Origin of the sequence: Aureimonas sp. Leaf324 (assembly GCF_001423245.1) — a bacterium.
In the GTDB taxonomy this organism is placed as follows: Bacteria; Pseudomonadota; Alphaproteobacteria; order Rhizobiales; family Rhizobiaceae; genus Aureimonas.
In genome coordinates, this window is the sequence record NZ_LMOH01000001.1 from 1 (window position 1) to 53,239 (window position 53,239).

Genomic DNA, 53,239 nt, shown 5'->3' on the forward strand with positions numbered 1-53,239 from the left:
CCTTGCGCCCCGTCGCGCGGTCCGCCACCACCTGCTCGCGAAACGCCGTCCGCGGCGAGGAATAGTGGATCTTGGCAACCTCGCCACACGGCCACGTCGATCTCCGGGCCACCGTCCTTGATCAACAACTAGAACCTCCGGATCGGCCTAGAGTAAAGACGTCGTGAGCAGCTGAACGACATGATCCGCGCGCTTGGTATTACCGGACAGGACGGGTTCGTCGAGGCGGCGATCCCTTCGCAGAGCGGAGCCAATGTCGACTTCTGGGGCGACGGCTTCTCGACCGGCGGCCTGCATCCGATCCAGGCGGGCGGCGCTGCGATCGTTGCCGGACTGGTCGCACCGTTCTGATGCGATCGATGGTGAGACTTTCAAAAAGTCTCACCGTCGCACCTGTTCACGACGCGTTCTTTCGGTCGTTTCGTAAGTCACTGTATTCTATGGGAAAAATGGTGCCGCTTAGGTGATTCGAACACCTGACCCCATCATTACGAATGATGTGCTAAGTCGACGAATCCGAAACGAGGAGACCCGTCGGCGTTAACCTAAGACCCTCAACACCCTGTGGAAAAGCCTTCTTTGGCCGTGATGTGCTAAATTCGGTCCCGTGGGCGTGTGTTGATGCGATTACCCCAGATTTCCCCGCAAAGGAGAACGGAGATCGCATGACCGACAAGAAACGCACCGTCACCACGTTGACCCAGACCCGCGTCGACAGCCTGGTCAGACAGCCCGGCACTGCCGAGCACTCCGATCCACAGACGCCTGGGCTCTACCTCCGTCAGTCCGCAAAGGGTGCCACCCGGCGGATCTCAGTCATGCACCAGAAGCGTCGCCATCAGTTCAAGTTCGGTAGCCCTCCGACGATCAACCTGGCCGTTGCCCGCAAGATCGCGAACGCCGGGATCAGTCGCATCCACATGGGATACGAGTTGAACGCCCGGTGGCTGGACGAGCAGCTCGTCGCCAACGGCATCCAGGCGGCGCCGGCCGCCGTGGCCTCGGTGCCCCGCGTTCGGGCGAAAACCTGGCTCTACGAGGAGGGTGTCGAGGCGTACCTGAAGTCGCTGGGGGGCGGTGTGCGCCGGGAGGCGACCATCAGATCGTATGGCCATACCTTGAGGAACCCGGCGCTTCACAAGGCACTGAAGGGTAAGTCGATCGTGGATATCGATCGCCGGACTGTCGCATCGGTACTCGCCGACATGGGGAAGGCGGGGAAGTACGCGATGGCGGAAGCCGTGTGCCGCATCGTCAAGGGCCTGTGGGGGTTCATGGCGTCCGACTACGCGTCGAAGGAATCCGGTATCACCGAGAACGTGATGTTGGCCCTGAAGCCGCCCAGACGCCCGGAGAGCGCCCCGAGAGGCCACACCGTCGTCGTTCCCGAGATCGCCCAGGTCGGAGATGCGGTGGCCGCATGCCGTTCCGGCGTCCTCCATCCGACCGTGTCCGCCGCCCTGGAGTTTCTGATCCTGACCCTTCAGCGTCGTGAGACGATCGCTGGAGCCAAGATCGACGAGATGAGGCTGGACGGTCCGACGCCCTATTGGGACATCGGGGGTGACCGCATGAAAGGAAGGCAGGGTCACGCTATCCCGCTACACGGACGTGCATTGGAGATTGTCCAGAACGCCGTGGAGGCGGCGCGGCAGAGTGGATCGATCTACGTGTTCCCCGAGGCGCGACCGGCCCGAACCCACATCGACCACGTGCCGGGTCACATCGGCGTCTCGGTGCTGACGCACGATCTCAAGGACATTTCCGGTATCACGCCCCACCGTCTGCGCCACGCGTTCACGTCGGTTCTTCTGGATATGGAGGAGGAGGACGAGGACGACGATGGCGTCAGCCTGGCTTTGGGGCGCGCCTCACTGATCCTGGATCATCGGGAGGGCCGCAAGTCGGTCACCGCCAAGTTCTACGACTTCGCGCATCGGCTCCGTAAGAAGTCGAGGATCCTGGCGATCTGGACCGATCTGTTGGCGAAGCCGATCCAGGAAGCAGTCGACAGGTTCGACCCCGTCTCGGCCAAAGCCCAGATCCAGGCTGCCCGTCGCGCTCGTCAGAAGACGAAGAAGAAGAGCGAAAGTCTGAAAAACCGGGAATCTTTGGCAAAGTACAGGGAGGAACGGCGGGAGGAGGAGGTCGCCCATCGGGTCGATGTGGCTTTGATCAACCAGGTCCTCGAGGAACATCGGACCGGTCATATCAGCGACGAGGCAGCCCTGACTTCTCTCCGTCTCATGGACATCGTGACGCTGGTGGCGCACCGCATCGTTCTCGGGCACGATCTGGCAGAACGGCCCGACCTCGCGACCGCCGTAGAGGCTGCATACCGCCGGTACCCGAGCCTGCGTGAGGACGCCGCCGAGGTGAAGAGGGTAAGGGAAGCGGCCTGACGGATCCTCTGAAAGCGATCAGCCGATACTGGGAATCCAATATCGGCTGATTCTCGGGGTCTCGACGCCTCAAAGGGTCTGCTTCGACCCTCGGACGAACCCGAACGAAGTGTCCTCGTTCGCGATCGTCGTCGCGACACGGAGCCGAAGCACCTCCCGGTCGAGTTCGCCGACAAGCCTGAGGAGGTCGGCGATGCAGGCTCGGGCGTCGCCGTCGAACTGCGCAAGGGCGTCGTCGACAGGGTTGAAGGAGACGTTGGCGGGGTGAAGGATCTTGCTCATGACCGTCAGTGAGCCATCAGCGGCAGACGGGCTTGGCGGTCCACCTGTCCGAGGAGGTCGAGGGGCCGTCCAAGAAGGCCGGCGATCTCATGAATGCCTTTCGGTGTCGCGTAGGTCTGGATCCGCTCAACCCCGTCGATCGGCCTGGTGATCACACGAAACCATCCTCGCCTGCGGTACACGTCCATCGGGCGCAGGGGCGAGCCACGTCAAGCACGGAACAGCACTCTCTGGGTGAGCAGGAAATCGGTCAGCCGGCGTGCACCGACGTCGAGGATCCTGCCGACGTCGGACAGGGCGATCAGCCCGTCCGCATCAGCGTAGGCATCCCAGGACGCGGCCTCCGGGGCCGCGATCGCGAGTTGGCCTCTCGTCTCGGTCACCTCGTTGAGCAGGCGCTGCTTGTCTTGGACGAGGGTGAGGAGCGCCACCTGGACGGATGCCAAGTCGTTCAGGTCGACAAGGTCCCTCGGCCGTCTCGCTGTCTCCTGCAGTTCGGCCCGCATCCGATTGAACTCGGCCGTGTAGCGCATCTGGAGGAGCCGAGCCGTCGGAGTCGTGAGAGCCATCCCGATGAGCGTCACACCCGTCTCGGTCATCTCGTAGCCAGGGTCGAAGGTCGTTCCGCCGTTCGGCATCTGGCGGGGAAACGACGTCTTGCGGTAGAGCGCAAGACATGCGGGAAGCATGCCATCGTCGCATTGCTCGTCGGCCGCCTTAGCATCTTCGATGCGGCGTTCGATGGCCTCCATCACGGTGCGATGCGAGACTTTGAAGTATCGTGCCACCTTCAGGGGCGACGCGAAAAGATCGCCGTCTCTGGTGTAAATTGGAGGTCTCTCCGGTATCCTCTGTAGAGCCGCGGTCATGGTCGCTTCCATGGTTGGGGTCAGGCCCGAGATGCCGGTGTTCCTACCACCGCCTCGGGCCGCACTGCTTTCTGCAGGCCCTTCATTAGATGCCAGGAAGCTCTGACGACGCAAGAGCTGTCTTCCGAATTCATGTGCGATTACAGTACCTTGAGAGGTGTCCGGAAAAAGGTGTCTCATCTTCCACGATATCGCCGTATCGTGGAAATGGACGCATCCGAACTCCTCTCGGGTCGGCCTGAAATCGAGGCCGCGGGACGGCTTCGACGGCACGCGTGGTATCGAACGCCGGTGTCTGCGATGGCTCTAGACCTGCCGTAGCAACTCGACCCACTCTGCCGGGAACCGTTCCAGGAACATCGTCAGATCCGGCTCCTCAGCCGCCATGCGTCTCAGCATCTGGATCGTCGCGGTGACATCGTCGGGCGACCGGGCTCGGCTCAAAGCGAACTTCTCGTAGCCGATGTTGCCTTCGATGAAGATCACGTCCAGGAACTCGTCGGTTTCCCAGTCCCTGTGTGAATAGCCGAGCGCCAGCCAGGAGAGACGGTCGGCCAGATGTTCAAGCTCTTCGCGTCCGACGGTACGTCCACACCCGGCGCCCGCGATCTGCCACAGCGCGGCGTAGTAGGGGATGTTGGACTGCATGGCATGGTCCACGATCGCATCCTCCGTGGCCCGCCCGATGCTCCTGGTCGGCTTGTTGCAGATCCGACGGAACGCCTGATCGTCCTTCGTGTCCTGTGCGAGCCGAAGGTACGCGCAGATGTCCTAGACCAAGCCAGGGCAGGCGAACTCCTCCTTGGCGATCGGGCGCGCATCGTAGGCTATGGGGGCGCGACGTCGTCTTGTCGTCAGACCAAATCTTCCGCTCACTTGTCATCCTCCTCAGCCCTGATCACCTCGACCCACTCGTCCGGTACGACGCCGCCCTTGGCGGCTTCCTCACGTGCATGATCGAGGTCGTGCTCGCGGAACTCCGTGAAGGTCTTGGGTGGGATGCCCAGCTTCCTCTCGCGGCGCCGGAGTTCGGTGAGGGCCGCGTTCCGGATGGCTTCGGCACGATCCTCGGTCGGTTTGAGGACCGCCGCGAACCGTTCGAAGGTGCCCTCTTCGAAACGCACAACCATCGCCTCCGTGAACTTCTTCTTCTTCGCCATCAGCAGGATCCAACCTCTTTGAGATGATCCTCTCTACGCGTAGGGAAAGCGAGCGGTCAAGCGATAAGAGATCCTCGCATCGTATCTCTGAACGTATCTTGACGACGGTTCGGGCGCGCACCATTCTTGCGTCCATGATCGAGTCTCCGACCGCTTTCACCGCACGTATCATCGGCCTCAGAGCGCCGACCGAGCCGACTTCCGAGCCGTCCTGCTGGCTGTGCGCCGGCGATCTCGACGGGCAGGGCGTTCCCCTCGCCGACGTCATCGGCGCCGCGTTCACGGATCATCCGAGGCGGCACCAGTCGACGCATGTGTGCCTCGGGTGCGCGGCCACCGTGAAGGTAGCGGAGTTCCAGCGCGTCGTGAGTGAGCGGGGGATGGGGCTGAAAATCTGGGCGCAGGCCGGCTTCAACAGCTACTCGCACTTCGTCGCCGAGCCCGACGTCTACGAGTGCCCGAAGCCGGCCCGCATCCGCGAGATCCTGCTCGACCCTCCGATGGTCCCGTGGCTCCTCGCGATTAACGAAACCGGCCAGAAGCCCACGCTTGCGAAGGCACAGGTCAACGGTGGCGGTGCCGACTACGCGGTCGTGATGGCCGACGACCTGCTCTGGACATCGAAAACCGAGTTCGCCGCCTGTCTCGCCGACTTCGAGCGCATGTCGGAACTCGGCTTCGCCAAGGACGACACCATCACCGGACGCCTCCACCCCGAGAGTCTCCGCAAGGCCGGCATCGCCGGTATCGAAGCCGACCGGGCGATGCGGAGGTGGCGGTCGTCCGCACCGCACCTCCTGGCTCTAGTCGCGTTCGCCGCCCGTTCGCGGGTCTTCTTCATCGATCAAAAAAGGGGGAGGCCGCGTGATCCACGGCTTCGATACCACCGACGAGCACGCCGCCACGGCCGCGCTGCTCGTCTACGCCACGTACCGCTCCCGCAACCCGACCCGCTTCAAGGCGTCGGTGGACATGTGGGCTAGGATCGAGCGCTTCGTGAAGGACTCGGCCAAGCGGTCGAAGACACTCCCGGCCTTCATCGAGGCCCTGAAGCCGCGCCTGGCCTGCGAGACGATCTCGCCCCGTTGGATGCGGATCGGCTCGAACGGGGAGGTGCCGCTCCTCGCCGTCCACGACGCGGAGACCGGTGCACTGCGCGAGTACGTGCAGATCGACGACCCGGACCGCCGCGAGTTCCCGACGAAGCTCGTCGAGAGGTCGGATGCCCGTCAGACCATCCAGCGCCTGTTCTCCGAGACGGCCTGGGTCGTGATGCTCGTCCGTGACCGGATCGAGCGCGAGAAGCCCGCCGAGAAGCGCCTGACCGCCGCGGTCGACGCCGAGATCGAAGGAGAAGCCGCATGACCGTCCGCACCGTCCGCCTCGACGGCTTCGTCCGTCTGAAGTCGCCGCTCTCGCATATCGGCGAGACCATCTCGAACACCAGCTACCTCGTCGAGGACAGCGTCCTGCAGCAGGACGGGAACCTCGAGAAGGTGTTCTGCTACTCCGGGAACGCCTGGCGTGGTCAGATCCGCGACCTGATGTCGTCGTACATGCTGGACGCGCTCGGCCGGCCGCGCCTGTCGCTCGACGCCTTCCATCTCCTCTACTCGGGTGGTCGCATGGGCGGCTCGCAGGTGACGGATCTCGCCGCCGCCAGGGCGATCAAGGCGACGATCCCGATCGTGTCGCTCCTCGGGGGCGGCGTCGGGAACCAGATCCTCGAGGGCAAGGCGCGCTTCGGCTCGGCGTACCCGCTGTGCCGCCAGGCCATGCCGGTCCTACCGTCGCACACCCACGCCATCGCCGAGGGGATCGACTACGCCGACCTCACGATGATGAAGGAGTACAGCAGGCGCGACGACGCGAAGATCTCCTCGATCGCCGCCTACCTGCCGCAGGACGAGGGGGCGGACGAGGGGGCTAAGAAGCGCCGCGCCGATCCCGACGGCGTCGCCGACCAGATGCGCATCAGGGCCGAGTTCGTCTCGCCGGGCACCACGCTGCACTCCTGGATCGTGCTGCAGGACGTCTCGGACGTCGAGATCGGGTGCCTCGTCTCCGGTCTGCACTGCTTCTCCCGCTCGCCTCACATCGGCGGTAAGGCGGCGTCGGGCCACGGGCTCGTCGATCTGTCCTACACGATGAAGGATCTCGACACCGGAGAGGTGGTCGACTTCCTGTCGGTGCGTGACGGCGAGACCGCTCTGATGCCACCGGCGCGTGAGGCGAAGGCCGCCTACGACCAGCACCTGCGCACGATCTACGACAACATGCTGGCCGACAGCTCGTCGAAGATCGTGCAGCTCCTGGGGGCGGCATGACCTACGCGCCCATTCTCGTCACGGCCGTTCTACGGAACGGCTTCGTCACCCGAGCGCCGCTGTCCCCGGCGCTCGACGGGATCCTCGCCTACCGCCACCTCTACGAGAAGCTCGGCCCCGAAATCTTCGCGGAGAACAAGGCGGCCGGCGTGGCGACCGGTGCCGACGATCTCCCCGTCGAGATCGTCAGGGACGGCGATCACCGGTGGTACTCGGTCTCGGCGCCGATCTTCCACGCGGCTGGCGAGCAGGTCACGTTCTACCACCGCAGGTTCGACGACCACATCGGTCAGGACCGCGTCGTCGAGAAGCAGAAGCGCGTCCTGACGACGGGCGGGCCGTACAAGGCCGCCAGGAAGATGGACAGGAAAAAAATCACGAACGCGATCTCGTGGCACGTGATCGGCGACCGTCCGGAGATCGAGCGGCTCCTCTCCCACATCACGCAGGTGGGTAGTGCGCGTGGCCGCGGCTATGGCGAGGTCGTCGAGTGGCGGTACGGGGAAGGCGACGAGGTCTCGGCTCGTCTCAACCGCGCACTGCCAATCGACTATGCCCGTCGGCACGGCCTGCCCGGCAGGACGATTGAGGCCGCGCTCCATCCGCCGGCCTGGCTGCCGGAGAGCCGGACGATGTGCATTGTTCCGGACGTCCAGGCCGTCGAGCAGGCGGCCTGACATGAGGCTCGCCGACGCCGAGGTCGCCCGGCTTCACTCCCGATCCGACCGCTACCGGCGCAAGCTGGAGGTGGCCCTGGAGATCGCACGTACCGGCGTCGAAAAGGCTGGTGGAACGGCCTTCGTCGCTTTCTCGTGCGGGAAGGACTCTGCTGCGACCCTGTCGATCGCGCAGGAAGTGCTGTCGGGCGTTGAGGGTCGGATGATCCGTTGGCCCGAATCCAGGTGGATCGACGACTTCGATCGCGTCCTGTCGGACTACGAGGGGCGGGGTGTCACCATCCGCGTGCTCGACCTCTGCCGGGACAGCCTCGACGATCGTGTGCCGGAACGGTGGCGGCTGATGCGCGAGATGGAGCCTGCCGGCGGGCAGTTCGTCGGGCTCCGGGCCGACGAATGCAAGGCACGCCGGCGGACCCTGGCCATGCACGGACCCGTCTACCGTACGCAGGCGGAGGGCTACGTCCGCATCTGCCCGATCGCGTGGTGGACCGTGCTCGACGTCTCGGCCCGCATCTGGACCCACGACCTGCCGATCCTCTCGACCTACGAGACCGACATCAGGCAGCGCACCGTCGCCCGCGTGCCTCGTGGAGAGACCAGGGACGCCTTCGCCCTGCAGGTCGGGATGCGCGATCCGCAGTCCCTGGATGCGATCCGCCGGATCTACCCGGCCGACGAGATCTGAGGAGGCGCGAAAAAATAGTTAACGGACCCCTCCATCACCCATTGCGTTTTTACTACTGAGTAGTAAATTGAATCCATGAGCGACGGCGATGCAGCCGGACGCCAGAAAGGAAGATCACCATGGCCCGCTACATCGTCGTCCAGACCTCCGCCGTCTCCCTCTTCGGCCTCTTCACCACCCCGGACGGGGCCGACAAGGCCGCGGTTTAGGCCGCCGCCTGCGGGTCCTGCGCCGAGTGGACGAGCATCGAGGACCGCCCGAACCGCCTCGACACCTCCACCTTCCTCTCGCAGGTCCAGGACCAGTTGTGCGTCTTCGAGGTACCCTCGGACATCCCGGCCTACGACGAGAACATGATCCATGCGGGGTCGGTGAACGACGGCGAGATCTTCGAGAACTACAGGGATTTCCCGTTCGTCGGCACGCTGGTCAAGCGCGTGACGCTGACCGCCACCTACGACGACGAGACTTACCTCGGGCTCTCGGACAGCGACGACAACGACGCCCGCCTCGGCATCGCCGCCGACGACCTGGCTCGCGAACTGCCGGCCGGCGAGGACGGCGACGAGGTCGAGGTCAAGGACGAGGACGGCGACGTCGTCGGCACGCTGACCTTCGAGGAACGCTACGGCCGCTGGGCCTTCGCCGCCTGACCCACAACGTCAGGACACCCCGTGAGGGATCGCCGACCTCAGCATGAGGTCGGCTCAGAAGACAGGATGACCAGCATGACCCTTCATAGCCACGACGACCTGGACGACAACGGCTTCAGCCTCCGTGCAACCCTACACGCGAAGCTCGGTTCGCTGTCGCAGGCCGGATACACCGTCCACTTCCACGAGAACGACGACAGCTTCGCGATCGACGTGGACGGCTTGTCCGTCACGTTCGAAGGCTTCGGACACGCAGGACCGACCTTCACGGTCGAGACGGCGGACGGCGTGAAGCGCGAGGTCCAGTACGACGCCTCGCAGATGCGGTTCGCCGACAACTCGGAGGCCTACTGGGACATCGTCACCGATCCCCTCGGCTGGTGCCGGACCGCCGTGATGACGGCCGAGGAGATGGCCGGCGAAGCCGCCTGAAGCACTGCGATCTCGGGGCGGTCAGAGAGCCCCGCCTTAGGAATGCCTCGTCACCGCCGGGAGGGCGGTCTGCGGATCCATAAGGGACCGTCTCACTCAAATCCAAGGACCACGACCATGATCAGACGTCATTTGAACACACGCATGAAGATCGCGCTCAAGGGAGGTAGCATCATCGCGCTCGCCGTTCCGTCCGACGGAGGCGACATCCAGGGCGCCATCGCGTCGGAAGCCGAGAAGGCCGGCTCCACCGTGGCTTCGGACACGATCCAGGTCCGTGAGGTTTACCTCAGCGACGTCGAATACCCGGACCTGCGCCCGGTCTTCACGAGCGGTGTCGCGGGACAGATCCAGACCGAGGAGCAGGATTTCGCCTACGCCTACGACGCCGACGAGGTCGAGCGGATCGCGGAGGAATTCCTCGAGGGGAACACGATCCTGCTGTGCCACCTCCTGCACCAGTTGACGTACGAAAACATCCTCTCCGGTCCGGTCTACGACGTCCGCAACCCAATCGAGAACGAGACGATCGGGAAGATGGACACGCTGGAAACGCGCCGGGCGTTCGGATTGAAGCCGGCCATCAACGCGTTCGTTTCGGATTACATCGACGGTTGCAATTGCCAGCCCGAATATGACGACGTGATCAACGATCTCGACGAGAAGGGTCTGCTCCCCCCATACGCCAGCGGTTGGTGGCCGGGAGACTTCTTCATCACCGTCGCCGCGGCGATCGCCGCCGAAGTGATCCGCAACAGAGACGTTTCGAAGGAGATGGCTGAGGCCGCTCTCAAGGCGCGTGATACGAACCTCTTCGTCGTCGGACGGGACCCGTACCGGAATGACCAGATCCAGGTCGGACGCGAGATCGAAGGAGGCCGCGATTTCGTGAACCAGGGGCACTTCGCCAACTACCGCGCCATCGTCACCTGGGCGCAGGACGACGAGAACTTTCCCGCGTACGGCTCCGAGCAGGACGACTTCGAGCACGAGGCTGCCTGATCACGGTCCGACCTCGCCGCGTGATGCACCGTCGGCTATCCACGGTGCATCACAAGGACGGAACCCATGGCCACCAAGAGCACCACCACCTTCGCCGACGCCATCGCCCTCTGTGGGCTCTCGCAGGCCGAGGCTGCCTACTTCCTCGATGTGAAGCTGCCCCGCATGCAGAAGTGGAGCAGGGGAGCGATCGAGTGCCCGGACTGGGCGATCGACCGCCTGGCAGAACTCTGGCTGTCGATCTCGGGCGAGCGGGCCGATCAGGCCCTACCCGAGGGATCCGCCCTCAGACGCCAGACAGTATCGATCCTTAGGACGAGGATCCCGGTGACGACGTGAGATGACGTCACCGGGCCACCGGCACCTCCGCCAGCCTCGTCGTCCAGGCGGGGCTCTTCATCGCCCGCTTCGTGTCGAACGAGCGCGCCCCAATCCCCATCGCTCCCAGCGCCACCGTCTCCTTACCGAACCGCTTGTTGAGCGCGTCCATCGTCGACATGAGATCGGCACCACGCGTGTCGACCGCGGCGAAGAGGTCGGTCTGCTCACGACCGGCGTCGCACAGGTCTTCGAGCATGACGCCGCACTTCGTGTAGACGCCGCCCTGTTCCCACATGCTGTCGACCATCCTCGACGCCCACTTCACGATGGTCCGGCTGTCGTTCGTGGGTGGGGACAGCCGGCAGGTCCTCTGGGCCGAGGATGCGTTGGCCTTACGTCCGTTCCCGTGGGCGAAACCGATCAGCCGGCCAGCCACTGATCCTTGCTCCCGGATCTTCTCCGCCGCCCGCGCCGCCCGCCGGGCCATGGCCTCGCGGAGTTCCTCGATCGTGGTGACCGGTTCGCCGAACATGCGGGTCACCGCCGTCGCCTGGCGTTTCTCCGGCTCGATCTGAAGCTCGTCCTCGCCGATCTCATTTAACTCCCGCACGAGCCGTTCCAAGACGACGGTCCCGACGTTGCGCGCCTGGTGCGGGTCCATGGCGGCGAGGTCAGCCGTCGTTCGGATGCCCAAGGGACGGAGCCGTTCCGTCAGTGCACGACCGATCCCCCACACCTCGTCGACCGGCCAGTTCTTGAAGAGCCGCTTCCGCAGCTCCTCGTCGTGGAGATCGATGACCCCGCCGAACACCTTCTCGCCGGCCTTTGCCAGACCGTTCGCGACTTTCGACAGAGTGCGCGTCGGGCCAAGGCCGATGCGTGTCGGCAGCCCTGTGTCCCGCCTGATCTTGGCGATCACCGCCAAGGCAGTGGTCGTGTCACCCAGACCGTCGGACAGGACGGGGAGGCGGAACCACGATTCGTCGATCGAGTAGATCTCGATCTGGTCCGAGAACTCGGAAATCACCGCGTTGAAGCGCCGGTTCATGTCCGCGTAGAGTTCGTAGTTCGAGGACCGAAGCTCGAAGCCGTGCCGCTTGATCAGGTCCCGCATCTTGAAGACGGGGGCGCCCATCTTGACCCCGAACGCCTTCGCCTCGGCGCTTCTCGCAATCGCGCAGTGGTCGCCGTTCGACAGGACGAGGACGGGCACGCCGCGGAGTTTCGGGTCGAACACGCGCTCCGAGGAGACGTAGAAGTTCTCAACGTCGACAAGCGCCCACGTCACGGTTTCAGGTCCCGCACGGAGGCCCGGATCACACCCCAGATCTCGACCAGCTCGTCGGCGATGCAGACGGGATAGGTCATGCGAGAGTTTCGGGCCTCGAGGTAGGGGACGCCCTGCTTCACCACGAACTGCCGGCACACGAACCCGCCTTCGACGACGGCGATGACGATCGAGCCGTTCCGGGGGCGACTACCCTTATCGATGATCACCAGGTCGCCGTCGAACAGACCTGCCTCGATCATCGACGAGCCGGCCAGCCGGAAGACGAACGCCGATGCGCTATCGAGGCGGAGAATCTCGACCAGGTTGAGGGCTTCATCCTCCCAGTCCTGCGCCGGCGAGGGGAAACCGCATGCGGCCGGCGACACGACCCGCAGCTTGAACCCTGGCGGGAGCATGGTGATCGGGATGGGCTCGGGCGTCGGGAAATGCAGCATGCCGGTTCCTGGTGAATCATGGGGACCAGCGATCGAACATATCGTGAACAGCTTGCCTGGGAATAGCTTCCTGATGCCGCGTGTGGATATCGGGGATGGACAACTCGACCGGGTAGGCCCGCGTCTTCTACGGTGGCCGTCGACCAGGAGGCTTGATGGCTGAGTTCGAATACGACGTCGCGTTCTCGTTTCACCAGGCCGACCAAGGCCTCGCGCAACAGTTGAACGACCTTCTGGCCGGTCGCTTCCGCACCTTCATATACACCGAGCAGCAGAAGGTCCTCGCAGGCACCGACGGTGAGATCACGTTCAATGCGGTCTACGGCGGCAAAGCTCGGGTGGTGGTCGTCTTCTGCCGCAAGGAATGGGGCGAGACGCCGTTCACACGGATCGAGATGACCGCGATCAAGAACCGTGGGTTCGAGGAGGGTCTCGACTTCACGCTGTTCATCCCGACCGACGAGCCGCCTACGACGCCGAAGTGGTTGCCCCGCACGCAGCTCTGGTTCGGGCTGAGGACGTTCGGCCTTCAGGCAGCCGCGGCTGTCGTCGAACATAAGATCCAGTCGTTGGGGGGCGAAGTTCACGTCGAGAGCGTGGCCGAACGCGGTGCGCGTGCCAAACGGGCTCGTGACCTGGCTGCCGCTCAACAGCGGTTCCTGAACAGCGACCAGGGTGTGAACGCAGCACGGGAAGCCTACTTCGAGGTCCTGGACCGGCTCCGGTCCGACGTCGAGGAGGTGAAGCAGGCGTCCGGGCTGCCGATCGCCATCGTCGAGAAGCAGGACACCAAGGACGAGATCGTCATCCACGGCCTCAACGGATCCGTCTACGTCAGCTTCCCCGTGCGCTACACGAACGTCCTGGAGGACGTCCCAGTTCTGGTGAACTTCCAGGACGGTCCGCCGAAAGTCTGGTGGCTGACAGTGTTCGAGGAGCCGAGGTCGTGGGCCAAGGACCGATACCAGTACTCGCTGCTCGGGCCCGACCGACGTGCATTCCAAGAGGTCGGCGGCGCGGCACGGGAGTTCACGCCTGCCGATCTCGCCGGGCACATCCTGCGCCGGTACATCGACCTTTCCGAGAAGCACCACAGGCCGAGGCGTTGACCTCGACCTGCAGGTTCTTCATCTGCGAGGACTACGTCAGGACGTCGATACGACGGTATAGGCGCTTCCACCAGCGTACCCGGCTTCCCGGATCGAACCGAACGCCCGTCTCCCGATTTGAACCAGCATGGCGCCCCTGCCGGCATCCATGGGCGCTTCGAGGTCGACCGCACGCCACCTGTTGTCGGAGTAGGATCGGATCTCGATAGTCGTTCCATCGATCATCAGCGGTTCACGACGAATCCACCAGGCCGCCGGTTCCGCGCCCTTCGTGCCTTCAAGCCGGGACACGTCGGAGGCCGACCAGCCAAGCGTCCCTCGCGCTTCCGACCACGGCTGGAAGTCGGCTTCGTTCAGCAGGAAGCGGACATGCAGGACGTCGCCGCCGCGCCAGTCGGCACCACGATCGATCGACGAAGACCGGTCACCGGCCGGGTTGCTCGTCGCCCAGAGCACGTCCTCCCGCATCCCGCCGATGCGGTTCCCGCTCGGGCGCAGAACACCAGAGGACAGGATCCAGGGCAGACGGGCGGTGTCGGTATGGTGGTAGAGCGTCACGTGCACCTCGTCGAACGATCAGGCGCACCATGGCTGGAAGACGTTTCGGGAGGGCTATGAAGGTCATTCGAATGCGATCGAACTCAACCGTCCTGGCGTGTGGTCGAGTGTGACCACTCACTAACGTGATCGTTCGAATTCGAGCAGTTACGAAGACTTTTTCAAATCTCTCATAGCCAACAGATCAAGGGCTTAGCCCGGCCGTTAGGATGGTCGAAAGCATAGGTGTCGGGCATTTGAAGCATCGTGTTCATACGATGCCCCAGTGCCACCGCATCACAGCGCTTTCTGCGACGACGTTTTGCCAGGCATGGGTACGGGCACCGGTCCCCACGTCGAGACCACTTTCCGACCCCACTGGCGCTTCCCGTCCTTGCCCTGGGTCCACAGTTGGCATGGGACCGAGATGACGATGTATCCGTCGGACGACCTCATCTTATTCGGCACGATCGCGCTGTAACCCTTCATGGGGATCTTCTCGCCGGCGTTGCCCATCGTGTTGCCCGCGGGGAAGCCGTCGGGCCTGTAGAGTGCGCTCGGGGGTGGGTTCGAGGCGTCGTCCTTATCGAAGAAGTCGACCCACGGCGGGCCGTCCCCGGACTCGAGATCACAGTCCAATAGCTTGTGAACGGTCGCCGTGACATAGACGCGGTCGATCCCGTCAGCGTCCCTGCGGCGGTCCACTTCGAAGCCGTTGACGGTCCCGTAGACCTGGACGGGCTGGGTGGCGTCGACGATGTGAAGACGCCTGCAATTGTGTCCCCCTTGGCGGGGTGTTTCGCTTCGAATGCTGGATCTGACGCAATCTCGATGACGATCAGGGCGCCCCGAGCAGCCGTGCTTCGAGCAAGTCCAGCTTAGCGCGGCCGTACATCTGGCGTTTGATGAGTTTCAGTCGGTTGATGTCATTCGGCGTGCAACTTTGGGTCTGACTCATCTTCGGTGCAGTTTAGCGGTGGGAATGGCGGTTTCGATCTGGGATCGCTGCCATGTCGTGTCGCCTTTCGCTCTCAACCGTCGTTCCAGCCGGACTCGCTGTCGACCATCAGGAGTTCGCTGACGGCGTCCTGATCCTCACCGTCTCGGCACGAGCGTCATCGGCGGCATGTCCATCCTGCGATCGTCTTTCGCACCGGGTTCACAGCCGCTATCACCGGCGCGTCGCAGACCTGCCCCTAGGCGGTCGGGCCGTGCATCTTCGATTGGTGACGAGGCGCTTCCGATGTGACGAGCGGGCGTGTCGGCGACGCATCTTTGCCGAGCGATTCGGGACGAGCGTGTTAGAACGGGCCCGTCGTACCGATCGCATGGAAGGCATTGTCCATCATCTCGGCCTCGCGCTTGGCGGCAGGCCGGGCGCTGCGTTCGCCGCCCGTCTGATGCTTCCGGTCAGCAACGACACGCTGCTGCGCGTCGTTCGGCGCCGGGCTCGTGCACGCGCCGAGCCCCTTTGCGTTATAGGCATCGACGACTGGGCGTTCAGGCGCAACCATCGCTACGGCACGATCATCTGCGATCTGGAACGGCGCCGGGTCGTCAATCTGCTGCCCGACCGCGAGATTGCGACTGTCGCTGCGTGGCTCGTGGCCCATCCCGGCATTCGCGTTGTCTCCCGCGACCGAGGCGGCGGCTACGGAGAAGCGGCAGCACGGTCACTTCCCGAGGCGATCCAGGTCGCCGACCGCTGGCATCTCATGGAGAACGCCAGCGGCGCCTTCCTCGAAGCGGTATCGAAGTCGATGAAGCCGATCCGTGCTGCGCTCGGCGCGACGATGATAGACCCAAAGCTTCTCACCTGTGCCGAACACCTTCAGTACGAGGGATACCTTCGCCGCGAGGAGACGAACGCTATCGTCGCGGAGCTGTCGGCCAACGGCGTCTCGATCAAGGAGATCGTCCGCCGGACGGGGCGCAGCCGCAAGCTGGTGTGCCTGATCGTACGAGGCCAGCGCACGGATATGTTCCGCACTCGCCAAGGCTCGCTCGACCCGCACCTCCCGTTCCTCGACGCTCAGTGGGAGGTAGGCTGTCGCAACGGCGCCGAGCTCTGGCGCCGGCTACGGGCGCTCGGCTTTGCCGGATCGACCCGGGTCGTCTCGGAGTGGGCGACGCGACGACGCCGCTCCGAACGCATGACGAGCACCCAACTCCATAAGCCGCCATCGACTCGTACGATCGCCCGTCTGATGACACTGAAGCGCGACCATCTCACGAAGGCAGAAACCCTCACCGTCGCTGCGATCGAGCAAGGAGCGCCAGCCCTGGCCGAAGCGCGAACCCTGGTCGACCGCTTCCAGTCCATCGTCCGTCGCAAGGCCGAAGCCGATCTAGCCCCTTGGCTCCAAGACGCCGGCTCCAGCCTCATCGCCTCCTTCGCCCGCGGCATTACCAGGGATTTCGCGGCTGTGCGTGCTGCCGTGACCGAGACATGGTCGAACGGTCAGACCGAGGGCCACGTCAACCGACTGAAGCTCGTGAAGCGCCAGATGTACGGTCGCGCCAAGCTGGACCTTCTCGAAGCCCGCCTCATTGGCGCACCATGAACGTCATCAGAATTGCGTCAGATCCAATTTTGGACGCCGATCCGGGGTCAGTTTTGCAGGCCGTTTGACAGGAAGCCGAGGAGATCTCGCTCGATGCGGGACGGGAGGCCCATGACGGACTGTCGGACGACGTTGAGGCACGAGGCGAACGTCGTCTCGACGATGGACGTCATAACGAGGATGCCGGTCCGCTCCGCGGTGGTGATCTTCCGGGCCTTGATCATCTCGCGCTTCAGTTCGGCGTCGAGGTCGAGGGAGTAGTCCTCGGTGGACTCGGGCACCTTGCGGCGTTCCTCGGCCGCCGCCTGAGCTTCGCGCCACTCTATCAGGGCGCGCACGTCGATCAGGATGGAGCCCTTGGACCCCTTGCCCTCGACCGGCAGGCCCTTCTCGACCCACCGGCTGATGGTCCCGCGGTCGTAGCCGGTGAGGCTCGACAGGTCGGAGATCGACACGACACGGGACGACTTGCCGGACCTCAGTTCGGCATCGCGGATCGCGTCGGCGGTGGTGCGTTTCGGCCCGGTTCGAAGCGGGCGCATCGGTTTCGCCGGCATCTCGGGCTCCGGTTCGTGGACGATGCCAGGAAGGCGGAGACCGTGTGCGGAAACCTACGTCAAAATCGGCGGATCGGAGGAAAAGTGCCCCAGGACTCGATGCCCGCGTCCGAGAAGGCGATCCGAGGCCAAACGCCGATGGCTCCTGCGTTCGGTTGCCTGTGAGAGGCTCCCTGATGCCTCAGGAGCGGGTTTCCGACGTGCTGCTGCTGCGGCACGCCCCAAAATTTTCTCTCAGACAGAAAAGCAGGGCGGTCGCGAACGCTCCCGCATGTGCCTGAACTGGCGTGGGGCCCCCTGATTTCGATGGTCAGGATAGCAGGAGCTACGGAGAAGCTTCAGGAGGGGCGATGGCAATGTGTGCCGAGTCCACATATTCCTCTGTCATCGCACCGATCGTGCGCCATCTGCGCGCCTTCTCTCGACATCGCTACGACCTGACGTAGGGTTATGTCTGGCAGTTCGATTCAGCCAGTATTGTACGGAGTGCACCATGCGGCGACGACGTGCCTACCTTACCGCAGGCGTGCTCGCTACCGCCTGGTTTCTCTGGGGCTGTACCGACCTTCGCAGTTGTCCCGAAATTGACGACATGGCGGATGGGGTTAGGCTGACGATCACCGAACTCAAGGAGCGCATCGTCATTCAGCGGACGGACGAAGGTCTGATCCTGATGACACGCATAGCCGTTCCGAGACCTGCCGAGCAGCCGAAGCAGCGGCTGTCCCACGCCGGTTTCCTGCTCGTAGAGGAGCGCTATGAGGATGGCCGGGTGGCAGATTACGTCCTGGACGAGGGGCCGGGCTATCTAACTCTGCCGATACCTGAGGGTCAGTACAGGTTTCTAGGCCACGGGACGTTGAGTGGACAGGAGTTCGGAACAATCAACGAACTGGTGAACGAGGGGCACTACGCCACGATCGAGAGCGCCGGCTGCTCGTACCGCACTCAGGTACTCAAATACCTTACTCTCAAAACCTCAATCACCGTCGACGGCAAAAAAAGAGCGGGATTGTAGGGCGTCTGTACATGTCCGAGGAACTCGGTTTTCCCCTTCGATGGGAGTACTATCAGGACACCACCCAGCAGAAGCTGATCGGTACTGAGACAATGTCCAACATCGAGCGGATGTCCGACCTTCAGGGACGGTGAACAACGTATCTGTTGCCCTGTCCTAGACCTTAGAACGGGATCTCGTCGTCCATGTCGTCCGCCGTGGGACGAGAGCCAGCGCCTGAGCCACGCCCACCGTATCCCCCACCATAGCTGCCGGCATTCTTCTTCGGGCCTTCGATCGCCAGCGGTTTAGGTGGGGGGCCAAGGCGTTCGATCTCGTCGTCCTCGGCCTGCTTGTCCTTGCCCAAGAGTCTGGTGATGTTGGTGATCGTCTGTATGGCGCCAGGGGCATCGGCCAGCGTTGATGTTCCTGAAGCGGTGAGGTTGAAGGTCAGGACTGCTAGAACCGCCATGGTCTTGCCAAAGCCGACCCGCTGCTCGTTCATCTCGGCGACCAGCTCGTCTACCTTCTTGAGCAGGATGTCACGACGATCCGGTTTGAGATCCTTTGCGCTTTCGATGGCGCTTCGGAGCTGTTCGATCTGCAAGCCGATCGCGTGACGTGTTCTGGCACTCAGCCGGACCGACAGAGCCTGAGACGATACTGAAGTCAGACGCATGCGGGTGGTGACGCGATTGACCGCTAGGAAGAAGTTCCCGATCTCACGATCTGGATTGTCCGCGTTGTAGGGGTATTCGATGCCATCGATGCCCAAGGCTTCGGCCGCACTGGCAACCGTCGACATGTACTGCATTCGGATCATCGCATCGTAATACTCGGACCCGCTCTGCGACACGATTGCGTTCAAGCGCCGACGGGCTATCGATTCGAGCGCCAGGAACCGTGGTCCTGATTCATGGGGGAGCGACGCGAAGTCCTCCTCGGTGACCAGTTCTTCGTCCATGCGTCCCCCAAGTTTCCCAGGACGATACTCAGAGGCCGAGCGGAGTCCAGCGGAACGATCTCGATCTGACATCGACAATCGTCGAGAACGCATCGAGGCGTCGACGTCGAGACGAGGTCGATCGACCTCGACGATCGTCGAGCAACGTCGACGTTCGGTCGAGCACGACGGCCCTACATCAAACCCCAGTGTAGCAGGGCTTACGTCGAGGTCGTCGACGTCGACGCCTCGAGCCGACGTCGATGGCTGTCGACACACACAACGAACCTGATTGCCCCCTTCGAACGGCTCGAAAGCATCCTCGATCGATGCCTCGACCGTCGAGGTCGTGTCGACGTCGACGTCTCGACACGACCTCGACAGCCTGCCGATGGGTTGTCGATAAGGGGGCGAGGATCATCTAGGACTGACCATTCTCGAAAATCATGCGATGCCAGTGCCTTACAGACGGCAACGAAGAGATTGGTGTCGAAGAACGTCGAGGCTACGTCGAGCCAGAAAACGGCTTTGACCACACTTTTCAGAGGCCGCGTGGGGGGAAAGTTGGTCGATTTGGGGGAAGTTCCGCCCCAGGATGTGGGGAAAGGCAAAAACCTACCCGAAATTTGCAAGCCACATCAACGGTTTAGCGAAACGCGTCACGTCCTGAATATATGAACATAGAAGAGGAACGTGTCAGCCGTTCGCTGCCATGCGAGACAGGACGTACTTCAGGCGACGCTGGACGATCCTAGGCATGCCTTCCATCGCCTCCTCGACCGACGCGTTCCATCCACGCTGAAGCGTGTCGTCATCGTAGTCCGACCTGGGGACCGCAAGGACGAGGAGGATCGGCGGTCGGTTCTCCGCCCTGGCGTCCTCGCCTGGATTCCGCTGCCAGAAGCCCATCGTGCCGCGGCGTCCGGACTTTTCGAAGAACATGTCGGAATGCGATCCCGCGTACTCTTTTCTCGATCCGTACGGGGCGCGCCTGGAAGGCCGCTGGGAACGGCTGGACAGGGTCGAGATCGCGTTGCGTCGCAGGTTGCCGTGCTTGTCGACGGACATGCCTTGGTAGCGCTTCAACATGCCCTCGTGCGGGATGAAGTTCCACTTGGTCGCCGCACCCACGTCACCGGCTTCGCGCTCATCCTCTTCGCCCAAAGCGTACTTCAGGTACGAACTTTGGGTCTTCTGCGTCTTGATCGACGACCGGAGGACATCCGTCCCGCTCTTCCGTGCAGCCGGGTTGTTCACGACCGCAGAGTTCTTCTGCCCAGGCCGAATCTGAGTGAACTCGGCCGGTCCTCCCTGAATGTCGCGCCGAAAGACGTCCGCCAACCGCTCGTTGGCGTCGAGGGCGACGTCGTCCAGCGTTCCCCTGAGGACGCGGTCGAAGGCGCGCTCACCAAGCTCCTCGAGGTCGCCTGCCAGGTCGGCGAGCGTCCTGTCGATGATCTCGACCGTTGTCCTCCTGCCGCCTGAGCGGGATCGTGAGCGCGCCATGCGATGCCTCTTGTGCTGCCTGTCCGACGACCGTACGGGCGCTCGACTGCGGAAGTCTCCGTCGAAAAGCATCGGCCTTGCTCTTGCACAATGTAGTTAACGAAACTACATTGAGATAGGAGCCGGAAGCCATGGTAGGCCCGGAAAGCTTGGAGAAAACGATATGTCGAAGGCCCTCTACGCGGGTGAATGCAGCAAGTGCGGGCACTTGAACGCGCACCACTGGCCACACGTCCTGGACGGTGAGTTCGCCGAGTCTTACGACGCTGACTGCACCGGGTCCGTGGACGGTGGGGCCAGCCAGTGCTTCGCCAACGTCACGCTCGTCCTCCACACCGAGGAAGAGTTCGACGGCCTGGTCGAGGGGCGTCGTGAAGCCGAGGAAGAGCGCCTGTACGCTTCGACGGGCGTCCTGTCCGCCGCCTGATCCCACCGGAACGAAGGATACCCGACATGACGACGGTGAGGAGGACCGGTGGTAGGCCCAAGGGCGCGAGTGGTGCTCGACCTGGAACAACGACCACGTTCGGTCACGCCGTCGTGGCTTGCGGCATGACCCTCGGGGAGGCGGCGTCATACCTCGACGTTTCCCTCGGGTCCGCACGAGCCTACGCCCTCGGAACGAGGACCGCGCCTCCGGCCATACTCGACCGAATCGCCGAGCTGTGGGAGCAGGTTAGCTTCCGACGCGATCCTGGTGTCCTTCTGCCGTATCCAGCGGCCAAGAGACGGGAGGCACTCCACGACCTGCGGACGAGGTCGTGGAGACGACAGCCGGAACCGGAACCTGTCGGACGATCGTACGACGACATAGACGGCCTGGAGTGACCCTCCGGGCCGTTCCTTTTTGTGCCGGCCGTCACCCAAAACTTCGAGATGGATCGAATCCCTCGGCATCGGCCAGCATCTCGATAAGAAACGTCCGGCAGACTCCTCGCATCACCCGACAGGAGCCGCACCAATGCGCATCAGGACCATCCTTCTCGCCGCCGTCACCGCATGCGCGGCGATCCTGTCCTCCACCGCCCAGGCGGCTCAGCCCGACTACGAAGGTGTCTTCGTCGACCACTGCGCCGGCGGGAAGGCCACGTGTTCCTTCGACGTCGAACGCCGCGGGAAAACGTACCGGCTGACGTGGCAGGCTACCGACCGCACCGGTCGGGAGCGTCACTGCAACTTCACGGCCGACCTGGTGGTCGCGACGGGCAAGGACATCCGGAAGCACCTGGGACGCGCCTTGGTCGGGCCGGTCGAGGGCAGCGGTGCTGCCGTCATCCTCACCGTCGACGGGGATGACGCCGTCCTGCGGACGACCGGGGGAGCCTGTCGCTCGCCGGTTGGTACGATCGAACCGGACGGGTCGTACGACAGGGAGATCGGGGACTATTGATCTCGACAGGAGGCGCCGCCGGGCTTCGCCCGGCATGCCTCTTTCTGACCCCCGTAGGATCAATCCTGGTGAGGCAGGAGAGGCAGCATCAGGAAAGACTGGCGATGTGACGGGAAAGGCTGAAGCCCGTCCTGACGCATCCAGGGTGCTACCCTTCGACGTCGGCGATGGAGTCGGAGGAGTGTGGGCCACCGTCGTGTCCTGGATCGTCTGTGAGAGGCATGATTGCGGGGGGTGCCCTATCCTGACCCCGACGCGACCTTAGTCTCTTGAGCCTTCTCCAGACGACGCGGGAAATTTAACCGACAGGAGATGGGGCGGATTTTGACGGCCGTCGCCGTGAACTGTCTGAACCGGGGTGCCTGGGTCGGGAGGTGTCTCTCACGTCAGCACCTATGTCGATCCATCCTTGACCTGTCGTAGTCTATCTTGGGCCTGGCCCTGGGACGGGGATAGCTTTTTATCTATACACCTAAAGTCACACCCCCATCGGTGTGCATGGGAGCACGGCAAGCGTTCTCCCGTATGCTTGTTAATTAGACACCGTTTTGCACACCCCGGAGGTGACCTCGGCCCACATCCGGATCGCCGTCCGTCGGTTGACGCCTGCCTTGACGGCCACGCCGGTCTGAGACGGACTGCCACCGTCTGCTACGATGGTATGGTAAGCGTCAATCATGGCTGTCAGCGTCTTGTCTGCCCGGATGGCCACGGCGCGCTTTCCTGCCGCTGACTGTGCCTTCTTCCTCGTCATCCCGTCCGTTACGTGCCGCATGGCTCCGCGTGCTACGCGGACGACCTCGGCCTTCGACGGATCCCACGACGCGGAGGCGTGCGACACGACGCTGTTCCAGACTCGCTCGGCCGCCACGTCACTCCAGGCTGGATCTCGGTCGAGGTCTGCAAGAGGCATCCTTTCGCGTAGAAGGTCGGCCAGGGCACTGGGATCGACGGACGGCTGGACGGCGTCGAGGTAGATCGGGTCGTTGACGCTATGGGCGGCGCGCAGGAGGTCGTAGGCCGTCCGCTGCCAAGCGGTGAAGGCCACGTTCGATGGCGCCTTATCCAACCCGCTCTGGACCTCCGCCGCCTGCCTGGAAAGCTTCTCCGGTGAGATGCGCGTGTCGACCCAATCCGACCACTCTGAGAGGCTCGGCCAGACCTGGTTGTTCAGCGCCGCAGACCAGAGGTAGGGCGAGAGCGGATTCTTGCCTCGCACGAGGAAAGGCGACGCCGCTGGATCGGCGCCGAGGTGAAGCAGAGCACTGTTGATGCCCCTCGCAACACCGGCCAGGAGGCGCCTGGGTTCGGAGCGCCCGTTCGGTCCGCAGTTTACGGCCGAACCGCGGGGGAGTATCACCCACAGGTGGGGACGGATGAAGGCTTCAAGATGGTAGACTTCCGTGGTCGTTCCATCCTCGCTTGTCGTCCTGATCCTCGCCGGTCCGACGTCGCCGCAGATCAGGTGCGGCATGCACGGGAGGTCGCCTGCCTCGACGACATCCCGGATGGCGGCGATCGCGTGATCCGGTGACGGGAAGACGAGATCGAGATCCACGCGGATCAGCGACACCATCCGCCGGTTGCCTTCGATATAAGCCACGTCCAGCCCGAGGAGCTTGCTCGGGCCGACCGGCATCATGACGTCTTTCGAACGTCCGCCCCGGAGGGTTTTTCCCTTCGGACAACCGCCGACGAAGAGCGCTCCGGACAGACCGAGATGGTCCGATCGAAGACCGGTCTCGCCAAAATCCGCACGACGGCGTCCGAGGACGATCTGTCCAAAATCGCGGTGCCGGAACCCATGCTCGAGGCGGTCGCGCTCCATCCGCTTCTGCTCGCGACGTCTGGCGATGAATCGCTGACGGTCGTCAGAGGGGGACGTGGCACCCCGTTTGTTTGCGGTTTGTTCACCCGCGCAGTTCATTCCAAATCCCGCCGTTCGGACGGCCTGGGATCGACTGCGTGGCCTTGATAACTCGGGTCTCTGGGACTAGAGTTGTCGGTGAAGAGGGGCCGGCAGTCGAATCAGGCGGTTGGTTTCAAGAAGCGGGTCTCGTTTTGCCGACGGGACCCGTTTCCGTTTCTAAATCAGTGTGGAGCTGAATCGATCGGGCGTCTATGGCAGGCGTTAACCGGATGTGAATCGATCGCCCCGGAATCCGTCCTATTCGTCGATCGAAGTGTCAGCGTAGTTAACAGACTCTTCCCCGTCTGCGTCGGATTCATCGGACCCAGGAACCTCGCCGACCGCGTCCGAAGCCTTCGGCGCGAAATGGCGTCTCAGGCGAATCATGTCCTCACGTGTCGGATGGGTCAGGATGCGAACCTCGGCATCGGGCATCGCCTCAAGGATCGCCGTCACCTCCGGATCGCTAGGGTCAGCCGGCTGAACGTAGCCGAGGTCCTTGCCGAAGATGATTATGGGGCGACCGTCGTCTGGATCTTTGAACGTGTGATCGGTCCTGGAACGCGAGAATGACGTTCCGAGCCCCTCATGGCCGAGATCGGGCACATTCCGGCTGTCTGGCAACGACATCCTGCCGGTCAACTGCCTGACGGCTGCCTCCGAGAAGAGCCTTTCGTCCTTCAGCATGCCGATGGCGTTGGACCTGCCGATCCGGGCAGGAAGGGACCCGCTCGTCTCCGCCTCGTCGATGTCGCCACGGCGGACGCATAGAGAGAGCCGGCCGATCGCCTGCTCGTTCGTCTCGTCGCCACCGGCCGCTTCCCTGATCATCTGGAGAAGGAAAAAGCGGCCGTGGGAGTTCGTCCGCTGGGTCGGTCCGTGATCCGTGTGTCGCCTGAGCTTCATTGACGACCAGTCCAGAACCCGGAACGGAATCTGCTCAACGGCAAGCGGTCTGACCGCCCCGGCCTCTTTGGGCGGGTGGTCGTCGATCCGCTCAATTACAACGGCTGGGTCACCCGCGTTGGCCAGGATGTCCAGCACCCTCGCGGTATGCCGCCAATCGACCTTCTGCCGGCCCTTGGCATCCAACCACGTCCCCGTCGCCTTGTCCTTCTGGCGCACCGTTCCCTGAACGTACCTGCCGTTCTCGCCTTTGATCTCGACACGCCGGGTCAGGAGGATCGCATCACCGATGACGAGGTCCCGCGCCTTGCACTCGATCCACCCCACGTCACGCCTCCTCGTCGGTCGAGGGGACGGCCGGCCATTCGGGGGGACGGAAGCCACTTTCGAGCCACGACATCACTCTGGAAGCGACGGGGTTCGGCGGGCGGGCGTTCGAACCGGCCGGATCGGCCTCCCACTTCCTGATGGTCCTGGGGTCGACGCCGAGGAGGCTTCCAAGATCGTAAATCGAGAGGCCCAGACGAAGCCTGGCGGCCTTGAACTCTGCTGGTGACATGTTGTTCTCCGGCGGGCGTCAGTGCCCGATCCTGAGTGTCAGTTTGGTGACCAATGGTCACTACGTCAAGGCCACGTGACTTGTGACGTCACAACGCAGGCAACGGATTTTGTGACGTCACAGCCCGCGAGAGCAGGGTTTTCTGTGACGTCACAACCTTTCAGAACCTCTCGCCGTCGTCGTCCTTACCGCCTTCGGCCAGCGCCTCAATGTGCGCGATCCGGGCTTCCTCTGGATCATATGGAGACCGCGACTGAGCGTCGATCCACGCCTCCTCCTCAGCCGATATCGAGGGGGCTCCATGTGACCTATCGGCGATTCTCGTTGGTCGATGTGTGTTACGCACTGTCGGTGTAACGGGGGTGCCGGGGGGTGTGACGCCGCGGGAGATCGTCACCGGCTCGTTGCCCGATGGCAGCGTCCCGCGTCTATCGATCAGCATCTGAAGAAGTGCCTGAGCCCGCAGGACCGCTTCGGAGGGACTGCAGGTCCAGTAGCGTTTCGTGAGCAGTTCGAAGCGCATGAGGGCAGCCTCGTTGGCCAGGTCCACGATCGTGCAGTTGGCGTGAGACGCACCGCGAGCCTTGAGGCCGGCGACGTCATAATGGATCGCCAGCAACGTCACGGCATCTTCGAGAAGCTCCTCAGCCACCCGCGACCTCTCCCCGGCCTCTGAGAGCCGCGCCTCGAGTTCGGCGATCCGCTCGGTCTTGGCGACCAGGACGGCGAGGCGCTCCGCTTCTCGTTCCGCGAGTAAGCGCTCTTGGGCTGCAGCACGTTCGGCCTTCCTGGCTCGACTGTCTCGCTGTCGGGCGCGTGCGTCCTGACGAAGGAGTTCGGCGGCATCTTCGGGCGTTAACCCGCTGTTCATAGGTACGGCCGTCATATGCTGGACTCCGCCGGGATCATGAGGATCGTTGAAAATGGCACGTGAGGGTTTTCGTCAGGTCGGCCACATGGGCCTCGCCACGGGCATGCTCATCGGGGGGGCGGCCGGAGCTTTTCAGCGTGGCGTCAACAGGGCTCAGGCATGGCAGGACGCATGCGATGCGAACGCCCGACGGGACGACGAGGTCGCTGGGTTCAACCAGCTCGCCGTAGCCTACCGCAGTGAGCGGGCGAGGGCGGATCGGGAGAAGGCTAGGGCGGACATCCTCGAGAAGCGTCTGGCTGACATGGCTCTCGAGAATGCCCGCCTGCTGATGAAGCGTTAACTCCGCGGACGAGGCGACATCACGTCCGTCGGCTCGTCGCCTGCCGGCTCGGGCGTTTCCTCGACCTCTCTCGTCGCTCTGACGGCGAGCACGTCCTCGAGGTGCTTGCGTTCCTGCATCGTGAGCCCCCGCGAGAGGGCCTCCTCGCGCTTCCGGATCGTCATCAGATCGCGCTCGACATCAGGGACCGGCACCGGCCGGTTACCGGACCCGCGGATGCACTGCTTCCCCGAGGCATGCCTGCCGATCTGCTCGTCCGTCGCGTCGAGCACGGTCCGTAGATCGGGCTTGGCAAGGGCCAAAAGCCAAAGCCTCACGTCCGACGGCAAATCCCGACCGGCATCGCGATCGCCGCACAGGATCCTCACCGCCGCACTGCGAACCAGGGCACCACGCTCGGCCAGATCATCCGGGCTGGGAGAGGGGTCGGGTCGACGACCGATGATCGCGTCGACAGAGTCCTGGACGTCCGTGACCGGCGCCGGCCGGTAGGAAGTTCCGGACACGGCCCTCGACCAACGGTTCCAGAAATCGGTCAGCCAGGCGTCCGTCGCCCAGAAACCGTGGCTGATGGCTGACGTCGTTCGGCTCAACGCCTCGCCGATCATCCTGAGTGCATCTCGAATGGCCTTCCACATCGTCTCGCTCCGCACGACTGAATATCGTGTGCATAGTATTGAGCTGATCGATGAAAGTGGGAACTAGCCGTCCAACGTTTTTTCTTCGGCGACCATCTCAGTCTCGCCCCGAGCCCGACGCTCGATCTCGCGATCGACTGCTTCTCTGACGAACGCCAGACGCTCCTCGTCGGGCCAGAGGACGTCGTCGATCCTGCTGCGTGTTCCTTCCCTGAACAGGCAGTGCATCCGCTCTGCGTACTCTTTCCTGCGTCCCACTCGCGCCTCGGACTGCGAACCTTCGACCACGCCTAGCATGGGTCCTCCGAAAAAATATCATGTGCATCGATTAACGAGCCATTGACGGCTTATCGATGCACACGATATTTTTCAACGATGCACACGATATCGGGGTCGAACATGGTCTCTCAGGGTCTACAGTCAATTGTTCCCAGACCGATGGACCATCGGATCGCGATCTGCGCGCTGCGCGGTCTGAGGCCGGACGCGATCGCCGATCGTCTGGAGTTGCCGACGGAGTACGTCGAGCGTCGACGCCCCGTCGTCTACGGGATGCCCGTGACGGCCCCCGGCGTCCGGCCGACGATCCAGAACCGTCTCCTGGCCGTGCTTGAAGAGGCCGACGGCGAGCCGGTCACGCTGGACACCTTGATGGGCGTCTACGACATCGACGACGAGCCGCAGATCGGGACCATCGCCGTCACCGTCTGCAGGCTGCGGAAGTGCGGGCACCGGATCACCTATGCCACGAGATACGCCCTCGTCGGTGGCTCGATGGACCTGGCGGGAGCCTCGGTTCGTATGCGCGGCATCATGGGTCGCCTGCGCCAAGGTATGGCCTCCCGTCGTGAACTCAGTTCCGCCGCTGGATGTCGTGGCCTGCACGACATCAACGTTTATGTCCATCGCCTCCGCGACAGAGGGGCGGTGATCGAGCGTCACGCGACCTACATCCTCCATCCGCCCAAGGTGCTCTCGTGACCCGGATCGATCCCGACGCGTACATTCGCACCGGTCTCGAAGCCGGTCAGTCCCTGAAAAGGATCGCCTCCGAGATCGGGTGTACCCGGATGGACGTCTACCAGCGTGTGAAGGCGATGGGCGTCCGCGGGCCCCGTCCGCCCCGTCCGGTGTCCAACGAGAAGGCGATCGACGATCTGGTCGCCGAGATCGGCAGGCCCGGCAACGCCCTTCATGCGCTCGTCGTCAGGATCGTCGCCGAGACAGTCCTCGCGGCCAAGTGCCGGTCCGAAGACGAGACCGAGCGCATGGCCTTCGCCGTATCGTCAGCCCTCAACCGGGTGCTCAGGCACGACGACGTCAAGCTCACGTGGAAGGACAGACCGTGACCCAGATGCCGGGAAAGAACGACCTCTGCATGGAGGACGAGATCCTTCTCGACACCTACTGCCAGCTCGGCATGACGTCGGTCGAGATCGCCCGTCTGACGGATCTCCCCCTGCGCGTCGTGGCATGGCGCCGGGCCCAACTCGGCTATCACAGGGTCAAGATGGTCTGGTCCCGTGAGATGGACCGGACCCTGTCCGAGATGCACGACGACTTCCGTTCGATCCGCGAGATCAGGCTGGCTTTGGGCGTTTCCCGGACGGCGGTCTACGAGCGCCTCGTGCAGACTGGCATCGGACGGAGAAGCAGAGCGGAAGAGTACGTCAAGGTCCGTCGCATGGTCCGCGTGTTCGATGACATCGCCGCCGCCGTGGCGGCCGAATTTTCGGAAGACAGGGCAGCGAACACCATCGCGTGGAGCGCTCTCAGGAAGGCGATGAACCATCCGAGCTTGTCCGTTACCTTGAAGCCCGTCTGATGCGTTCCTCCCTGCCCATCGCCCTTCACGATCGTTGAGGACATGTGCGCCCTGACAGGTCAGGCGTTCATGGAGGTTGAGAGGCAGACGTGACGAAGAATGGCCGAGTGATCGAAATCTGGACGGAGGGGGAAATACGGATCCTCCGAGCCCTCGCTCTGACGGAGCCTTCCGTCAGAGACATCGCCGTGGCTCTCGGACGGTCCGAGAGCACGGTGCGTCACAAGCTTTCGGACCTGCAGATCACGCCAGTCTATCGGCTGTCGCACCGGACGCGCTCAGCTATCGAGCGTCTTCACCGGGAAGGCCAACCAGTTAGGCGGATTACCATACGAACCGGGATCCCGATCCCGATCGTGCAGGCACACCTGGCGAACGCAGGTGTGGGGCAGAATGGGGGAAGTTCGCCCCAGGATGTGGGGAAAGACTGTCCGGCCTAGGGTCTGGAACGGGTGGAAACCAGTCAGTCCGCTTCCGAATCAAGAGGACGCTGAAGCGGACATCATGGGGCAACCGGCAGCCACACCCAGAGGGCGACGAGCGTCGCCAGCAGCACGGGCGGGGTCAGGACGAGGCCGACCCGCATGTACTGGCCCCAGGTGATCCGCTGCCCCTTGCCCGCGAGGACGTGCAGCCACAGGAGGGTCGCGAGCGAGCCGATCGGCGTGAACTTCGGGCCGAGGTCGTTGCCGACGACGTTGGCGTAGACCATGAGCTCGCGAGTGAGGGGCGCGACGTCCACCCGGTCGATGGCAAGCGCCCCGACGAGGGTCGCGGGCATGTTGTTCATGACGGAGGCGAGCACTGCCACTACGAAGCCCGTGCCGACGGTGGCGACGAGCGTGCCCCGATCGGCGAGCCAGCGCAGGACGTTTGCGGCGATGTCGGTCAGGCCGGCGTTCCCGAGGCCGTAGACAACGAGGTACATGCCGATCGAGAACAGGACGATCTGCCACGGCGCCTCGCGCAGGACCTTCGGCAGGTCGACCACCGCACCGTGCCCACTGGTGAACCACCGTCCCGCAACCGCCATGAGGACGAGGGCGGCGGCACCTGTGACGAAGGCTATTGGCACGCCGAGCGGCCCCGTTACGAAGTAGGCGACGAGCAGGAGCCCAAGGAGCGGGAACGCGGTCCGGAACACGGCCGGGTCGCGGATTGCGCTGTTGGGGGCCTCGAGCTGGTGCACGTTGTATGTCGTCGGGATGTCCTTCCGGAAGTGCGCCCACAGGACGAGGAGCGTCGCCGCCAGCGAGACGAGGTTCACCGGGACCATGACCGCGGCGTAGCGGCCGAAGGACACGTCGAAGAAGTTCGCGGTGACGATGTTCACGAGGTTCGACACGACGAGCGGCAGGCTGGTCGTGTCNGACCATGACCGCGGCGTAGCGGCCGAAGGACACGTCGAAGAAGTTCGCGGTGACGATGTTCACGAGGTTCGACACGACGAGCGGCAGGCTGGTCGTGTCGGCGACGAACCCGCAGGCGACGACGAAGGCGAGCGCCCCGGCGGGCGGGAAGTCGAGGCGCAGGAGGATGGCGAGCACGATCGGGGTGAGGAGAAGCGCGGCCCCGTCGTTGGCGAAGACGGCGGCGATCGTCGCACCCAGCAGGACGACGAGCGGGAACAGCCGCCGCCCGTTGCCCCTGCCCCAGCGGGCGACGTGGAGAGCGGCCCAGGCGAAGAACCCGGCCTCGTCGAGGACAAGCGAGATGACGATCAGCGCGACGAAGGTGAAGGTCGCGTCCCACACGATCTGCCAGACCGTCCCGACGTCGCCCCAGCCGACGACGCCGGTCGCCAGTGCGACCGCGGCGCCGATGAGTGCCGACCAGCCGATGCCGAGGCCCCGGGGCTGCCAGATGACGAGGACGAGGGTGGCGACGAAGATCGCGAGGGCGAGCATGGGATGTCCGGGGACAGGAGGATCAGAGGGTGCGCTGGTTCACGCGCATCGAGAGTTGCTCGGCGCTCTCAACGCGCTCGGAGTAGCGATCCGTCAGGTAGTCCGAGCGGCCGCGCACGAGGTGGGTGAACTTCACCAGTTCCTCGCAGACGTCGACGACGCGGCTGAGATAAGCCGACGGCTTCATGCGTCCCGCCTCGTCGAACTCAAGGAACGCCTTCGGGACCGACGACTGGTTCGGGATCGTCACCATGCGCATCCAGCGGCCGAGGATGCGCATCTGGTTCACGGCGTTGAAGGACTGCGAGCCGCCCGACACCTCCATGACGGCCAGCGTCTTGCCCTGCGTCGGACGCTTGGCGCCGAGCGCCAGCGGGATCCAGTCGATCTGCGCCTTCATGATCCCAGTCATCGCGCCATGGCGCTCCGGGCTGACCCACACCATGCCCTCGCACCAGTCGGCGAGGTCGCGGAGCTCCTTCACCTTCGGGTGGCCGGGCTCCGCCCCGTCGGGAAGCGGCAGGCCGCGGGGATCGAACGTCTTCTCCTCGCAGCCGAACCAGCGAAGCAGGCGACCGGCCTCCTCGGACAGTAGGCGGGAGTAGGACCGCTCGCGGATCGAGCCGTAGAGGACGAGGATGCGCGGCGGATGCGTCGGGGCGCCGGGGCCGGCGAGCGCGTTCCCGTCGATCGGGCGGAGCTGGTCGAGGTCGACGGAGGGCAGGTCGAGAGCGGCGGGATCCGTCACGTAGCCAGCCCCGAGGAGGCGACGGTTTCCCCGTCTTCCTTGGTGAACGTCGCGACTGGGTTGGCAAGGAGCGGCAGCACCTTCTCGGACGGTCGGCAGAGCGCGGCGCCCTTGTCCGTCACGACGATCGGGCGGTTGATCAGGATCGGGTGCTCGATCATCGCCGCGAGCAGTTCCTCGTCTGTCAGCTTGGGGTCGGCAAGCCCGAGTTCGGCGTAGGGCGTGCCCTTCTCGCGCAGGATGTCCCGCGGCTTCATGCCCATCATGTCGAGGAGTTCGGCCAGGACCTCACGGCTCGGCGGGTCCTTCAGGTACTCGATCACCTGCGGCTCCTCACCGGACTGGCGGATCATCTCCAGCGTGTTGCGCGACGTGCCGCAGGCGGGGTTGTGGTAGATCGTGACGGTCACGAACAGGTCTCCGACGAGCATGAGGGGGCGAGGAGGTCGGCGCCGAGGTTCCCGCAGATCTCTGGGTTCCCCGAACAGCAGTCCTCGGTCAGGAAGGCGAGGAGCTGGCGCATGTCGTCGTAGCTCGCGGCGTAGAGAATGCGGCGCCCGTCCCGCCACGAGCGCAGCAGCCTGGCGCGCTCGAGCGTCGCGAGGTGGAAGCTCATCCGCGTCGGCGGGATGGATAGCGCCTCGGCGATTTCCCCCGACGCCATGCCGTTCGGGCCGGCCCGGACGAGCATCCGGAAGGCCGCGAGGCGGTCGGCATGGGCGAGGGCGGACAGGGCGGCAACGGCTGTGTCGTCGTTCATCCCTGCGATATTGCAAACATCGTTGTAATATTCAAGCTCGATGGTGCGCGTTCGCCCAAACGTCGCTGGCTTCGGTGTTCCGGATACTCAAGATCCGGTTTTGTCATTGTGACGTTGCCGTCGCTCCGCGTCACCCCACTAGGGTCTTCCGTGAGCAGCGTCGTCGCGGACCCAGCCGTGTCTAGCGGCTGGTTAGAATCGGGCTGGCGGTGGCTGTTAGTCCCTCGACCACGACCAGCCGCGGCTCCTTGCCCGCCGATTGCACCCCCGGGGCGGCAAGCGTGCGCACCGGGCCGATGCTGGAGGCCATGCCGGCTCCCTTGTCGTTGGTCTTCAGCACCACGACGGGTTCGTCCTGTCCTTCGAAGAACACGCCGTACTCCGTCATCGGCCTCAGCTTGGCGACGCTGACGTCGATCGCATCGACGAGCCCGAGGTTGCGCGAGACGACCATGCCGGAGCCGGTGGCCCCCTCGGGCGCCTTCAGCGAAAGCGTCAGGTTCTCCGGACCCGCCTTCAACGGTTCAAGGTTCTCCGTGCCCGCACCCTCCGGGACCGCACCCGGCACGAAGACGAGAGCCTGCGGGGCCTGTCCGATCGGGATCTCGGCGACGACCTTCTGCTCGGCCGTGTCGATCACGTCGACACGATCGTCGTTCTCGAGCCCGACGAAGATGCGGCTGCCATCGTCCGCCCCCCAGATGCCGTGGGGCAGTGCACCCACCGGAATGGTTGCGACGAGTTCCGTCTTCTCTCCGGGCTTGTAGACCTTCACGACGTTCTCGCCGCCGATCGTGACGTAGACCAGCGTCTCACCGTTCACCGTGCCGAAGCCGAGATGGTTAGAGATCGGTCCGCTGTCGATCACCTCCTTCACCTCGAGCCTCGTGGCATCGACGCGCGTGACCTTGCCGACGTCCTTGTGCGTCAGCCAGATGTCGCGGCCGTCGGGGCTGACCTGCACGAAGGGCACGAAGGGCGAGACGACAGGAATGCGCTTGACGAGCGCGTGGCTCGCGACGTCGAAGACCTCCAGCACCGGATTGAACGAGTTCGCGACGAAGGCGAGCTTGCCGTCGCGGGAGAACTTCGTCATGCCCGGACCGCTCGTCGTCGGGATACGACCTGTCTCCTTGAACGTCTCGGCATCGATCACCGAGAGGTAGTCCTCGCCGCGCACCGTCGCCCAGACTTGCGCGCCGTCCGGCGTGAAGAAGGCCTCGTGCGGGTTGCGCCCGACATAGGTCGTGCCCTTCACCGCATTGGTCGCCGTATCGATGAAGGTGACGGAGTTCGTGACGGTGGAGACGGCGACGATCGTCTTGTGGTCCGGCGAGAACCCGAGGCCGTGGACGTTGACCTCGCCCTTGTAGAGCGGGCTCAGAACGTCCGGACGCGGGTTGCCGAGGCGGATCTGGCCGAGCAACTTGTTCGCGACGGGGTCGATGACCGAGACCGTGTTGGAGTTCTGGTCGGCGGTGTAGACGCGATCGGAGGCGGCAGGCAGCGCGAAGGCCGATGTCGAGACGACGAGCGCGGCGGCGAGGATTGCGGTGCGGGTCATGGGGTCGTCTCCGGAACGGGTTTCGTGGTGTCGGCGGATGCGGCGAGCATCGAGCGCATCAGCGTGATCTCGTAGGTCTGTTCGGTGATGATGGACTGGGCGAGGTTGCGGATCGCCGGGTCCTCGGTCGAGCCGAGGACGGCCTTCGCCATGTCGATCGCCCCTTGGTGATGCGGGATCATCTGGGACAGGAAGTCATGATCGGGATCGCCGGTCACCGGCGCCGACATCATGCCGGCGTGCATCGTCTCCATCGCCGCTGCGGTCGCTTGCGCATAGGGCGAGCCGCCGGGCGTGGCCGGTGACATCGTCGCATGCTGGTGCGCAGGCGCGTCCTGCGCTTCGGCCGAAGTCAATGACGCCCCGGCGAAGGCGAGGGCGAGGGCGAGGAGAAGCGTCTTCGACATGGGGCTGGCGTTTCCTCCAAGCACGGGCTGGAAGGGAAGACGCTCGTCGATCGCTTTCATTCCCGAGGTCGCGACTTTTATTTTTCCCCGATGCGGAGCCTCGAGGCGTCCGCCGCTTCCAGTCCGACGCTGAAAGCAACCGATCGATGCAACCGATCGGAAAGACCGGAACAACGCGTTGGATCAACCTGTCGTCGCCGCGCATGGTCTGAGCAGGAAAAGGATCTTCGCCCATGACCTTCGAACAGATGTGTGCCGTCTCGCTCGGCCTCCACCCGCTGTCGCGCCTCGACAGTCCCCGCGAGGTGGTGCGCCAGTTCACCCCGAACTGGTTCGCCGCCACCATGGGCACGGGCATCCTGGCCATCGCGCTCGCGCAGTTCGGGACCGCGGTCCCGCTCCTCCATGCGATCGGGGAAGGTTTGTGGATGCTGAACATCGGGCTCTTCGCCCTGTTCACCTCGCTCTACGCCGCCCGCTGGATCTTCTTCTTCGACGGGGCCAAGCGCATCTTCGGCCATTCCGTCGTGTCGATGTTCTTCGGCTGCATCCCGATGGGGCTCGCCACCCTCATCAACGGCTTCCTCATCTTCGGGCTGCCGCGCTTCGGCCAGGTCGCGGTGGGGATCGCCGAGACGCTCTGGTGGATCGACGTCGCGATGGCGGCGGCCTGCGGCATCGCGATCCCCTACATGATGTTCACCCGGCAGAGCCATTCGATCGACCAGATGACCGCGGTCTGGCTCCTGCCGATGGTGGCGGCTGAGGTTGCCGCGGTGTCGGGCGGCCTGCTCGCGCCACATCTCGCCGACCCGCAGAGCCAGCTCCTCGTCCTCACGCTGTCCTACGCGCTCTGGGCCCTGTCGGTGCCGATCGCCATGAGCGTCCTCGTGGTGCTTGTCCTGCGGCTCGCCGTCCACAAGCTGCCGCACGCATCCATGGCCTCGTCGAGCTGGCTGGCGCTCGGCCCCATCGGCACCGGCGCGCTCGGTCTAATGACGCTGGGCGGGGCGGCTCCTGCGATCCTCGCCGCCAACGGGCTGGAACGCTTCGGCGCAACGATGGAGGGCGTCGGCCTCGTCGGCGGCCTGCTTCTCTGGGGCTACGGCCTGTGGTGGCTCGCCATCGCGACGCTGGTCACGGTCCGCTACCTGCGGGAAGGCCTGCCGTTCAATCTCGGCTGGTGGGGCTATACGTTCCCGATCGGCGTCTACGCCGTGACGACGCTGAAGCTCGGCACGATCCTGCCCATTCCCGCGATCCACGGCTTCGGCGTAGCGCTGGTTGTTCTCCTCGCCGTGGTCTGGTCGATCGTGGCTGTGCGCACGGTCCGGGGCGCCTGGCGCGGCGACCTCTTCGTCGCTCCCTGCCTGAAGGCCAGTTGAAACGCGGATGGCTGACGCGTTCGTGATGCCCGTCCAGATAGGGCCAGGGAAGAACAGGCGGGCCGGAGCGTCATGGTGAAGGGCCGATCGAGTGCCGTGCCGCCCACGAACGACACCAATTGGAGACCTGCCCCTTGCCATCACGTCCCATCGCCCCGTCGCTTGATCGTCGCCGCCTTCTCATCGGGGGCACCATGGTCGGACTGGGAATAGCGTTGCCCGGTTCCGCTCTGGCAGAGGACGGCGGGCCGGTCGATCCGGCGGCGGTGCAGACCCCAGGTCCCTTGGCGGAACTCAGCTACGGCGATGCGGCTGCCCCTGTCACGGTGGTTGAGTACACCTCGCTGACCTGCGGCTTCTGCGCCGAGTTCCACGTCGGCGTCCTGCCGGAGTTCAGGCGCACGCATATCGACACCGGCCGCGCCCGTTTGGTGCTGCGCGAGTTTCCGCTCGACCCGCGTTCGCTCGCCGGGTTCGTGATAGCGCGATGCCTGAATGGCGAAGCGACGCTCGCGATGATCGACGTCCTGTTCCGCCAGCAGGCGGCATGGGCACGGGCGGAGAACGCCTCCACGGCACTTCTCGGCATCGCGCAGCTTGCGGGGATGAATCGCGACGCCTTCACCGCCTGTCTGTCGAACAAGGCGCTGCAAGCCGAGGTCGTCGCGGTTCAGGAGCGCGGGCGGACCGAGTTCGGTGTCAGCGGCACGCCGACCTTCTTCGTCGGGGGGCAACGTCAGGTCGGAATGATCTCGGCCGCCGATCTCGGCACCATCGTGGATGCGCAGACCTGACCGCCGACCGCCGTCACGACGTCTCCCGCTGGAATGTCGTCACCCCAGCACGGAACTCTGCCGCACCGCCCTGGGCGGGATGGCGGACGTAGGTGACCGGCACGCCGAACCCTTCGCTCGCACCCTCCGCCACACGCCCGATCGCGAGGATGCGACGGGGTCGGACGGTTTCGACGAGAAGCGCCAGCGTGTCGCAAGACCGGGCGATCTCGGACCGGGACGGCGTTCGGTTGCGCACGGGTGTTCCTGCCCAATGCGGGTGGTGCATGACGGCGTTCCAGAACAGGGGCAGCCGTTCCGGCAGTGCACCCCAGATCTGGCGCGAGGTACCGGATGATGGTGCGGCGGGAGCATCGGCCGTCGTCGCGATCTCGAACGGTGCGACGGCAAGGCGCGAGGAGAGATCGACCAATCGGCCTTCGCCTGTGAAGGGCACGCCCGTGCGCCGGGCTCCGAACCTCGAAGGTGCTTCACCGAGCCACAGGTCGATGCCGTCCCGTCCGGCAAACGCATGGAGGTATCGCCGAAGGTTGCGGCAGCGGATCGAAGCGGCATCCGGAGCATCGACCGCCGGGTCCGTGTCGGCGTAAGGGTTGAAGAGGGTCGGCGTCCCGGCCGATGCGGCGACATGCCGGACGAGACGATCCAACCTCGCTTCGTTGTCGCCTGTCACTCGTCCGGACCCTGATGGTTGTCTCGAAGCTCGTGCAGGAACGCCGATGCCGCGCGGCCGAGGCTGCGCTCCTTCATCTCCACCGCATGGAAGCCGCGAGCGGGAAGCGGGAAGGCGATCTCGATCAGCGTCCCGCTCCGCAGTCCTGGCTGAGCCACCGCAAGCGGCAGGACGCCGACGACGCCGCCAGCCTCGATGGCCGATCGCACCGCCTCGTTGGACGGGAGTTCGAGATCGACCGACAACGTGACGGGATCGATGCCCGCGCCGCGCAGCGCGTCTTCCAGAATGCTGCGCGTGCCGGACCCAGGCTCGCGCATGACCCATCTCACCTTTGCAAGTTCCGGGAGGCATCGGGGAGCGCCCTCGGGTGATCCATCGCCGGGGGATGCGACGAGAACGAGCCGGTCGTCGGCGACACGGGTCGTTCGCAGGCGCGGATCCCGTAGTTCGTCCTCGACGAAGCCGAGATCGGCGTCCCCAGCGGCCACCGCCTCGCTGACCTCGCGTGTGTTGGCGATGCGAAGGAAAAGGGTGATGCCGGGATGGCGTTCGCGGAAGCGCCGCATGCGAGGCGGAAGCCAGTGGTTGGCGACCGTTTGGCTGGCTGCCAGCGCGACATGCCCGCGCCGAAGCTCGGTGAGATCGTCGAGTGCCTTGGCCGCCTCCGCTGCCCGTGCCAGGACCGAGCGTGCTTCCGGGAGGAACAAGCGTCCCGCCTCGGTCAGCTCGATGCCGCGGCCGACCCGATCGAACAACCGGACGCCGTGACGGCTCTCCAGCGCGGCCAGCGCCGAGCTCGTGGCCGACTGCGTGAGGTTCAACGCCCGCGCCGCCTCGGTCACGTGTTGGCGCTCGGCGACCGCGACGAAGATGCGAAGCTGTTCCAGCGTCACGGGCGCTCCTCAAAGCTGGTTCGCGGGTGCGGCGTTCGGCGACCGCTCCAGTTCGTCGTAAACGAGCCGGGCGACCGGCATCAACGCATCGCGGGATGTCCCGGCCGTCACGACATAGCCAAGGCCGCGGTCGCGCCACAGGAAGGCGGACACGCCGTCCTCCTCGACGAACTGGAACGACGTCTCTTCGGTCTCGTCCGTCTTGACGTACAGCGTCAGGCGCGTGCCCGCGTCGTCGTCGTACATCAGCATCGCGGCAGGACCGGAGCCACCGGGCAGGAGGCGACCGCCCATCAGGCGGTAGCCGAGCGGGGTGAGGTCCGGGGCGGTGATCGATGTTCGCAGCCGCTTCGACAACCAGCCCACGAGATGAGCTTCCTCGTCGGCTTTGACCTCGACGGGATGGACGACCTCGACCACGAAGGTGCGGTAGGCCGCGATCGCGTCGTCCGCCATGCGGGCGATGCGGACGGGTTCGGCGTTTGGCGCCCCAAGGATGCCGTTCGCCATCCAGCCCCCAAGCGCACCGACGGTGAGCCAGGCACAGACGGCCGCGACCGACCGCAGGTGGAGCAGCCGGCGACGGCGCACGCCGGCGCGGATGCTGGAGATGCGAAGGCGAGCCGGGATGGGTTCGGCGGCCTTGGAGCCGAGGCGGTCGCGCAACTCGGCGAGCAGCCTGCGATCCCGCTCCAGGTCGGCGGCGATCGCAGGATGGTCCGCAAGATAGCGTTCCACCGCTTCGACGCGTTCGGGGCCGAGGCGTCCGTCGAGATAGGCCTGGATGTCGTCTTCGCCGACGGGAAGGTCGATAGGGTTCACTTGACCCTCCTGAGGTTCGGCCTCGCGCCATGGTCGAGATAAGAGCGCAAGCGCTCCCGGGCGCGAGACAGGCGCGACATCACGGTTCCGATCGGCAGACCCATGACCTTGGCGGTCTCCTCGTAGCTCAGGTCTTCGACGCCGACGAGAAGGAGCACCGTGCGGTGCTCCTCGCTCAAGACTTCTAGGCCGGCGAGAACGTCGCGGAACTCGGCCCTGCTCAACTGGCCGCCGTCGACGCCGGGGGGCTCGGCCATGTCGTCGAGCCCGACGTGCTCTCCGCGCCGGCGGCCTTGGCGCAGAGCCGACAGGTGGAGGTTGCGCAGGATGGCGTAGATCCAGGCGCGCAGGTCGCCCTCAGTGCGGCGCAGGTGCCAGCGCCCGACGACGCGCTCCAGGCAGTCCTGGACGAGATCGTCGGCGGCAGTTCCGTCCCGTACCAGGGCGTGGGCGTAGCGCCGCAGCCCCGGGATCAGCGGCTCCACCAGCCGTGCGATCTCGTCCTCGCTCATGGCGGCCTCGCTTCCCGGCCTTACTTCGCGAGCGCCGGGTCGACCTGCCAGATCTCGTCGACAAGCTTGCCGTCGCGGAACAGCATGACGTATCGCACCGGAATCTTGTCCTTGCCCGCGAACACGACGTTCGCCGTCACGGTCGCGCCCTTCGGGTTCATCGCCTCCGACACATCCATCACATTCGCGGTCAGGTTCGGCTGGGCCTTGGCGAACTTCTCCCAGACCGCCTTGATCTCGGACCCCTTGTAGGTCCCGTCGAGCGGACCGCCCACCCAGTGAAGGGTCGCGCCGTCATTGTAGGCGCCGGCGACTGTGGGGGTATCCCCCTTGGCGATCGAGGCGATGCGGGCCTGCGCCATGTCGGCGGCAGGGCCGGCATGGGCTGCGGTTGTCGTGATCACGGCCATGGCTGCGGTGGCGAGAAGGGTCTTCATGGGCGTTCGTCTCCGACGTTGACGGTTACTGACCATGCGGAGACGTCGCCGACGACCTCGTATTCCCGTCTGGTTGGAAAAAACTTCGCTGTCCTGGGCGGAATAAATCCAAAACCACGGCGTCCTCCCCACAAGCCGGCCCGAGACAGGGGCCTCGACCATTGACGCGAACCGCCAGGAGTTTTCGATGCCTCGCCTCCTGATCCTTGCCAGCGCCGCCCTTCTCCTAGCCTGCGCCACCGCGCAGGCGCAGGACACCGTCCTCTTCTTTCCCACCATTCGGCACGAGCCGAAGGACGGCATCGTTCGCCTCTACGGTGCGGGCGGTCCCAACACGGCGTTCGGGAAGGTCGCCGACCTCTGGATGCGGCAGACCGGGAACAAGGTCGAGATCAACGCTGGCCCGGAGGGCACGTGGTCGAAGAAGGCCCAGGGTGATGCCGATATCATCTGGGGCACGTCCGAGCAGTCGATGACGGCGTTCCTCCAGACCTACAAGACCTTCTCGTCCGATCAGGTTCAGCCGATCTATGTGCGTCCCACCGTGAGCGCGGTGAAGAAAGGCAATCCGAAGGGGATCCAGGGCTTCGACGACCTCCTGAAAGACGGCGTGAAGATCGTCGTCACGGAAGGGTCGGGCGTCGCCAACACGTCGGGCACCGGAACTTGGGAGGACGTGGCGGGCCGTCTCGGCAAGTTGTCGGACATCGAGCGCTTCCGCCGCAACATCGTGAGCTTCTCCACCGGCTCGGGCGCCAGCTTCAAGGCGTTCGGGGATCTCGACGCCGACGCCTGGATCACGTGGCCGGACTGGACGGTAACGAAGGCCGACGTGCTCGACGCCGTGCCGATCGAGGCGGAGCGCCGGATCTGGCGCGATCTGAACATCGCGGTGGCTCCGGACGTCGATCCGCAGGCGAAGGAGTTCGCCGACTTCCTGGTCACACCGGAGGCGCAGGCTTTGATGCGCACGTAAGGGTGGGAGCGGTGACTTCCCAACCTAGCGAGAGCGCGTTACCGTCTCATCGCTACGGGGATGGGGTTCCCCCGCAACCGCCCGCGTCGGGCTGATGACTCCTATCGAAACCGCGGCGCATGCTCGGATTTTTCCGAGCATGCGAACCCATGTTGATAGGAGACCCGCATGTCCTTCACCAGTTGCGTCATCGTCATGCTGGGTGGCGCGCTCGGCACGTTCCTGCGCCACGCCATCTCGGTCATCGCCCTGCCGATCAGCCGCGATCTGCCCTGGGGCACGATCCTAATCAACATCGCGGGCTCCTTTGCGATCGGCCTGTTCGGGACGCTCACGCTCGCATCGGGCCGTTTCCCGGCTTCGGAGAACCTTCGTCTGTTCGTGATGATCGGCATCTGTGGTGGCTTCACCACCTTCTCTTCGTTCAGCCTTCAGACGCTCGATCTCCTGCGGGCCGGCGCTGTGCTCCGCGCCATGCTGAACGTCGCCCTGTCGGTGGTCCTGTGCGTGGCGGCCGTTGCCGTAGGTCACCTCGTGGCATCTCAGTTCAACGACAGCGCCCAGCGTATCGCGCAGATCGACATCGAGGAGGATGCATAGCCTTGTACGGCGACCGGCGGTGTCCTGTTGAGGGAAGTTACAGAAACAAACGTGTTGTCTGCGAAGGGTCGATGGCTGATGGTCTGCTACAGGAGGCTCGTTTCGTAGTGCCGATCATGCGAGAGGGATGGCACCCGGTCGGTCGATTCCGGATGTGGAATGTGGTCGACCGGACGGGCCGAAGCAGCACCCAGGGTGCTGTATCGTTCGACGGGCGCGCATGGTCCTGCGACGCTTAGCGCTTGCCGTCGGCGTGATGGCCATCGCGTGGGCCTACATGGCGTATCTCGTCCTGCCGTTCGCGCTGCGCCACTACGAGCATCAGACGGCGCTGAACGGCTTGGAGATGGTGACGCGTACGGCGGACGGGCTGGCGGGCGATCCTCTCAACGTCGGCGTCGTCGGATCCCGGAGCGAACTCGTGACGCCCATGGCAGCCGCGGGTTGGACGCCGGCCGATCCCGTGACGCTTCGCACCAGCATCGAGATTGTCGCTAGCGTGGTTCTCGACCGCGCCTATCATGATGCCCCGGTCAGTCCGCTGTTCTACCAAGGGCGGCAGCAGGACTTTGCCATCGAGAAAGCCGTGGGACGCAGCGCAGACCGACGTCAGCATGTGCGCTTCTGGAATGTCCTGTCAGCCGGGGCGGAGGGCCGACCTGTCTGGCTCGGATCCACCTCGTTCAATGTCGGCGTCGGGCTCAGCCATTATACGGGTGCCGTGACCCATGCCATCTCACCGGACGTCGATGCGATGCGTGACGAGTTGACGGCCGATCTCGCCAGGATCGGGCGTGTTGCCGAGGTCTACGAGGTGACGGGCGTCGGCCTGACCTTGAACGGTCGCAATGGCGAAGGGGACCGCTACTACACCAACGGCGAGATCCGCTTCTCCAGCCTGGCGCCCCCGGGGGTGACGGGACGCCAGCCGCCTCCCGCCCTGCCCAACCCGCCGCTGATCGACCTCAAGAACGAGCTGTGGAACGCTGTCACAGACTGAAACGTGCAACGCTTCGGCAAAGTGCGACTAGGAATCGTATCGTCCGCTCGGAGGCGGATATGAGAAAGGCACCCGCGGTGTGAACAGTCGACAGCGGGTGGTCCGCTTCCGGGCGTCCGCTTCCTCGGAGCCAATCGGCGCGGCTGGGTGGTTTTCTGCCCGTCCGGTTTGGATGACGGGACGAGCAGAAGCTGACGCGAAGGCTCTGGCTATGCCAGCGACTTGGTGACCGTCTGCCAGTGACGATGCAGAGCCGGAATGTCGCCGCTGGTGAGGATCGGCATGGCCTTTCTCAGCTCGTCGTCGTTCCAATCCCACCAGCGAAGTTCTAAGAGACGCGCGATGTCGGCCTCTTCAAACCGCTTGCGGATGGTCCTGGCGGGATTACCACCGACAATCGCATAGGGCTCGACGTCCCGCGTTACCAGAGCTCGCGTGCCGATCACCGCTCCGTCGCCGATCGTAACGCCCGGCATGATGATGGCCTCCGTTCCGATCCAGACGTCGTTGCCGATCACCGTGTCTCCGGCGTGTTCAAAGCCGTTTCGTGCGCCCGCAAAGGCCGCGACCTCCGACATCCAATAAAAAGGAAAGGTGCTGATCCAGTCGCTCCGATGACCTTGGTTCCCGGCCATGATGAAGGCCGCACCCGAACCGATAGAGCAGAAGGAACCGATAATAAGCTGATCGACGCCCTCGTCCGGCAGGAGGAAGCGAGCGCAGTCATCGAAGCCGTGGCCGTGGTAATAGCCGGAATAGTAGCTGTGGCGCCCGACCCGGATGTTTGGGTTGGTGACCAGGCGATCAAGCGTGATGCCCTTGAAGGGGCTCTCGAAGACGTTGTGCATGATGGAAACCGGTTGTTCGCAAGCCGCGCATGCGGCGACAGTTCACCCGAGCATATGCGGGTGAACGCCAGCGAGCGATCCGATGGATCGCCGCCCAGCTTCCAGCGTCAGCGACGAGGAAGCGCGATGTCGGTGGTTCGGTCTGCGGACTTCATATGCGGATCATGGCCCAATCGGGCGTCGATGCCAATCCGCTACGGCTGCTTTCGGATTACGCGCGTGACGGATCGAGCGTCGGTAAGGGGATCGAGAGCGGATGGACTGCTACCGGACGTCCGCTTACTCGGCGCCGATCGGCACTACCGGGTGGAAAGGAGATCGTCCGCTTCCGGCAGACGGAGGCATGAAAGCTGCCACTCGCAGCAGCGGATTTTCCGAAGCCGGGGATGTCGTCCTTCGCGAGTGCTCCCGGGTTCAAACTGTGTCCAACCCCGTCCATGCAGCGGACACTTGCCATAGGCTTTCGGCTGAGTCCGGATCGCATGCCCACGGACTGACACCCTTCCTTCCCGTGCTCGGCTCGTTGACGACCGCGACGTCGCAGTCCTCACAGTAGACCCCACCCATGCCGCTGAGCTGCGGGCTCGTGGCGCACCAGACGCTCGTGGCGGCCCCTTGCTGCACCGTCTTCATCCCGCGCTCGGGATTGACGATCGGGCGGCCCGCTTCGTCGAGTGCGTCGAACGAGGCGATCTCCTCCGCGCTGAGGTACCGGGCGAGATCGGTGAGGATCTGGCCTGGATGAAGCGAGAAGGCCCTGATCCCGTGCTCTTGTCCTCGGTGGTCGAGTGCCATCGCAAAGAGGGCGTTGGCCGTTTTTGACTGACCGTAGGCGAGCCACTTGTCGTAAGGGCGAACCCTGAAGTCGATGTCCTCGAAGTCGATCCCGGCGATCTGGTGGCCGCGCGATGAGACGCTGACAACGCGTGCCCCTTTGGCGGCGACGAGGGCCCGCCAGAGGCCGAGCGTGAGCCGGAAGTGGCCGAGGTGGTTCGTTGCGAGCTGAGCTTCGTGTCCTTCGGCGTCTCGTGTCTCCGGCGTTGCCATGATGCCCGCACTGTTGACGAGGATCGACACGGGTCGGCCGGCGGACACGACCCGACCAGCCAAGGCAGCGACGGACTGCGGATCGGCGAGATCCATGAGCTCGACCGTCGCGCCAGCGAGTCCGCGCAAGGCGGATATTGCCCGCTCGGGACTGCGCGCAGGGACGATCACCTCCGCCCCAGCGTGAACAAGAGCGCGCGTCGTCTCGAGACCGAGCCCCGAAGCTCCTCCGGTCACAACGGCAAGCTTCCCCGAAAGATCGATCCCGGAGACGACCTCCATTGCCGTGCTGGCAGCACCGAAGCCGGAGCCGATGGGCGTTTGCTGGGTCATGCTGTTGTCCTGCGTGAGGGGCGCGCCCAGCGGAAGCAGGAAGCGCGTTGAGAGGTTGGGTTTTGCGTGAGGCGACCCGCCGGTCGCTCGCTGCCCGATCACTGTGTCGGCGAGCCCGGGTCCGGCTCCGCCGCGAGAGCCTGCGCGACGTGGCGTAGCTTGTCGGGATTACGGGTGATGTAGATGGCGGTGATCCGGCCGTCCTCGATGGCGAGCGCCGTCGTCTGGAGGACGTCGCCGCGCTCGCGGCTGACATAGCCGGGCAGCCCGTCGATCCAGACGGGCTCGAGCATCTGCGCCCAGCCTTCACCCCATTTGTGCTGCACGGTCTCGTACAGCCGTAGGAGGCGGTCCAGTCCCGTGATGGGATTGATGAAGGCCAGGACCTTGCCGCCGCCATCCGAGCGCAGGACTGCGTTCTCGGCAAGGAGCGTGCGCAGCGTCGCGGTGTCGCCGGTGGTCGAGGCTGCGAAGAAGGCGCGCGCGATCCGCTCGCCCTCCTCGCGCGCGACCGGGAAACGTGGCCGGGCGGCCTGAACGTTCCGCCGCGCCCGGACGGCGAGCTGGCGCACGGCCGCGGCTTCCCGGTCGAGCGTGTCTGCTACCTCGCCGAGCGGCACGCCGAAGACGTCGTGGAGCAGGAAGGCCGCCCGCTCAAGCGGCGACAGGCGCTCAAGCGCCATCATCAGCGTGAGTGTCAGGTCGTCCTCGTCCACGCCGTCCTCCTCGGTTTCCACCAGCGGTTCGGGCAGCCAGGCGCCGACATAGGTCTCCCGACGGGCACGGGCCGACTTCATCTCGTCGAGGCAGAGGCGGGTGACGATGCGTGTGAGGAAGGGATAGGGGGCGACGATCCCGTTCCGGTCGGCGCCGATCCAACGCAGCCACGCGTTCTGCACGATGTCCTCGGCCTCGCTGCGCGAGCCGAGCATGCGATAGGCGATGCGCAGGAGCCGCGCCCGATGGGTCTCGAAGATCATCGTGGCGTCGTCTGCCTGCCGCATGTGCGCGTCCTCGACGGTGGTTAGGGATAACTCGGCCATGGCTGTCGCGCGGGATAGCCGCTGTTCAAGATACACGGGTCTCCTAAGGGCGATCCGGTGTTGTCAGTTTGGTATCGTCCGTATCCACGACGAAGACGGCGAGGAGCTTGGAGGGATTGTTGTCACTCGCGTTGGCGCTGACGCCGTGGTGGTCGCCCGGCATCTCGACGAAGCTCTCGCCGACGCGGAAGACCTTCTCCGGCCCGTCGTTGATCCGGCTGCGCACCGCGCCTTCGATGATGGTTGCCGTGATGAAGGCGGATGCGGCGTGGGTGTGGGACGGCGAGGAGCCGCCCGGGCCGTACTCGACAAGGACGCCGCGCAGGCTCTTGCCGGGAACGGACGGCAGCGGATGGTCGAAGATCGTCGTGACGCGTGCCTCACCACTCGCGACGTCCGCCGCTAGGGTGGGGGCAGTTGAGACGGTGACGAGGGCAGCCAACAAGAGATTCCGGAACATGGAAAGGTCTTTCGACGTAGATGGAAGACGTGCAGGGGTTCAGGCGGCGAGCCAGCTCTCGAAGCGTGTTGGCCCCAGTCGTGCCGCGCCATCATGCTCGGGAACAAGCGACCCTTTCTCGAGCTCGGCTCCAAAATAGCGCGCCGATCTGTCGGCCAGCACTTCCCGATGGTCGCCATTGGCGGCGATGCGGCGGGCGACGAAGTCCCGGAACGGCTGGCGGTCCGGTCCGGCGACCTCAATCGTCGCATTGCGCGCCGGACCAAGCGCGACATCGGCGAGCGCTGCGGCGACGTCGATAGCGGCGATGGGCTGGAAGTCTGCATCGGGAACGACAAGGCGGTCGCCGTCGACTGAGCTTTCCGCGATGGCGGCTACGAACTCGAAGAACTGGGTCGCGCGCACGATGGTGAAGGGGATGCCGGAGCCTTTGACGATCTGCTCCTGGGCGACCTTGGCCCGGAAGTAGCCGTTCCCTTCAAGGCGGTCCGTGCCGACGATGGACAAGGCAACGTGGTGCTTCACACCCGCCTCGCGCTCGGCGGCGAGGAGGTTGCGGCCAGAGCGTTCGAAGAAGTCGAGCACCGCCGCATCCTCGAAGGAGGGCGAGTTCGAAACGTCGACGACAGCGTCGGCTCCGGCAAGGACCTCGGCCAAGCCTTCGCCCGTCAGCGCGTTCACGCCGCTGCTAGGCGATGCCGCGATGGCCTCGTGCCCTTGCCGCGAGAGTTCGGTCGTCAGGTGCTGACCGATGAGTCCGCTACCGCCAATCACCACGATCCTCATTGTACCCGTCTCCTCGTTCAAGAACGGACGGGGCGGCTCCACGCCGCGCTCTCGCGTCCGTCGAACAAAGGACGAGAGGGGCTGGTCCGGATGTGACATGCCCCGAAGAAAATCAGCGAAGCGAGACACAGAATTGTCGGTCAGGGATCGATCAACGTCGGCGGGCGGGACGGCATTGGCGCCGTCCCTGATGAAACGGTAGAACGGGCTAGGCCTTCGCCTGGACCGGGAGGCGGAAGGGCGCGCCGAGACGGTTGAACGCGTTCATCGCAGCGATCGTGATCGTCAGGTCGACGAGGTCCTTGGGCGCGAAGGCAGCGCTTGCGGCTGCGTAGGCTTCGTCGGAGGCGTGTGTCTCGCTGACCCGTGTAACCTCCTCCGCCCAGGCAAGCGCGGCGCGGTACTGGTTGGAGAACAGGTGGGGCACTTCAGCCCAGACCGGAACCAGGACCACCTTATCGAGCGGCATCGTCTTCAGCAGGTCCCGGGTGTGCAGGTCGATGCAGTGGGCGCAGCCGTTGATCTGCGATACCCGTAGGAAGACAAGGTGGATCAGCTCGTGCGGCAGATCGGTGCCCGTCGTGATGTAGTGGTGGATGCCATAGAGCGCCTTGGCACCCTGCGGCGCCACTTCGTTCCAGACCAGCCGCGTGTTCTCGCTCATGTCTCGTCCTTGTGTTTCGAACGCCGAGGATCGACGTTCAAAGCCAAGACGAGCCGAGCGACCCGGATGTGACATGCCAGCAGGATTTTCGTTGGAAGCAGCCTACAGACCATCCGGCGAGAGCTGCACCAGCCATCGTATTTGACTTCGTCGATCCAATAGGCATGCTGGCGGCATGACCACGTTCGATCTTCGACAAGCGCTGAGCGCCCGGGTGACCCCGGCCGCACCGATCTAGCCCCAGCCGTCGGTTGCCTTGCGCCCCGATGCTGGGGCCGTCGATCTCGTCACGTCTATCTCATTCAAAATCGTCGCGGCAGCCGCATCGGTGTGCCCATTCGCAAACCGTTGCACACAGCGCTGCGCCGTTTGCGGAGACGTGCTTCCAGGAACTCTTCCATGTCCCCGAATCCTTCCACACGCCTGCCCAGGATCACCGTCACCGAACCCGAGTTCGAGAGCCTGTCGCGACTTGCAAACGCGGCTCTCGAGACGTTGCCGGACGTCGCCGAAGAACTCCTGCACGAGCTAGAGCGTGCGCGCATTGTGTCCGAGAAGGCTGCGAAGCCCGACGTCGTCCGCATGAACTCGACCGTCCTCTACCGACAGGAGGGCGGCACTGAGCGCCGTGTCACGCTTGTCTACCCGGCCGAGGCTGACATCTCCGAAGGGCGCGTCTCGATCATGACGCCGATTGGAACCGCCCTGATCGGACTCGGCGTCGGCCAGTCCATTGCCTGGGCGAACCGTGCCGGGAAGCGTCAACAGCTCACGGTCGTTGCCGTCGATCCGCCCGGCGGGAACCCTCGTTGAGACCAACGGCTCGAACAGCGGCGAAGCGGCGACCTAGGGTGCCGCTTTCCACTGGCCGGAAACCGGAGCGGGGTGCTCATCGCCAGCCTTGGCAGAGCCGTTCCCGCCGCCGCGAAAGTCCCGCCACTGTCAGGTGGCCGGACCGCCATCCTGCCCTCATCGCCAAGGGGCGCGACGGCTTCCGTCCTGCTCACGTCGCGCCCGCCCCAACCTCGAACATCTTGTGGATCGAGGCGACGTCCTCGCGATACGTGCGGAAGCCGATAGCATCGTAGTAGCAAGGCACCGTCGTTGCCCCGGCCGATCTTGGCGTCGATCCGCTCCAACCCCGCCGAAGCCGCCGCCGCCCGACTGACCTCGAACAGCGCTTTCTCGACGCCGCGGCGGTGGGCGAGGGGTGAAATGTGGGTACCGATGATCCCCCAGCCCTCCTCGACGCCGTAGGAACTGCCCGAAAGCGACCGGATCAGCGACTGGAAGCCCAGCATGTTCCCGACCTCCGAGACGGCGACCGAGCAACGGATGCTTGCTGGATGGTTGATGTAGGTGGACAGGACGAAGTCGACCTCGCTCGGCCTGTCTCGTCCCGTGGCGGTGATGATCGCCCGAAGTGTTCAGCTTATTGGTTCGGCAGTGACGGTCTCGGCAATCCGGATCTTCATCGTTGTCTCCATGAGGGCGGGCCACGTGGGCTGCCACCGCTCCTCGAGTCATAATCTGCAAACTTTGCATCGGCAGGCTTGACGTAGATAGGACTCCTATTATGCTGGGTGCATGGAGACGCCAAACGCCCCCACCTCGATCAACCATCGCATTCTGGAAGGTCTCACCCGGGTCGCGACGGCCATGCGGATCGATGAATGGGACCGAGCCAAGGCGACCGGCCTGAACCCGACCCAGCTTGCCATCCTCGATCTGCTCGAGGGGCGGGCAGGGGGGCTCGGCGTTAAGGACATCGCCGTCCACCTTGGCGTCTCGCAGCCGACAGCAACCGATTCCGTCGGCGCGCTGGAGCGCAAGGGGCTCCTTGCCAAGAAGGCAGTCGAGGGAGACCGACGTGCCGTGCGCGTCGTCGTCACTGCCGAAGGGCTGTCGGTGCTCTCGTCCGGAAGCCAGGGTGCGGGGCTCGCCGAGCGGGCGGTCGATGCGCTCGACCCCGTTCGGCAGCAACACCTTCTAACGACGCTTGTCGCGATGATCCGCCACCTTCAGGAGATCGACGCCATCCCGATCCAGCGGATGTGCGTGGGCTGCCGTCACTTCGCGCCTTATGCCCATTCCGATGCGGCTCAGCCGCATCACTGCAATCTCGTGGACGCGGCCTTCGGCCAGCGCGACCTGCGCGTCGACTGCCGCGAGCACGAGACCGCCGATCCCCAATCCCGGGCAGCCACCTGGGATCGGTTCCTCCAAGGATCGGATCAACCCCTCCAGGCAAACCAGGGATAAGGAGAACACCCACATGATCAGACGATTTGCAGCCGGCGCGCTTGCCGCCGGAACGACACTGCTTTGCCTAACGGCAGGCGCGCTTGCCCATTCCATCGAGGCTCCACCCGCGCAGGCCGTTGCCCCGTCCTTCGACATCGTCGAGACGAGCATCGTCACGAAGGGAGACGTCGCCGTCTTCACGACACGGGTGCGCGGCGAGGCGGGCAAGGACAAGCCCGACGCTACGGGCAAGTTCGAAGGATCGGAAGTCTACGCCTATGTCTGGCCGACCTCGCTCGACAGCGGCGAGATCGGCTTCGACAAGGCTCAGGGCATCGTCGCGTTGGCGGTGACGTTCCATCCCGACTTTGACGACGCGGCCAACGGCGCCAAGAACAGGCATGTCTGGCATCCGCATTGGGTCGTGCTGGCGAAGGACGAGGCCTGCGGCGCCGATCTCAAGGTCGTCGACATTCCGGAAGGCACCAAGCCGAAGGTTCCCGAGACGTGGCCCGGTGTCCCGCTCCTGATCGACAGCCCGACCTATCCAACGGAGTTCCGAGGCGATGCCGTCGGCGTCACGATCCCGCTTGAGCTCATCAGCGGCATCGCGGAAGCGTCCTTCGACGGCGTGACGGCCGGCCTGAAGGTCAACGGCAACCTCCACGCGCCGCTTCTATGCGTCGCCGACGTCTTCAAGGTCGCCTCCGGCAACTTGAGCCTTCCCGGCAAGGTCGTTCCCGCGAAGTGACCTCGATGCGCGGGTCCGCCGACAGCCATCAGCGAACCCGCATGTTCCACCCTCCAGGCAAACGGAAAGACAGAACATGACAAGGATTACCCTTATCGATCCCGCCGAGGCAACGGGCCCGGCTGCGGCGAAGCTCGCCGAGATCAAGTCGGCCTTCGGCGTCGTGCCGAATATGTTTAAGGCCGTGGCGAACTCGCCCGCTGCCCTGAACAGCATGTGGGGCGCCTTCGGTGCCCTCGGGCGTGGGCGCCTTCCGGCCAAGCTCGGCGAGCAGATCGCGGTGGCGATCGCCGACCGCAACGCTTGCCACTACTGCCTCGCGGCTCACACCGTGCTCGGACGCAAGGCGGGCGCCACGGCAGAGGAGATGACGCAGGCGCAGGCCGGCCGGTCCGCCGATCCGCGCACGGCCGCAGCCCTCGCGTTCGCGACGGCGGTCGTGGAAAAGCGTGCCGGCGTGGAAGCTGATGATGTCGAGGCGCTGCGCAAGGCCGGGTTCGACGATGGCGAGATCGTCGAGATCCTGGCTCACGTCGCCCTCAACCTCTTCACCAACTACGTGAACGTTGCGCTCGACGTGCCGCTCGACTTCCCGGGCGTGAAGCTCAACCGCGCCGCCGCGTGAGGCCGGCCGGGCGGATCGCGTGCCGCTCGATCCGCCCGGCACCTATGTTCGAGGATCCAAGACCATGACGACGAACTCCGCAACGCTCGCGCCCGAACTGGCGGTGAGCGAATGGTTCAACACGCTTAAGCCCCTAACGCTTCGCGAGCACATTGGCCGTCCCGTTCTTCTCCATACCTTCCAGCTCCTGTGCCCGGGTTGCGTGTCGGCCTCACTGCCGCAGGTGCAGCGCATTGAGCATGTCTTCGCCGGGACCGATCTTCAGGTGATCGGCCTCCACACGGTGTTCGAGCATCATGCTGCGATGACGCCGGTCACGCTGAAGGCTTTTCTCCACGAGTACCGGATCCGACATCCCGGCGGCGTCGACCTCGCTGACGGCAAGTCCGACATTCCCGTCACCATGCGCCGGTTCGCCCTTCGCGGCACGCCATCCTCGGTGCTGATCGGCCGTGACGGCTCGATTTTCCACACGAGCTTCGGCGTCGAGGAGGACATGGCGCTCGGGGCACGCGTTGCCATGGCCCTTGCCGCGCCGCTGCGGACTCCGACGGCGACGGATGCTTCGGCGGACGATGGACCCGCCTGTTCGGAAGACCATTGCGCAATTCCGCCGACCCGGGCTGCGTGACGAGCTGATGATCGGCCGAGGCTTCGAGCGGTGGCTCGTCGAACTGTCGATGGCCGAGATCGGTCTTCAGCCCTTTAAGGAGGACAAGCGATGACCTCTGTACAGCTCGAAGCCCTTCTTATTGGCAGAGTGAGACCTCTCGGTTCCCGTGGCGCACCGAGCGGCATTAGGAAGATGGCCGTCGCGGGTCCCGTCGCCCTTCGAACCACAGGCTTCGACGGGGACGAGCAAGGCGATCCGGTCCGGCATGGCGGCCCGGAGAAGGCGGTGCATCATTATCCGCTCGAACACTACGCCGCGTGGCAGGAGGACCTCGGACCGCAGCGTCTGCTGGGTCGCCCGGGTGCCTTCGGTGAGAACCTGTCGACCTATGGCATCACGGAACGGCACGTTGCAATCGGCGACGTGTTCGAGATCGGAACGGCGCGGATCGAGGTCAGCCAGGGACGCCAGCCCTGCTGGAAGCTGAACGAGCGGTTCGGCCTGCCGGACATGGCCAAACGTGTTCAGGGAACGGGACGGACCGGGTGGTACTACCGCGTCCTCCAAACCGGAATGGTGGGCCCTAGCGATCGGCTGACCCTTGTCCATCGTCACTCACCCGACTGGACGGTCGAGCGGGTCTGGCGCGTCTTCTACATTGACACCTTGAACCGCGGGGAACTCACCAGGCTGTCCGAGGTCGAGCGGCTGGCGAACGGCTGGCGCGAACATGCCCTGCGGCGCCTGCGGTCCGGCGCCGTGGAGGATTGGACGTCGAGGCTTGTCCGCGAGCGCCCGAAGGCACTGGATGGGTGATCCTTTCGGATCCAGTCGCACCAATTCCCCACCGTCAGACCCCGACAGGCTCATTCACGCGACCGGGGGCGTTTGCTTCAAGTGACCGTTTCAGCCGGGAGACATTCAGCCTTGGCGATGGACTGCCGGACGTCGGGGAAGGCTGCAAGGACATCGAGTATCCCGAGCTCCCCTTTCGGCAGGTCGCCGAACGTGTAGCCGTCCAGAACCGCCAGGAATGCCTGCGTCGCCTCCTTCAGTATCTTGCGGATGCCGCAGGCCCTCGCGATGACGCAGGAGCCGCAGTCGACAAGGTCGAACCCGTCCTCTGTCACCCGGACAACTTCGCCCACCGTG

Annotated in this window: 67 protein-coding genes, 1 pseudogene and 1 riboswitch (1 of these 69 cut by a window edge); of the genes and pseudogenes, 32 read left to right on the forward strand and 36 right to left on the reverse strand. The window is 64.7% G+C overall.

Annotation, left to right across the window (positions count from 1 at the left end; genetic code table 11):
• The first annotated feature begins 180 nt into the window (after positions 1-180).
• Both ASF65_RS21140 and ASF65_RS00005 read left to right on the forward strand, forming a co-directional pair.
• The gene (locus ASF65_RS21140; RefSeq protein WP_156369103.1) at positions 181-351 is read left to right on the forward strand and encodes a hypothetical protein; all 171 of its coding nucleotides are present in this window, start codon (positions 181-183) and stop codon (positions 349-351) included.
• Positions 352-665: 314 nt separating this feature from the next.
• Entirely contained in the window at positions 666-2,402 is a 1,737-nt protein-coding gene (locus ASF65_RS00005) for a tyrosine-type recombinase/integrase (protein ID WP_055883328.1), read from the forward strand.
• A 69-nt stretch (positions 2,403-2,471) separates the two neighbouring features.
• Here ASF65_RS00005 and ASF65_RS00010 read toward each other — a convergent pair whose 3' ends face one another.
• The 5 genes from ASF65_RS00010 to ASF65_RS00025 all read right to left on the reverse strand — a co-directional run bounded on the left by ASF65_RS00010 (position 2,472) and on the right by ASF65_RS00025 (position 4,713).
• Positions 2,472-2,684 (reverse strand): hypothetical protein, encoded by a 213-nt coding sequence (locus tag ASF65_RS00010; RefSeq protein ID WP_055883332.1) that lies wholly within the window; start codon positions 2,682-2,684, stop codon positions 2,472-2,474.
• A 5-nt stretch (positions 2,685-2,689) separates the two neighbouring features.
• Positions 2,690-2,839 (reverse strand): hypothetical protein, encoded by a 150-nt coding sequence (locus ASF65_RS21145; protein ID WP_156369104.1) that lies wholly within the window; start codon positions 2,837-2,839, stop codon positions 2,690-2,692.
• Between the two features lie 54 nt (positions 2,840-2,893).
• Positions 2,894-3,553 (reverse strand): Rha family transcriptional regulator, encoded by a 660-nt coding sequence (locus ASF65_RS00015; protein WP_162239433.1) that lies wholly within the window; start codon positions 3,551-3,553, stop codon positions 2,894-2,896.
• Between the two features lie 306 nt (positions 3,554-3,859).
• Positions 3,860-4,201, reverse strand: a complete 342-nt coding sequence (locus ASF65_RS00020; protein WP_055883339.1) for a hypothetical protein — start codon at positions 4,199-4,201, stop codon at positions 3,860-3,862.
• Positions 4,202-4,425: 224 nt separating this feature from the next.
• Positions 4,426-4,713 carry a hypothetical protein gene (locus ASF65_RS00025; protein ID WP_055883341.1) on the reverse strand — a complete coding sequence of 96 codons (288 nt, stop codon included), beginning with the start codon at positions 4,711-4,713 and terminating at the stop codon, positions 4,426-4,428.
• Between the two features lie 98 nt (positions 4,714-4,811).
• On the opposite strand from ASF65_RS00025, the gene ASF65_RS00030 reads away from it, so the two are divergent.
• From ASF65_RS00030 to ASF65_RS00070, 9 genes are all read left to right on the forward strand, one after another.
• Entirely contained in the window at positions 4,812-5,696 is an 885-nt protein-coding gene (locus tag ASF65_RS00030) for a hypothetical protein (RefSeq protein ID WP_156369106.1), read from the forward strand.
• Positions 5,686-6,078 carry a hypothetical protein gene (locus ASF65_RS00035; RefSeq protein WP_055883346.1) on the forward strand — a complete coding sequence of 131 codons (393 nt, stop codon included), beginning with the start codon at positions 5,686-5,688 and terminating at the stop codon, positions 6,076-6,078. The genes ASF65_RS00030 and ASF65_RS00035 overlap by 11 nt, the downstream gene beginning before the upstream one ends.
• Positions 6,075-7,040: a hypothetical protein gene (locus ASF65_RS00040; protein ID WP_055883348.1), complete on the forward strand. Its 966-nt coding sequence runs from the start codon at positions 6,075-6,077 to the stop codon at positions 7,038-7,040. The genes ASF65_RS00035 and ASF65_RS00040 overlap by 4 nt, the downstream gene beginning before the upstream one ends.
• Entirely contained in the window at positions 7,037-7,717 is a 681-nt protein-coding gene (locus tag ASF65_RS00045; RefSeq protein WP_055883351.1) for a hypothetical protein, read from the forward strand. Before ASF65_RS00040 ends, ASF65_RS00045 begins: the two co-directional genes overlap by 4 nt.
• A gap of 1 nt (position 7,718) precedes the next feature.
• The gene (locus ASF65_RS00050; protein WP_055883353.1) at positions 7,719-8,405 is read left to right on the forward strand and encodes a phosphoadenosine phosphosulfate reductase family protein; all 687 of its coding nucleotides are present in this window, start codon (positions 7,719-7,721) and stop codon (positions 8,403-8,405) included.
• 305 nt (positions 8,406-8,710) lie between these two features.
• Positions 8,711-9,058: a hypothetical protein gene (locus tag ASF65_RS00055; protein WP_055883356.1), complete on the forward strand. Its 348-nt coding sequence runs from the start codon at positions 8,711-8,713 to the stop codon at positions 9,056-9,058.
• Positions 9,059-9,133: 75 nt separating this feature from the next.
• Positions 9,134-9,490, forward strand: a complete 357-nt coding sequence (locus ASF65_RS00060; protein WP_055883359.1) for a hypothetical protein — start codon at positions 9,134-9,136, stop codon at positions 9,488-9,490.
• A gap of 117 nt (positions 9,491-9,607) precedes the next feature.
• Positions 9,608-10,492, forward strand: coding sequence for a hypothetical protein (locus tag ASF65_RS00065; RefSeq protein WP_156369107.1), 885 nt, complete (start codon positions 9,608-9,610; stop codon positions 10,490-10,492).
• A gap of 66 nt (positions 10,493-10,558) precedes the next feature.
• Complete coding sequence (locus ASF65_RS00070; protein WP_055883364.1) at positions 10,559-10,831, forward strand: hypothetical protein; 273 nt, start codon at positions 10,559-10,561, stop codon at positions 10,829-10,831.
• Positions 10,832-10,838: 7 nt separating this feature from the next.
• Here ASF65_RS00070 and ASF65_RS00075 read toward each other — a convergent pair whose 3' ends face one another.
• Complete coding sequence (locus ASF65_RS00075; protein WP_082505068.1) at positions 10,839-12,101, reverse strand: Y-family DNA polymerase; 1,263 nt, start codon at positions 12,099-12,101, stop codon at positions 10,839-10,841.
• Positions 12,098-12,538 (reverse strand): S24 family peptidase, encoded by a 441-nt coding sequence (locus ASF65_RS00080; RefSeq protein ID WP_055883365.1) that lies wholly within the window; start codon positions 12,536-12,538, stop codon positions 12,098-12,100. Before ASF65_RS00080 ends, ASF65_RS00075 begins: the two co-directional genes overlap by 4 nt.
• Before the next feature lie 155 nt (positions 12,539-12,693).
• On the opposite strand from ASF65_RS00080, the gene ASF65_RS00085 reads away from it, so the two are divergent.
• Positions 12,694-13,647 carry a hypothetical protein gene (locus ASF65_RS00085; RefSeq protein WP_055883369.1) on the forward strand — a complete coding sequence of 318 codons (954 nt, stop codon included), beginning with the start codon at positions 12,694-12,696 and terminating at the stop codon, positions 13,645-13,647.
• A gap of 36 nt (positions 13,648-13,683) precedes the next feature.
• On the opposite strand, the gene ASF65_RS00090 is transcribed toward ASF65_RS00085, so the two are convergent.
• Positions 13,684-14,205: a hypothetical protein gene (locus ASF65_RS00090; RefSeq protein WP_055883372.1), complete on the reverse strand. Its 522-nt coding sequence runs from the start codon at positions 14,203-14,205 to the stop codon at positions 13,684-13,686.
• A 276-nt stretch (positions 14,206-14,481) separates the two neighbouring features.
• Complete coding sequence (locus ASF65_RS00095; RefSeq protein WP_055883373.1) at positions 14,482-14,889, reverse strand: hypothetical protein; 408 nt, start codon at positions 14,887-14,889, stop codon at positions 14,482-14,484.
• A 305-nt stretch (positions 14,890-15,194) separates the two neighbouring features.
• On the opposite strand from ASF65_RS00095, the gene ASF65_RS00100 reads away from it, so the two are divergent.
• The gene (locus ASF65_RS00100) at positions 15,195-16,748 is read left to right on the forward strand and encodes an ISL3 family transposase (RefSeq protein WP_055883376.1); all 1,554 of its coding nucleotides are present in this window, start codon (positions 15,195-15,197) and stop codon (positions 16,746-16,748) included.
• 47 nt (positions 16,749-16,795) lie between these two features.
• On the opposite strand, the gene ASF65_RS00105 is transcribed toward ASF65_RS00100, so the two are convergent.
• Positions 16,796-17,305 carry a hypothetical protein gene (locus tag ASF65_RS00105; RefSeq protein WP_055883379.1) on the reverse strand — a complete coding sequence of 170 codons (510 nt, stop codon included), beginning with the start codon at positions 17,303-17,305 and terminating at the stop codon, positions 16,796-16,798.
• Between the two features lie 493 nt (positions 17,306-17,798).
• Between ASF65_RS00105 and ASF65_RS00110 the strand changes: the two genes are divergently transcribed.
• Both ASF65_RS00110 and ASF65_RS22215 read left to right on the forward strand, forming a co-directional pair.
• Positions 17,799-18,323: a hypothetical protein gene (locus ASF65_RS00110; protein WP_156369108.1), complete on the forward strand. Its 525-nt coding sequence runs from the start codon at positions 17,799-17,801 to the stop codon at positions 18,321-18,323.
• A gap of 11 nt (positions 18,324-18,334) precedes the next feature.
• Complete coding sequence (locus tag ASF65_RS22215) at positions 18,335-18,457, forward strand: hypothetical protein (RefSeq protein ID WP_280137604.1); 123 nt, start codon at positions 18,335-18,337, stop codon at positions 18,455-18,457.
• Positions 18,458-18,486: 29 nt separating this feature from the next.
• On the opposite strand, the gene ASF65_RS21735 is transcribed toward ASF65_RS22215, so the two are convergent.
• Both ASF65_RS21735 and ASF65_RS00120 read right to left on the reverse strand, forming a co-directional pair.
• The gene (locus ASF65_RS21735; protein ID WP_055883384.1) at positions 18,487-19,266 is read right to left on the reverse strand and encodes a hypothetical protein; all 780 of its coding nucleotides are present in this window, start codon (positions 19,264-19,266) and stop codon (positions 18,487-18,489) included.
• A gap of 675 nt (positions 19,267-19,941) precedes the next feature.
• On the reverse strand, positions 19,942-20,751 hold the full coding sequence (locus ASF65_RS00120) for a hypothetical protein (protein WP_055883385.1): 810 nt from the start codon (positions 20,749-20,751) through the stop codon (positions 19,942-19,944).
• Positions 20,752-20,914: 163 nt separating this feature from the next.
• On the opposite strand from ASF65_RS00120, the gene ASF65_RS00125 reads away from it, so the two are divergent.
• Entirely contained in the window at positions 20,915-21,178 is a 264-nt protein-coding gene (locus ASF65_RS00125; protein ID WP_055883389.1) for a hypothetical protein, read from the forward strand.
• Positions 21,179-21,712: 534 nt separating this feature from the next.
• Positions 21,713-22,141, forward strand: a complete 429-nt coding sequence (locus ASF65_RS00130) for a hypothetical protein (RefSeq protein WP_055883391.1) — start codon at positions 21,713-21,715, stop codon at positions 22,139-22,141.
• Positions 22,142-22,673: 532 nt separating this feature from the next.
• Here the strand turns inward: ASF65_RS00130 and ASF65_RS00135 are convergent.
• The 3 genes from ASF65_RS00135 to ASF65_RS00150 form a co-directional block, all read right to left on the reverse strand.
• Complete coding sequence (locus ASF65_RS00135) at positions 22,674-23,969, reverse strand: hypothetical protein (RefSeq protein ID WP_156369109.1); 1,296 nt, start codon at positions 23,967-23,969, stop codon at positions 22,674-22,676.
• A 339-nt stretch (positions 23,970-24,308) separates the two neighbouring features.
• Entirely contained in the window at positions 24,309-25,283 is a 975-nt protein-coding gene (locus ASF65_RS00140; RefSeq protein WP_055883396.1) for a hypothetical protein, read from the reverse strand.
• Positions 25,284-25,675: 392 nt separating this feature from the next.
• Complete coding sequence (locus tag ASF65_RS00150) at positions 25,676-26,401, reverse strand: hypothetical protein (RefSeq protein WP_055883403.1); 726 nt, start codon at positions 26,399-26,401, stop codon at positions 25,676-25,678.
• A gap of 37 nt (positions 26,402-26,438) precedes the next feature.
• On the opposite strand from ASF65_RS00150, the gene ASF65_RS00155 reads away from it, so the two are divergent.
• Entirely contained in the window at positions 26,439-26,729 is a 291-nt protein-coding gene (locus ASF65_RS00155; RefSeq protein ID WP_055883406.1) for a hypothetical protein, read from the forward strand.
• On the opposite strand, the gene ASF65_RS00160 is transcribed toward ASF65_RS00155, so the two are convergent.
• On the reverse strand, positions 26,726-27,367 hold the full coding sequence (locus ASF65_RS00160) for a hypothetical protein (RefSeq protein WP_156369111.1): 642 nt from the start codon (positions 27,365-27,367) through the stop codon (positions 26,726-26,728). The two genes, ASF65_RS00155 and ASF65_RS00160, sit on opposite strands and share 4 nt — an antisense overlap.
• 63 nt (positions 27,368-27,430) lie before the next feature.
• The gene (locus tag ASF65_RS00165; protein ID WP_055883411.1) at positions 27,431-27,664 is read right to left on the reverse strand and encodes a hypothetical protein; all 234 of its coding nucleotides are present in this window, start codon (positions 27,662-27,664) and stop codon (positions 27,431-27,433) included.
• Between the two features lie 102 nt (positions 27,665-27,766).
• Here ASF65_RS00165 and ASF65_RS00170 point away from each other — a divergent pair, with 102 nt between their 5' ends.
• From ASF65_RS00170 to ASF65_RS00180, 3 genes are read left to right on the forward strand one after another with little or no spacing between them, the layout of a single operon-like run.
• Positions 27,767-28,348 carry a hypothetical protein gene (locus tag ASF65_RS00170; RefSeq protein ID WP_156369112.1) on the forward strand — a complete coding sequence of 194 codons (582 nt, stop codon included), beginning with the start codon at positions 27,767-27,769 and terminating at the stop codon, positions 28,346-28,348.
• Positions 28,345-28,716 (forward strand): hypothetical protein, encoded by a 372-nt coding sequence (locus tag ASF65_RS00175; RefSeq protein WP_156369113.1) that lies wholly within the window; start codon positions 28,345-28,347, stop codon positions 28,714-28,716. The genes ASF65_RS00170 and ASF65_RS00175 overlap by 4 nt, the downstream gene beginning before the upstream one ends.
• On the forward strand, positions 28,713-29,192 hold the full coding sequence (locus tag ASF65_RS00180) for an Lrp/AsnC family transcriptional regulator (protein ID WP_055883422.1): 480 nt from the start codon (positions 28,713-28,715) through the stop codon (positions 29,190-29,192). The genes ASF65_RS00175 and ASF65_RS00180 overlap by 4 nt, the downstream gene beginning before the upstream one ends.
• 502 nt (positions 29,193-29,694) lie before the next feature.
• On the opposite strand, the gene ASF65_RS21935 is transcribed toward ASF65_RS00180, so the two are convergent.
• The 7 genes and pseudogenes from ASF65_RS21935 to ASF65_RS00210 form a co-directional block, all read right to left on the reverse strand.
• Positions 29,695-30,561: ArsB/NhaD family transporter (locus ASF65_RS21935; protein ID WP_244486513.1), on the reverse strand; the 867-nt coding region annotated here is incomplete at its 5' end.
• A 1-nt stretch (position 30,562) separates the two neighbouring features.
• Positions 30,563-31,099: pseudogene (locus tag ASF65_RS21940) on the reverse strand (ArsB/NhaD family transporter); the annotation flags it as partial.
• A gap of 22 nt (positions 31,100-31,121) precedes the next feature.
• Complete coding sequence (arsH, locus tag ASF65_RS00190) at positions 31,122-31,847, reverse strand: arsenical resistance protein ArsH (RefSeq protein WP_055883426.1); 726 nt, start codon at positions 31,845-31,847, stop codon at positions 31,122-31,124.
• The gene (gene arsC / locus ASF65_RS00195) at positions 31,844-32,257 is read right to left on the reverse strand and encodes an arsenate reductase (glutaredoxin) (protein ID WP_055884904.1); all 414 of its coding nucleotides are present in this window, start codon (positions 32,255-32,257) and stop codon (positions 31,844-31,846) included. The genes arsH and arsC overlap by 4 nt, the downstream gene beginning before the upstream one ends.
• Positions 32,254-32,607, reverse strand: a complete 354-nt coding sequence (locus ASF65_RS00200) for a metalloregulator ArsR/SmtB family transcription factor (RefSeq protein ID WP_055883429.1) — start codon at positions 32,605-32,607, stop codon at positions 32,254-32,256. Before ASF65_RS00200 ends, arsC begins: the two co-directional genes overlap by 4 nt.
• A gap of 181 nt (positions 32,608-32,788) precedes the next feature.
• Positions 32,789-34,171 carry a hypothetical protein gene (locus tag ASF65_RS00205; protein WP_055883431.1) on the reverse strand — a complete coding sequence of 461 codons (1,383 nt, stop codon included), beginning with the start codon at positions 34,169-34,171 and terminating at the stop codon, positions 32,789-32,791.
• Complete coding sequence (locus ASF65_RS00210; RefSeq protein WP_244486514.1) at positions 34,168-34,578, reverse strand: DUF305 domain-containing protein; 411 nt, start codon at positions 34,576-34,578, stop codon at positions 34,168-34,170. Before ASF65_RS00210 ends, ASF65_RS00205 begins: the two co-directional genes overlap by 4 nt.
• 233 nt (positions 34,579-34,811) lie before the next feature.
• On the opposite strand from ASF65_RS00210, the gene ASF65_RS00215 reads away from it, so the two are divergent.
• Positions 34,812-35,963: a TDT family transporter gene (locus ASF65_RS00215; RefSeq protein ID WP_055883437.1), complete on the forward strand. Its 1,152-nt coding sequence runs from the start codon at positions 34,812-34,814 to the stop codon at positions 35,961-35,963.
• A gap of 215 nt (positions 35,964-36,178) precedes the next feature.
• Positions 36,179-36,757, forward strand: a complete 579-nt coding sequence (locus ASF65_RS00220; protein ID WP_244486515.1) for a DsbA family protein — start codon at positions 36,179-36,181, stop codon at positions 36,755-36,757.
• 13 nt (positions 36,758-36,770) lie between these two features.
• Here the strand turns inward: ASF65_RS00220 and ASF65_RS00225 are convergent, their stop codons facing one another.
• From ASF65_RS00225 to ASF65_RS00245, 5 genes are read right to left on the reverse strand one after another with little or no spacing between them, the layout of a single operon-like run.
• Positions 36,771-37,406: a uracil-DNA glycosylase gene (locus ASF65_RS00225; RefSeq protein ID WP_055883443.1), complete on the reverse strand. Its 636-nt coding sequence runs from the start codon at positions 37,404-37,406 to the stop codon at positions 36,771-36,773.
• A gap of 20 nt (positions 37,407-37,426) precedes the next feature.
• Positions 37,427-38,326 (reverse strand): LysR family transcriptional regulator, encoded by a 900-nt coding sequence (locus tag ASF65_RS00230; RefSeq protein ID WP_055883446.1) that lies wholly within the window; start codon positions 38,324-38,326, stop codon positions 37,427-37,429.
• A gap of 9 nt (positions 38,327-38,335) precedes the next feature.
• A complete protein-coding gene (locus tag ASF65_RS00235; protein WP_055883449.1) occupies positions 38,336-39,148 on the reverse strand; it encodes an anti-sigma factor in 813 nt (270 codons plus the stop codon).
• Positions 39,145-39,660: an RNA polymerase sigma factor gene (locus ASF65_RS00240; protein ID WP_055883452.1), complete on the reverse strand. Its 516-nt coding sequence runs from the start codon at positions 39,658-39,660 to the stop codon at positions 39,145-39,147. The genes ASF65_RS00235 and ASF65_RS00240 overlap by 4 nt, the downstream gene beginning before the upstream one ends.
• 20 nt (positions 39,661-39,680) lie before the next feature.
• The gene (locus ASF65_RS00245; protein ID WP_055883455.1) at positions 39,681-40,097 is read right to left on the reverse strand and encodes a nuclear transport factor 2 family protein; all 417 of its coding nucleotides are present in this window, start codon (positions 40,095-40,097) and stop codon (positions 39,681-39,683) included.
• Between the two features lie 187 nt (positions 40,098-40,284).
• Between ASF65_RS00245 and ASF65_RS00250 the strand changes: the two genes are divergently transcribed.
• From ASF65_RS00250 to ASF65_RS00260, 3 genes are all read left to right on the forward strand, one after another.
• A complete protein-coding gene (locus ASF65_RS00250; RefSeq protein WP_055883458.1) occupies positions 40,285-41,073 on the forward strand; it encodes a substrate-binding domain-containing protein in 789 nt (262 codons plus the stop codon).
• Positions 41,074-41,120: 47 nt separating this feature from the next.
• Positions 41,121-41,184, forward strand: a riboswitch (Fluoride riboswitch).
• Positions 41,185-41,241: 57 nt separating this feature from the next.
• A complete protein-coding gene (gene crcB, locus ASF65_RS00255) occupies positions 41,242-41,673 on the forward strand; it encodes a fluoride efflux transporter CrcB (protein ID WP_055883461.1) in 432 nt (143 codons plus the stop codon).
• A 256-nt stretch (positions 41,674-41,929) separates the two neighbouring features.
• Positions 41,930-42,673 carry an LssY C-terminal domain-containing protein gene (locus ASF65_RS00260; protein WP_244486516.1) on the forward strand — a complete coding sequence of 248 codons (744 nt, stop codon included), beginning with the start codon at positions 41,930-41,932 and terminating at the stop codon, positions 42,671-42,673.
• A gap of 209 nt (positions 42,674-42,882) precedes the next feature.
• Here ASF65_RS00260 and catB read toward each other — a convergent pair whose 3' ends face one another.
• The 6 genes from catB to ASF65_RS00290 form a co-directional block, all read right to left on the reverse strand.
• Positions 42,883-43,521 (reverse strand): type B chloramphenicol O-acetyltransferase, encoded by a 639-nt coding sequence (gene catB, locus ASF65_RS00265; RefSeq protein ID WP_055883465.1) that lies wholly within the window; start codon positions 43,519-43,521, stop codon positions 42,883-42,885.
• A 414-nt stretch (positions 43,522-43,935) separates the two neighbouring features.
• Complete coding sequence (locus ASF65_RS00270; RefSeq protein ID WP_055883468.1) at positions 43,936-44,901, reverse strand: oxidoreductase; 966 nt, start codon at positions 44,899-44,901, stop codon at positions 43,936-43,938.
• A 98-nt stretch (positions 44,902-44,999) separates the two neighbouring features.
• Positions 45,000-45,905, reverse strand: coding sequence for a sigma-70 family RNA polymerase sigma factor (locus tag ASF65_RS00275; RefSeq protein WP_055883471.1), 906 nt, complete (start codon positions 45,903-45,905; stop codon positions 45,000-45,002).
• Positions 45,906-45,987: 82 nt separating this feature from the next.
• Positions 45,988-46,404, reverse strand: coding sequence for a cupin domain-containing protein (locus ASF65_RS00280; RefSeq protein ID WP_055883474.1), 417 nt, complete (start codon positions 46,402-46,404; stop codon positions 45,988-45,990).
• Positions 46,405-46,443: 39 nt separating this feature from the next.
• Positions 46,444-47,190: an NAD(P)H-binding protein gene (locus ASF65_RS00285; protein WP_055883478.1), complete on the reverse strand. Its 747-nt coding sequence runs from the start codon at positions 47,188-47,190 to the stop codon at positions 46,444-46,446.
• A 208-nt stretch (positions 47,191-47,398) separates the two neighbouring features.
• Positions 47,399-47,854, reverse strand: a complete 456-nt coding sequence (locus tag ASF65_RS00290) for a carboxymuconolactone decarboxylase family protein (RefSeq protein WP_055883481.1) — start codon at positions 47,852-47,854, stop codon at positions 47,399-47,401.
• Positions 47,855-48,253: 399 nt separating this feature from the next.
• Here ASF65_RS00290 and rnk point away from each other — a divergent pair, with 399 nt between their 5' ends.
• From rnk to ASF65_RS00320, 6 genes are all read left to right on the forward strand, one after another.
• Positions 48,254-48,667 carry a nucleoside diphosphate kinase regulator gene (gene rnk / locus ASF65_RS00295; protein WP_055883485.1) on the forward strand — a complete coding sequence of 138 codons (414 nt, stop codon included), beginning with the start codon at positions 48,254-48,256 and terminating at the stop codon, positions 48,665-48,667.
• 774 nt (positions 48,668-49,441) lie between these two features.
• A complete protein-coding gene (locus ASF65_RS00300; RefSeq protein ID WP_055883487.1) occupies positions 49,442-50,116 on the forward strand; it encodes a MarR family transcriptional regulator in 675 nt (224 codons plus the stop codon).
• Positions 50,117-50,129: 13 nt separating this feature from the next.
• Positions 50,130-50,849: a hypothetical protein gene (locus ASF65_RS00305; protein ID WP_055883492.1), complete on the forward strand. Its 720-nt coding sequence runs from the start codon at positions 50,130-50,132 to the stop codon at positions 50,847-50,849.
• A gap of 76 nt (positions 50,850-50,925) precedes the next feature.
• Positions 50,926-51,474, forward strand: a complete 549-nt coding sequence (locus tag ASF65_RS00310) for a peroxidase-related enzyme (RefSeq protein WP_055883494.1) — start codon at positions 50,926-50,928, stop codon at positions 51,472-51,474.
• A 64-nt stretch (positions 51,475-51,538) separates the two neighbouring features.
• Positions 51,539-52,105: a TlpA family protein disulfide reductase gene (locus ASF65_RS00315; RefSeq protein WP_348271161.1), complete on the forward strand. Its 567-nt coding sequence runs from the start codon at positions 51,539-51,541 to the stop codon at positions 52,103-52,105.
• Between the two features lie 90 nt (positions 52,106-52,195).
• Positions 52,196-52,903 carry an MOSC domain-containing protein gene (locus ASF65_RS00320; protein ID WP_055883497.1) on the forward strand — a complete coding sequence of 236 codons (708 nt, stop codon included), beginning with the start codon at positions 52,196-52,198 and terminating at the stop codon, positions 52,901-52,903.
• 77 nt (positions 52,904-52,980) lie between these two features.
• On the opposite strand, the gene ASF65_RS00325 is transcribed toward ASF65_RS00320, so the two are convergent.
• On the reverse strand, positions 52,981-53,239 hold the 3' portion of the coding sequence (locus tag ASF65_RS00325) for an Rrf2 family transcriptional regulator (protein WP_055883499.1). Its footprint extends 218 nt past the window's final position; the window shows 259 of its 477 coding nt (coding positions 219-477); its start codon lies off the right edge, out of view; it ends in the stop codon at positions 52,981-52,983.

What these genes read in the sequence shown, in the direction of transcription:
- ASF65_RS21140 (WP_156369103.1), top strand. Translation starts at nt 181, where the DNA reads ATGATCCGCGCGCTTGGTATTACCGGACAGGACGGGTTCGTCGAGGCG.
- ASF65_RS00005 (WP_055883328.1), top strand. Translation starts at nt 666, where the DNA reads ATGACCGACAAGAAACGCACCGTCACCACGTTGACCCAGACCCGCGTC.
- ASF65_RS00010 (WP_055883332.1), bottom strand. Translation starts at nt 2,684, where the DNA reads ATGAGCAAGATCCTTCACCCCGCCAACGTCTCCTTCAACCCTGTCGAC.
- ASF65_RS00015 (WP_162239433.1), bottom strand. Translation starts at nt 3,553, where the DNA reads ATGACCGCGGCTCTACAGAGGATACCGGAGAGACCTCCAATTTACACC.
- ASF65_RS00020 (WP_055883339.1), bottom strand. Translation starts at nt 4,201, where the DNA reads ATGCAGTCCAACATCCCCTACTACGCCGCGCTGTGGCAGATCGCGGGC.
- ASF65_RS00025 (WP_055883341.1), bottom strand. Translation starts at nt 4,713, where the DNA reads ATGGCGAAGAAGAAGAAGTTCACGGAGGCGATGGTTGTGCGTTTCGAA.
- ASF65_RS00035 (WP_055883346.1), top strand. Translation starts at nt 5,686, where the DNA reads ATGTGGGCTAGGATCGAGCGCTTCGTGAAGGACTCGGCCAAGCGGTCG.
- ASF65_RS00040 (WP_055883348.1), top strand. Translation starts at nt 6,075, where the DNA reads ATGACCGTCCGCACCGTCCGCCTCGACGGCTTCGTCCGTCTGAAGTCG.
- ASF65_RS00045 (WP_055883351.1), top strand. Translation starts at nt 7,037, where the DNA reads ATGACCTACGCGCCCATTCTCGTCACGGCCGTTCTACGGAACGGCTTC.
- ASF65_RS00050 (WP_055883353.1), top strand. Translation starts at nt 7,719, where the DNA reads ATGAGGCTCGCCGACGCCGAGGTCGCCCGGCTTCACTCCCGATCCGAC.
- ASF65_RS00060 (WP_055883359.1), top strand. Translation starts at nt 9,134, where the DNA reads ATGACCCTTCATAGCCACGACGACCTGGACGACAACGGCTTCAGCCTC.
- ASF65_RS00065 (WP_156369107.1), top strand. Translation starts at nt 9,608, where the DNA reads ATGATCAGACGTCATTTGAACACACGCATGAAGATCGCGCTCAAGGGA.
- ASF65_RS00070 (WP_055883364.1), top strand. Translation starts at nt 10,559, where the DNA reads ATGGCCACCAAGAGCACCACCACCTTCGCCGACGCCATCGCCCTCTGT.
- ASF65_RS00080 (WP_055883365.1), bottom strand. Translation starts at nt 12,538, where the DNA reads ATGCTGCATTTCCCGACGCCCGAGCCCATCCCGATCACCATGCTCCCG.
- ASF65_RS00085 (WP_055883369.1), top strand. Translation starts at nt 12,694, where the DNA reads ATGGCTGAGTTCGAATACGACGTCGCGTTCTCGTTTCACCAGGCCGAC.
- ASF65_RS00100 (WP_055883376.1), top strand. Translation starts at nt 15,195, where the DNA reads ATGTCGTGTCGCCTTTCGCTCTCAACCGTCGTTCCAGCCGGACTCGCT.
- ASF65_RS00105 (WP_055883379.1), bottom strand. Translation starts at nt 17,305, where the DNA reads ATGCCGGCGAAACCGATGCGCCCGCTTCGAACCGGGCCGAAACGCACC.
- ASF65_RS00110 (WP_156369108.1), top strand. Translation starts at nt 17,799, where the DNA reads ATGCGGCGACGACGTGCCTACCTTACCGCAGGCGTGCTCGCTACCGCC.
- ASF65_RS22215 (WP_280137604.1), top strand. Translation starts at nt 18,335, where the DNA reads ATGTCCGAGGAACTCGGTTTTCCCCTTCGATGGGAGTACTATCAGGAC.
- ASF65_RS21735 (WP_055883384.1), bottom strand. Translation starts at nt 19,266, where the DNA reads ATGGACGAAGAACTGGTCACCGAGGAGGACTTCGCGTCGCTCCCCCAT.
- ASF65_RS00120 (WP_055883385.1), bottom strand. Translation starts at nt 20,751, where the DNA reads ATGGCGCGCTCACGATCCCGCTCAGGCGGCAGGAGGACAACGGTCGAG.
- ASF65_RS00125 (WP_055883389.1), top strand. Translation starts at nt 20,915, where the DNA reads ATGTCGAAGGCCCTCTACGCGGGTGAATGCAGCAAGTGCGGGCACTTG.
- ASF65_RS00130 (WP_055883391.1), top strand. Translation starts at nt 21,713, where the DNA reads ATGCGCATCAGGACCATCCTTCTCGCCGCCGTCACCGCATGCGCGGCG.
- ASF65_RS00135 (WP_156369109.1), bottom strand. Translation starts at nt 23,969, where the DNA reads ATGGAGCGCGACCGCCTCGAGCATGGGTTCCGGCACCGCGATTTTGGA.
- ASF65_RS00150 (WP_055883403.1), bottom strand. Translation starts at nt 26,401, where the DNA reads ATGACGGCCGTACCTATGAACAGCGGGTTAACGCCCGAAGATGCCGCC.
- ASF65_RS00155 (WP_055883406.1), top strand. Translation starts at nt 26,439, where the DNA reads ATGGCACGTGAGGGTTTTCGTCAGGTCGGCCACATGGGCCTCGCCACG.
- ASF65_RS00160 (WP_156369111.1), bottom strand. Translation starts at nt 27,367, where the DNA reads ATGTGGAAGGCCATTCGAGATGCACTCAGGATGATCGGCGAGGCGTTG.
- ASF65_RS00165 (WP_055883411.1), bottom strand. Translation starts at nt 27,664, where the DNA reads ATGCTAGGCGTGGTCGAAGGTTCGCAGTCCGAGGCGCGAGTGGGACGC.
- ASF65_RS00170 (WP_156369112.1), top strand. Translation starts at nt 27,767, where the DNA reads ATGGTCTCTCAGGGTCTACAGTCAATTGTTCCCAGACCGATGGACCAT.
- ASF65_RS00200 (WP_055883429.1), bottom strand. Translation starts at nt 32,607, where the DNA reads ATGAACGACGACACAGCCGTTGCCGCCCTGTCCGCCCTCGCCCATGCC.
- ASF65_RS00205 (WP_055883431.1), bottom strand. Translation starts at nt 34,171, where the DNA reads ATGACCCGCACCGCAATCCTCGCCGCCGCGCTCGTCGTCTCGACATCG.
- ASF65_RS00210 (WP_244486514.1), bottom strand. Translation starts at nt 34,578, where the DNA reads ATGTCGAAGACGCTTCTCCTCGCCCTCGCCCTCGCCTTCGCCGGGGCG.
- ASF65_RS00215 (WP_055883437.1), top strand. Translation starts at nt 34,812, where the DNA reads ATGACCTTCGAACAGATGTGTGCCGTCTCGCTCGGCCTCCACCCGCTG.
- ASF65_RS00240 (WP_055883452.1), bottom strand. Translation starts at nt 39,660, where the DNA reads ATGAGCGAGGACGAGATCGCACGGCTGGTGGAGCCGCTGATCCCGGGG.
- ASF65_RS00245 (WP_055883455.1), bottom strand. Translation starts at nt 40,097, where the DNA reads ATGAAGACCCTTCTCGCCACCGCAGCCATGGCCGTGATCACGACAACC.
- ASF65_RS00250 (WP_055883458.1), top strand. Translation starts at nt 40,285, where the DNA reads ATGCCTCGCCTCCTGATCCTTGCCAGCGCCGCCCTTCTCCTAGCCTGC.
- crcB (WP_055883461.1), top strand. Translation starts at nt 41,242, where the DNA reads ATGTCCTTCACCAGTTGCGTCATCGTCATGCTGGGTGGCGCGCTCGGC.
- ASF65_RS00260 (WP_244486516.1), top strand. Translation starts at nt 41,930, where the DNA reads ATGGCCATCGCGTGGGCCTACATGGCGTATCTCGTCCTGCCGTTCGCG.
- catB (WP_055883465.1), bottom strand. Translation starts at nt 43,521, where the DNA reads ATGCACAACGTCTTCGAGAGCCCCTTCAAGGGCATCACGCTTGATCGC.
- ASF65_RS00270 (WP_055883468.1), bottom strand. Translation starts at nt 44,901, where the DNA reads ATGACCCAGCAAACGCCCATCGGCTCCGGCTTCGGTGCTGCCAGCACG.
- ASF65_RS00275 (WP_055883471.1), bottom strand. Translation starts at nt 45,905, where the DNA reads ATGCGGCAGGCAGACGACGCCACGATGATCTTCGAGACCCATCGGGCG.
- ASF65_RS00280 (WP_055883474.1), bottom strand. Translation starts at nt 46,404, where the DNA reads ATGTTCCGGAATCTCTTGTTGGCTGCCCTCGTCACCGTCTCAACTGCC.
- ASF65_RS00285 (WP_055883478.1), bottom strand. Translation starts at nt 47,190, where the DNA reads ATGAGGATCGTGGTGATTGGCGGTAGCGGACTCATCGGTCAGCACCTG.
- ASF65_RS00290 (WP_055883481.1), bottom strand. Translation starts at nt 47,854, where the DNA reads ATGAGCGAGAACACGCGGCTGGTCTGGAACGAAGTGGCGCCGCAGGGT.
- rnk (WP_055883485.1), top strand. Translation starts at nt 48,254, where the DNA reads ATGTCCCCGAATCCTTCCACACGCCTGCCCAGGATCACCGTCACCGAA.
- ASF65_RS00300 (WP_055883487.1), top strand. Translation starts at nt 49,442, where the DNA reads ATGGAGACGCCAAACGCCCCCACCTCGATCAACCATCGCATTCTGGAA.
- ASF65_RS00305 (WP_055883492.1), top strand. Translation starts at nt 50,130, where the DNA reads ATGATCAGACGATTTGCAGCCGGCGCGCTTGCCGCCGGAACGACACTG.
- ASF65_RS00310 (WP_055883494.1), top strand. Translation starts at nt 50,926, where the DNA reads ATGACAAGGATTACCCTTATCGATCCCGCCGAGGCAACGGGCCCGGCT.
- ASF65_RS00315 (WP_348271161.1), top strand. Translation starts at nt 51,539, where the DNA reads ATGACGACGAACTCCGCAACGCTCGCGCCCGAACTGGCGGTGAGCGAA.
- ASF65_RS00320 (WP_055883497.1), top strand. Translation starts at nt 52,196, where the DNA reads ATGACCTCTGTACAGCTCGAAGCCCTTCTTATTGGCAGAGTGAGACCT.